The 55,416-nt window shown below is 70.4% G+C and carries 54 protein-coding genes (1 of these 54 only partly in view); 21 read left to right on the plus strand and 33 right to left on the minus strand.

The window, feature by feature from the left end; genetic code table 11:
• Positions 1-61: 61 nt before the first annotated feature.
• From LUTJ29_RS18515 to LUTJ29_RS17915, 5 genes are all read right to left on the minus strand, one after another.
• The gene (locus LUTJ29_RS18515; protein WP_198012640.1) at positions 62-757 is read right to left on the minus strand and encodes a hypothetical protein; all 696 of its coding nucleotides are present in this window, start codon (positions 755-757) and stop codon (positions 62-64) included.
• Positions 758-890: 133 nt separating this feature from the next.
• Positions 891-1,379 (minus strand): AAA family ATPase, encoded by a 489-nt coding sequence (locus tag LUTJ29_RS18770; RefSeq protein ID WP_051322538.1) that lies wholly within the window; start codon positions 1,377-1,379, stop codon positions 891-893.
• Positions 1,380-2,035: 656 nt separating this feature from the next.
• Entirely contained in the window at positions 2,036-2,650 is a 615-nt protein-coding gene (locus LUTJ29_RS18525; protein ID WP_156911519.1) for a hypothetical protein, read from the minus strand.
• 132 nt (positions 2,651-2,782) lie between these two features.
• Positions 2,783-3,058: a hypothetical protein gene (locus tag LUTJ29_RS17910; protein ID WP_051322539.1), complete on the minus strand. Its 276-nt coding sequence runs from the start codon at positions 3,056-3,058 to the stop codon at positions 2,783-2,785.
• 128 nt (positions 3,059-3,186) lie between these two features.
• Positions 3,187-3,462, minus strand: coding sequence for a hypothetical protein (locus LUTJ29_RS17915; protein WP_051322540.1), 276 nt, complete (start codon positions 3,460-3,462; stop codon positions 3,187-3,189).
• Between the two features lie 813 nt (positions 3,463-4,275).
• Between LUTJ29_RS17915 and LUTJ29_RS18530 the strand changes: the two genes are divergently transcribed.
• Positions 4,276-4,632 carry a hypothetical protein gene (locus LUTJ29_RS18530; RefSeq protein WP_144774677.1) on the plus strand — a complete coding sequence of 119 codons (357 nt, stop codon included), beginning with the start codon at positions 4,276-4,278 and terminating at the stop codon, positions 4,630-4,632.
• A 113-nt stretch (positions 4,633-4,745) separates the two neighbouring features.
• Here LUTJ29_RS18530 and LUTJ29_RS18535 read toward each other — a convergent pair whose 3' ends face one another.
• The 3 genes from LUTJ29_RS18535 to LUTJ29_RS0100010 all read right to left on the minus strand — a co-directional run bounded on the left by LUTJ29_RS18535 (position 4,746) and on the right by LUTJ29_RS0100010 (position 6,780).
• Positions 4,746-5,285 carry a hypothetical protein gene (locus LUTJ29_RS18535; RefSeq protein ID WP_144774554.1) on the minus strand — a complete coding sequence of 180 codons (540 nt, stop codon included), beginning with the start codon at positions 5,283-5,285 and terminating at the stop codon, positions 4,746-4,748.
• Positions 5,286-5,344: 59 nt separating this feature from the next.
• The gene (locus LUTJ29_RS18270; RefSeq protein ID WP_186441995.1) at positions 5,345-6,334 is read right to left on the minus strand and encodes a YaaC family protein; all 990 of its coding nucleotides are present in this window, start codon (positions 6,332-6,334) and stop codon (positions 5,345-5,347) included.
• A gap of 218 nt (positions 6,335-6,552) precedes the next feature.
• Complete coding sequence (locus LUTJ29_RS0100010) at positions 6,553-6,780, minus strand: hypothetical protein (protein WP_027070742.1); 228 nt, start codon at positions 6,778-6,780, stop codon at positions 6,553-6,555.
• A 238-nt stretch (positions 6,781-7,018) separates the two neighbouring features.
• Here LUTJ29_RS0100010 and LUTJ29_RS15515 point away from each other — a divergent pair, with 238 nt between their 5' ends.
• Positions 7,019-8,029 carry an integron integrase gene (locus tag LUTJ29_RS15515; RefSeq protein WP_051322541.1) on the plus strand — a complete coding sequence of 337 codons (1,011 nt, stop codon included), beginning with the start codon at positions 7,019-7,021 and terminating at the stop codon, positions 8,027-8,029.
• Here the strand turns inward: LUTJ29_RS15515 and LUTJ29_RS0100020 are convergent.
• Complete coding sequence (locus LUTJ29_RS0100020; protein ID WP_027070743.1) at positions 7,974-8,468, minus strand: Lrp/AsnC family transcriptional regulator; 495 nt, start codon at positions 8,466-8,468, stop codon at positions 7,974-7,976. The two genes, LUTJ29_RS15515 and LUTJ29_RS0100020, sit on opposite strands and share 56 nt — an antisense overlap.
• Before the next feature lie 139 nt (positions 8,469-8,607).
• On the opposite strand from LUTJ29_RS0100020, the gene phhA reads away from it, so the two are divergent.
• The 3 genes from phhA (at position 8,608) to LUTJ29_RS0100035 (ending at position 13,308) form a co-directional block, all read left to right on the plus strand.
• Positions 8,608-9,498, plus strand: coding sequence for a phenylalanine 4-monooxygenase (gene phhA / locus LUTJ29_RS0100025; RefSeq protein ID WP_027070744.1), 891 nt, complete (start codon positions 8,608-8,610; stop codon positions 9,496-9,498).
• Between the two features lie 331 nt (positions 9,499-9,829).
• Positions 9,830-11,026, plus strand: coding sequence for an amino acid aminotransferase (locus LUTJ29_RS0100030; RefSeq protein ID WP_027070745.1), 1,197 nt, complete (start codon positions 9,830-9,832; stop codon positions 11,024-11,026).
• A gap of 101 nt (positions 11,027-11,127) precedes the next feature.
• Positions 11,128-13,308, plus strand: coding sequence for a TonB-dependent receptor (locus LUTJ29_RS0100035; protein WP_232221117.1), 2,181 nt, complete (start codon positions 11,128-11,130; stop codon positions 13,306-13,308).
• Here LUTJ29_RS0100035 and LUTJ29_RS0100040 read toward each other — a convergent pair.
• From LUTJ29_RS0100040 to LUTJ29_RS0100055, 4 genes are all read right to left on the minus strand, one after another.
• On the minus strand, positions 13,239-14,666 hold the full coding sequence (locus LUTJ29_RS0100040; RefSeq protein ID WP_027070747.1) for an FAD/NAD(P)-binding protein: 1,428 nt from the start codon (positions 14,664-14,666) through the stop codon (positions 13,239-13,241). The genes LUTJ29_RS0100035 and LUTJ29_RS0100040 overlap by 70 nt on opposite strands.
• 257 nt (positions 14,667-14,923) lie before the next feature.
• Positions 14,924-15,364, minus strand: coding sequence for a response regulator (locus LUTJ29_RS0100045; protein ID WP_027070748.1), 441 nt, complete (start codon positions 15,362-15,364; stop codon positions 14,924-14,926).
• The gene (locus LUTJ29_RS15520) at positions 15,361-16,455 is read right to left on the minus strand and encodes a PAS domain-containing sensor histidine kinase (RefSeq protein ID WP_084524487.1); all 1,095 of its coding nucleotides are present in this window, start codon (positions 16,453-16,455) and stop codon (positions 15,361-15,363) included. Before LUTJ29_RS15520 ends, LUTJ29_RS0100045 begins: the two co-directional genes overlap by 4 nt.
• A gap of 84 nt (positions 16,456-16,539) precedes the next feature.
• Positions 16,540-17,640: a PA0069 family radical SAM protein gene (locus LUTJ29_RS0100055; protein WP_027070749.1), complete on the minus strand. Its 1,101-nt coding sequence runs from the start codon at positions 17,638-17,640 to the stop codon at positions 16,540-16,542.
• A gap of 63 nt (positions 17,641-17,703) precedes the next feature.
• Between LUTJ29_RS0100055 and cls the strand changes: the two genes are divergently transcribed.
• From cls to LUTJ29_RS0100070, 3 genes are all read left to right on the plus strand, one after another.
• Entirely contained in the window at positions 17,704-19,143 is a 1,440-nt protein-coding gene (cls, locus tag LUTJ29_RS0100060) for a cardiolipin synthase (RefSeq protein WP_027070750.1), read from the plus strand.
• A 112-nt stretch (positions 19,144-19,255) separates the two neighbouring features.
• Positions 19,256-19,549 carry a hypothetical protein gene (locus tag LUTJ29_RS0100065; RefSeq protein WP_027070751.1) on the plus strand — a complete coding sequence of 98 codons (294 nt, stop codon included), beginning with the start codon at positions 19,256-19,258 and terminating at the stop codon, positions 19,547-19,549.
• Positions 19,550-19,570: 21 nt separating this feature from the next.
• The gene (locus tag LUTJ29_RS0100070) at positions 19,571-20,323 is read left to right on the plus strand and encodes a pyridoxine 5'-phosphate synthase (RefSeq protein ID WP_027070752.1); all 753 of its coding nucleotides are present in this window, start codon (positions 19,571-19,573) and stop codon (positions 20,321-20,323) included.
• Between the two features lie 131 nt (positions 20,324-20,454).
• Here LUTJ29_RS0100070 and LUTJ29_RS0100075 read toward each other — a convergent pair whose 3' ends face one another.
• The 10 genes from LUTJ29_RS0100075 to dnaA form a co-directional block, all read right to left on the minus strand.
• The gene (locus tag LUTJ29_RS0100075) at positions 20,455-20,871 is read right to left on the minus strand and encodes a biopolymer transporter ExbD (RefSeq protein ID WP_027070753.1); all 417 of its coding nucleotides are present in this window, start codon (positions 20,869-20,871) and stop codon (positions 20,455-20,457) included.
• 15 nt (positions 20,872-20,886) lie between these two features.
• Entirely contained in the window at positions 20,887-21,315 is a 429-nt protein-coding gene (locus LUTJ29_RS0100080) for a biopolymer transporter ExbD (protein WP_027070754.1), read from the minus strand.
• A 27-nt stretch (positions 21,316-21,342) separates the two neighbouring features.
• Positions 21,343-22,083, minus strand: a complete 741-nt coding sequence (locus LUTJ29_RS0100085) for a MotA/TolQ/ExbB proton channel family protein (protein WP_027070755.1) — start codon at positions 22,081-22,083, stop codon at positions 21,343-21,345.
• Between the two features lie 82 nt (positions 22,084-22,165).
• Positions 22,166-22,834, minus strand: coding sequence for an energy transducer TonB (locus tag LUTJ29_RS0100090; RefSeq protein ID WP_027070756.1), 669 nt, complete (start codon positions 22,832-22,834; stop codon positions 22,166-22,168).
• 139 nt (positions 22,835-22,973) lie between these two features.
• Positions 22,974-24,185: a tetratricopeptide repeat protein gene (locus tag LUTJ29_RS0100095; RefSeq protein WP_027070757.1), complete on the minus strand. Its 1,212-nt coding sequence runs from the start codon at positions 24,183-24,185 to the stop codon at positions 22,974-22,976.
• An 88-nt stretch (positions 24,186-24,273) separates the two neighbouring features.
• On the minus strand, positions 24,274-25,065 hold the full coding sequence (locus LUTJ29_RS0100100) for a M48 family metallopeptidase (RefSeq protein WP_027070758.1): 792 nt from the start codon (positions 25,063-25,065) through the stop codon (positions 24,274-24,276).
• Positions 25,066-25,233: 168 nt separating this feature from the next.
• Positions 25,234-27,681, minus strand: coding sequence for a DNA topoisomerase (ATP-hydrolyzing) subunit B (gyrB, locus tag LUTJ29_RS0100105; RefSeq protein ID WP_027070759.1), 2,448 nt, complete (start codon positions 27,679-27,681; stop codon positions 25,234-25,236).
• A gap of 303 nt (positions 27,682-27,984) precedes the next feature.
• On the minus strand, positions 27,985-29,115 hold the full coding sequence (gene recF, locus LUTJ29_RS15525; RefSeq protein WP_051322543.1) for a DNA replication/repair protein RecF: 1,131 nt from the start codon (positions 29,113-29,115) through the stop codon (positions 27,985-27,987).
• Between the two features lie 115 nt (positions 29,116-29,230).
• Complete coding sequence (dnaN, locus tag LUTJ29_RS0100115) at positions 29,231-30,331, minus strand: DNA polymerase III subunit beta (protein WP_027070760.1); 1,101 nt, start codon at positions 30,329-30,331, stop codon at positions 29,231-29,233.
• A 384-nt stretch (positions 30,332-30,715) separates the two neighbouring features.
• A complete protein-coding gene (gene dnaA, locus LUTJ29_RS0100120; RefSeq protein WP_027070761.1) occupies positions 30,716-32,041 on the minus strand; it encodes a chromosomal replication initiator protein DnaA in 1,326 nt (441 codons plus the stop codon).
• Between the two features lie 196 nt (positions 32,042-32,237).
• Between dnaA and rpmH the strand changes: the two genes are divergently transcribed.
• The 5 genes from rpmH (at position 32,238) to LUTJ29_RS0100145 (ending at position 37,214) form a co-directional block, all read left to right on the plus strand.
• Positions 32,238-32,378 carry a 50S ribosomal protein L34 gene (rpmH, locus tag LUTJ29_RS0100125; protein ID WP_003469983.1) on the plus strand — a complete coding sequence of 47 codons (141 nt, stop codon included), beginning with the start codon at positions 32,238-32,240 and terminating at the stop codon, positions 32,376-32,378.
• Between the two features lie 41 nt (positions 32,379-32,419).
• Positions 32,420-32,854, plus strand: coding sequence for a ribonuclease P protein component (gene rnpA, locus LUTJ29_RS0100130; RefSeq protein WP_084524493.1), 435 nt, complete (start codon positions 32,420-32,422; stop codon positions 32,852-32,854).
• A gap of 13 nt (positions 32,855-32,867) precedes the next feature.
• Positions 32,868-34,571: a membrane protein insertase YidC gene (gene yidC / locus LUTJ29_RS0100135; protein ID WP_027070763.1), complete on the plus strand. Its 1,704-nt coding sequence runs from the start codon at positions 32,868-32,870 to the stop codon at positions 34,569-34,571.
• Positions 34,572-34,670: 99 nt separating this feature from the next.
• Positions 34,671-35,999: a tRNA uridine-5-carboxymethylaminomethyl(34) synthesis GTPase MnmE gene (gene mnmE, locus LUTJ29_RS0100140; protein ID WP_027070764.1), complete on the plus strand. Its 1,329-nt coding sequence runs from the start codon at positions 34,671-34,673 to the stop codon at positions 35,997-35,999.
• A gap of 159 nt (positions 36,000-36,158) precedes the next feature.
• Positions 36,159-37,214, plus strand: a complete 1,056-nt coding sequence (locus LUTJ29_RS0100145) for an energy transducer TonB (RefSeq protein WP_027070765.1) — start codon at positions 36,159-36,161, stop codon at positions 37,212-37,214.
• Between the two features lie 76 nt (positions 37,215-37,290).
• Here the strand turns inward: LUTJ29_RS0100145 and LUTJ29_RS0100150 are convergent, their stop codons facing one another.
• From LUTJ29_RS0100150 to LUTJ29_RS0100160, 3 genes are read right to left on the minus strand one after another with little or no spacing between them, the layout of a single operon-like run.
• Complete coding sequence (locus LUTJ29_RS0100150; protein WP_027070766.1) at positions 37,291-38,466, minus strand: ABC transporter permease; 1,176 nt, start codon at positions 38,464-38,466, stop codon at positions 37,291-37,293.
• On the minus strand, positions 38,463-39,206 hold the full coding sequence (locus LUTJ29_RS0100155; protein WP_027070767.1) for an ATP-binding cassette domain-containing protein: 744 nt from the start codon (positions 39,204-39,206) through the stop codon (positions 38,463-38,465). Before LUTJ29_RS0100155 ends, LUTJ29_RS0100150 begins: the two co-directional genes overlap by 4 nt.
• A 1-nt stretch (position 39,207) precedes the next feature.
• Entirely contained in the window at positions 39,208-40,728 is a 1,521-nt protein-coding gene (locus tag LUTJ29_RS0100160) for an alpha/beta hydrolase (protein WP_027070768.1), read from the minus strand.
• 395 nt (positions 40,729-41,123) lie between these two features.
• On the opposite strand from LUTJ29_RS0100160, the gene LUTJ29_RS0100165 reads away from it, so the two are divergent.
• Positions 41,124-41,702, plus strand: coding sequence for a hypothetical protein (locus tag LUTJ29_RS0100165; protein ID WP_156911520.1), 579 nt, complete (start codon positions 41,124-41,126; stop codon positions 41,700-41,702).
• An 11-nt stretch (positions 41,703-41,713) separates the two neighbouring features.
• Here LUTJ29_RS0100165 and LUTJ29_RS0100170 read toward each other — a convergent pair whose 3' ends face one another.
• The gene (locus tag LUTJ29_RS0100170) at positions 41,714-42,478 is read right to left on the minus strand and encodes a ferredoxin--NADP reductase (protein ID WP_255327193.1); all 765 of its coding nucleotides are present in this window, start codon (positions 42,476-42,478) and stop codon (positions 41,714-41,716) included.
• A 93-nt stretch (positions 42,479-42,571) separates the two neighbouring features.
• On the opposite strand from LUTJ29_RS0100170, the gene LUTJ29_RS0100175 reads away from it, so the two are divergent.
• The 5 genes from LUTJ29_RS0100175 (at position 42,572) to LUTJ29_RS0100195 (ending at position 46,818) form a co-directional block, all read left to right on the plus strand.
• Positions 42,572-43,537 carry an ABC transporter ATP-binding protein gene (locus tag LUTJ29_RS0100175; RefSeq protein ID WP_027070771.1) on the plus strand — a complete coding sequence of 322 codons (966 nt, stop codon included), beginning with the start codon at positions 42,572-42,574 and terminating at the stop codon, positions 43,535-43,537.
• Positions 43,534-44,349 carry an ABC transporter permease gene (locus LUTJ29_RS0100180; RefSeq protein WP_027070772.1) on the plus strand — a complete coding sequence of 272 codons (816 nt, stop codon included), beginning with the start codon at positions 43,534-43,536 and terminating at the stop codon, positions 44,347-44,349. Before LUTJ29_RS0100175 ends, LUTJ29_RS0100180 begins: the two co-directional genes overlap by 4 nt.
• Positions 44,349-45,284, plus strand: coding sequence for a 2-dehydropantoate 2-reductase (gene panE, locus LUTJ29_RS0100185; protein ID WP_027070773.1), 936 nt, complete (start codon positions 44,349-44,351; stop codon positions 45,282-45,284). Before LUTJ29_RS0100180 ends, panE begins: the two co-directional genes overlap by 1 nt.
• 236 nt (positions 45,285-45,520) lie before the next feature.
• Positions 45,521-46,039, plus strand: a complete 519-nt coding sequence (locus LUTJ29_RS0100190) for a hypothetical protein (RefSeq protein ID WP_144774422.1) — start codon at positions 45,521-45,523, stop codon at positions 46,037-46,039.
• 5 nt (positions 46,040-46,044) lie between these two features.
• Positions 46,045-46,818, plus strand: coding sequence for a hypothetical protein (locus LUTJ29_RS0100195; RefSeq protein WP_156911521.1), 774 nt, complete (start codon positions 46,045-46,047; stop codon positions 46,816-46,818).
• An 8-nt stretch (positions 46,819-46,826) separates the two neighbouring features.
• Here the strand turns inward: LUTJ29_RS0100195 and LUTJ29_RS0100200 are convergent, their stop codons facing one another.
• The gene (locus LUTJ29_RS0100200; protein ID WP_027070776.1) at positions 46,827-47,639 is read right to left on the minus strand and encodes a TatD family hydrolase; all 813 of its coding nucleotides are present in this window, start codon (positions 47,637-47,639) and stop codon (positions 46,827-46,829) included.
• 152 nt (positions 47,640-47,791) lie between these two features.
• Here LUTJ29_RS0100200 and hrpB point away from each other — a divergent pair, with 152 nt between their 5' ends.
• Both hrpB and LUTJ29_RS15530 read left to right on the plus strand, forming a co-directional pair.
• Positions 47,792-50,281 (plus strand): ATP-dependent helicase HrpB, encoded by a 2,490-nt coding sequence (hrpB, locus tag LUTJ29_RS0100205; RefSeq protein ID WP_027070777.1) that lies wholly within the window; start codon positions 47,792-47,794, stop codon positions 50,279-50,281.
• Between the two features lie 345 nt (positions 50,282-50,626).
• Entirely contained in the window at positions 50,627-51,037 is a 411-nt protein-coding gene (locus LUTJ29_RS15530; RefSeq protein WP_144774420.1) for a hypothetical protein, read from the plus strand.
• Between the two features lie 34 nt (positions 51,038-51,071).
• On the opposite strand, the gene LUTJ29_RS0100215 is transcribed toward LUTJ29_RS15530, so the two are convergent.
• From LUTJ29_RS0100215 to LUTJ29_RS0100235, 5 genes are all read right to left on the minus strand, one after another.
• Positions 51,072-52,187 (minus strand): hybrid sensor histidine kinase/response regulator, encoded by a 1,116-nt coding sequence (locus LUTJ29_RS0100215; RefSeq protein ID WP_027070778.1) that lies wholly within the window; start codon positions 52,185-52,187, stop codon positions 51,072-51,074.
• 50 nt (positions 52,188-52,237) lie between these two features.
• Positions 52,238-52,834, minus strand: a complete 597-nt coding sequence (locus LUTJ29_RS0100220; protein WP_027070779.1) for a pseudouridine synthase — start codon at positions 52,832-52,834, stop codon at positions 52,238-52,240.
• A 13-nt stretch (positions 52,835-52,847) separates the two neighbouring features.
• Positions 52,848-53,252, minus strand: a complete 405-nt coding sequence (locus tag LUTJ29_RS15535; protein ID WP_051322545.1) for a PPC domain-containing protein — start codon at positions 53,250-53,252, stop codon at positions 52,848-52,850.
• A gap of 342 nt (positions 53,253-53,594) precedes the next feature.
• Positions 53,595-54,461 carry a class I SAM-dependent methyltransferase gene (locus LUTJ29_RS0100230; protein WP_043739971.1) on the minus strand — a complete coding sequence of 289 codons (867 nt, stop codon included), beginning with the start codon at positions 54,459-54,461 and terminating at the stop codon, positions 53,595-53,597.
• Positions 54,462-54,542: 81 nt separating this feature from the next.
• On the minus strand, positions 54,543-55,416 hold the final stretch of the coding sequence (locus LUTJ29_RS0100235) for an NADP-dependent isocitrate dehydrogenase (RefSeq protein WP_027070781.1). The gene runs 1,349 nt beyond the window's last position; the window shows 874 of its 2,223 coding nt (coding positions 1,350-2,223); its start codon lies off the right edge, out of view; the stop codon is at positions 54,543-54,545.

Genomic DNA, 55,416 nt, shown 5'->3' on the forward strand with positions numbered 1-55,416 from the left:
GCCTAACGCCTGAATTAAGCCGCGCCGCGAAGCGGCGTCGGCTTGAATGAATTGTTAGGTGCTAATCGAGATTCACAAATGAAAGATTTCTCTCCACAATGTTGCCGTTTGCATACATGGATATCAATCTCACGGATCCTGCCTTGACAGGGGTAACAGTGTGTTGCGTTGGTCCAAAGCTGAAGGTAATGCCGTTGTCAGACTCCACATATGAGTTGTCACCGGCCATGTCTGAACCTTCAAGCAATTGCCGAGAAATCTCTTCGCCTGTAGCAGGTGAAATTACCAATGCAATCTTCTTTCCAGGGAAAACTCTCATGTATAGCCTGTAAGGCTCAGTAGATGCATTGGGAGAATTGAGCGCGAATGGCTCTGATTGATACAGGCCGACTCGTACTTCAATTTCCGAACTGCAGCTCTGGCAGAAGTTTCGCTCGGTTTTGCTCACCGACCAAATCTTCTCGCGGTTGTCATAACGAAAGCAGACATCGCTACCAGGAAAGTCGTTGAAGCTGAAGTTGATGGTCTGAGTGATCAAACCGTCAACCATGAATGTTGCACTGTGTTGTTTCGCTGACTTGAGAACAGCAGCGGAGGCGAACGTACCTGGACGCAGAGCATCCAATTCGTATCCATTGTTGAACGACACGCCATGCATCTCCCCCACCTTGCTAGGCATGCCGCCGCTTATGCAGGCCAAAGCCTCATCTCCCATGATCGGTCTCGACCCGTATGCCGAAAACGCGAGGAAACTCATAATTAACAGTGCGAATGTTCTCATGGCACCTAACACCTAAGTTAAGCCGAGACGCGTAGTGGAGCAAAGCACATGGCAAGCTTTTCCTGCCATGTGCTTTGCGTAACGAAGCGGCTTCGGCTTGAACGCATTGTTAGGCCGCGACTGCCCCGCTGCTGAGGCGCTCGCTCTTACGGCCTGGAAAGGAATCAAAGATCCGACGGTGGGCATGGTATGACCATTGATCTTGCCGAACATAATAATCCGCAACCCAAGCCTGGAGGTTTTCAAGCATCTGGTCTTGAGCTGCTTTCGAGGCGTACTTGTGGGGCTCCCATGGACGCTTGCGATTGTGCTCCAAGCACGTTTCAAGCCCGGGATTGAGGAAGACAAGCTCGGTGCAGTGGGCAGACGCGGCCAGCACTAGCTCTCCGTAGCAGCCCTCTACGACCCAGCTGGGGTGCTCGGATACAAACGCAGCCAACGAAGCCTCGATTGCGTGAGCAGGCCGCTGAACAGCAATCTTGCCCGGCTCCCAGACGATGGAGTCGAGGTCAAGATGAGCCAAGCCGTGTTCTGAAGCCAGTTGCTTCGCAAATGTGCTCTTCCCAGAACCGGAGTTGCCGAAGACGAGAACTTTCATAGCTGCCTAACACCAGAGTTAAGCCGAGCAGCGTAGTGAAGCGAAACACATGGCAAGCTCTACCTGCCATGTGTTTTGCGTAACGAAGCGGATTCGGCTTGAACGACTTGTTAGGCCGCCGCTGCCTGGCACTTGTGCCCGACCTGCGACAGCCCAACCCCTGGACCGAACAGTACAACAAGTCTTGCCGCGAACGCGGGCTGGCCCGCGTGGCCGGAGCCAGAAAGGTCGGCTCGCGCGGCCAAGAACTCACACTGCGCCCCGCCCGATGGCCCTGAAGGTGCAGCTGTACGGAAGGAAAGCCCCAGAAAGCATTCCTTCGAACTCTTGAGGAGTCAGGTCTGGCCTGGCGGAGTTCACGTAGTACTCCGTTACCAAAAAGTTGGGATCAACAGGCGTGATGCCGGGGCAGGCCATCTTGAACCCTGGCCGTGTCGTCAAGCTCCGGATCGCAGATGAAGTCCGGGCGCTCCGGAGGTGCGCTTGCACACCCGGCCAAGCAGATCAGCATGGTGAGAAGAACGAGCTTCATGAGGTGCCTGAGAGTAAGGCCTAACACCTGAGTTAAGCCGACTTGCGTAGTGGAGCCAAAGTCATGGCAAGCTTTTTCTGCCATGGCTTTGGTGTAACGAAGCAAGTTCGGCTTGAACGAATTGTTAGACGCCAACTGCGCCATCTTTCTGCTCGTTTTGTTTGGCGAGCAGATGAAGGTGCTTGTTCATGGCGCGAAGCTCGTCCCGTATCTCTTGCACCGTGGTTTTGTTTGGGCCTTTAAGTGCATCGACGATTGCTTGGCTTGCACTCGTTCGGGTCGGCATACGTCCCAGATGGGATATGCCGAGCATGACCGCCTCTTCCGCTCTTCGAAGAACACCTAGAGGATCTCGATACTTGTACGAGACTTTGATGTTGAGTCCCTTCCCGATACTGCTTTCTAGCCCAGAGTATTGCCCCCCATTAAAGGTGTATCGCTGCCCGGCCGACAACGCGGGGAACCCATCCTTTGAAATGAAGGATCCACTTCCGTCGGGCTTCTCGATACCCCACCAGTCAATTGGAAGTGGTTCCGAGAACTTCACGTTGAGAGCGCTACCACCGCCAATGTTCTCAATCACAAGGTCGATGAGGGAAGGAACGTCAGGATTTGGCTGGTAGTAGACCAAAAGCTGAGGTTGTGAGCCCCGATGAACAGCGAGATAGGCAACCCAGACCGCGAGAAGAGTCGCAAGAGGGCTGACCACATAAGCGATGATCTGAGCTAGCAGAGACATGGAAGCCCTCCGTAGTGTCTATTGGCGTCTAACGCCTAAGTTAAGCCGCGCCGCAGCGGGGCGTGAAGCACATGGCAAGCTCTACCTGCCATGTGGTTTGCGCCCCGATGCGGTGTCGGCTTGAACGCATTGTTAGGCCGCGCGCCGCCGATCCCGCCAAGCGCCCACGACCCACCCGACAGCAGCGCCACCGATCCCGCCCCAGAGGCCGCCCACAGTGAAGCGCTCACCAGTGAAGAACGCTGCAGCCGCGCCAATGGCAAAGCCCACCAAGACAAATCCCGCAATGAAACGCCTAACCGCAAGACTTCGATTCTCGGCCTCTCGCTTGCGGCGCAACTCAGCCTGAGCATTCAGATCAGGCTCCAGAATAGTCTTCGCGATTGCTTCGGCTTGTTGCTTTTCCATGTGCCGAGACTCCTGATTAGCGGCCTAACACCTAAGTTAAGCCGAGGCGCGTAGTGGAGCGAAACACATGGCAAGCTCTACCTGCCATGTGTTTTGCGTAACGAAGCGGATTCGGCTTGAACGCATTGTTAGGCCGCGCGCCGCCGATCCCGCCAAGCGCCCACGACCCACCCCACAGCAGCGCCACCGATCCCGCCCCAGAGGCCGCCAACAGTGAAGCGCTCGCCAGCGAAGAACGCTGTAGCCGCACCAATGGCAAAGCCCACCAGGACAAATCCCGCAATGAAGCGCCTGACCGCAAGACTTCGATCCTCGGCCTCTCGCTTGCGGCGCAACTCAGCCTGAGCATTCAGATCAGGCTCAAGAATGACCTTCGCGATTGCTTCGGCTTGTTGCTTTTCCATGTGCCGAGACTCCTGATTAGCGGGCTAACACCAGAGTTAAGCCGCGCAGCGTAGGGGCGTGAAGCACATGGCAAGCTTTACCTGCCATGTGGTTTGCGCCCCGAAGCGGAGTCGGCTTGAACGAATTGTTAGAGCGCACTACAGCGGATACTTTTCGCGCAGCTTGCCAAGCTCTGTGGCTAAGTCAATGCAAGTTCGACGCGCAGCGTCCAGCTCCTCAGTTGAAATTACGTGCTCCTTCCTTGGCTCTACGAACGGTGGTGTCGATATGGCTATTGCGTGGCGCCCGAAAGATTCGATTCCCCACCGAGAGTGCATGATCAAGTTACGAAGCTCCCTAGTGGCGTGAGCTTTGCTGGTCCATGTGCGGTACTTGCGATAGGCATCCGACGTGCTGCCGTAGCGCGACTTGGCTTGTGCATCAGTCCTGTTTATCAGCTCGGCGACGCTGAAGTCCTCCGCGCGGTTTCCGTAGCTATCAAGGCTGGCGCCGTCATTGTGCCAAGCGACACAGTAGTGGAGTGCTGAGCTGAGCCTGGCGTAAGCAAGGACAAGTCGCCCAATCGCGGATGCCACGTTCTCTTCGGTAGCATCGCGTCTAGCGAACGTCTCTGCGAGTGTCATGGAGCCGAGATCTTCCATGTGCGGTCTAACGCCTGAATTAAGCCGACCCGCGAAGCGGGTTCGGCTTGAATGAATTGTTAGGGGCTATGCGACTGGCAGATCAAGCTTGACGCCAAAGTGCCCCTGATCTGTCCGAGATCGACGCCACCCACCTACTACCATTGCATCACACCTACAAAGGATCCGCTCGTGCCCGAGCCGCTTGAGTTGCTGGCGATACGAGCGAGCATCCTTGCGAGACAAGTAGCCAACCGTTCGGCCATCAATGTCTACGCGGACCGCCAGATTGTCGTGCGGATTCGAATCCTCAAGGTGCAGAACGGCCTCAGTCATGTGCTCAGCACTGTCCTCGGTGCGGCCACCACAGATCGCCTCAAGTGCATCTTGGTACTTGGACTCACCAACAATGTCGAACTCGTATGTGCCGGGACCTGGCAAGTGGCCTTGCACGGATGGTCCGCCACGTTGAACAGATCGCTTGCGCCAGAAGAAGTAGGCGAGCGCTGCTATAGCCAAGAATACGAGAATGCTGGACATAGCCCATAACACCTAAGTTAAGCCGCGCCGCAGCGGGGCGTGAAGCACATGGCAAGCTCTTCCTGCCATGTGGTTTGCGCCCCGATGCGGTGTCGGCTTGAACGCATTGTTAGGCACCACCTTCACTTCAGTGGAGCCGGCGGCGCTGGAACGGGATGGACATCGAGTGGGCTAAGCAGAGCCTCACGTGGGAAGTCAGCGGGCACCGGCTCGCCGTTGATGATGCTTTTAACAATATCTACTGCAGGAGACCGCCTGGTTCTTTCATGGTAGAAATCGCGTGAAAGATCCAGGATCGCCTGATCCATGCCCCAGAGTTGAAGAAGCGGCCCGGTTTGAGAAGTAGCTGCGAGATAGGTCTGACCAACGCTCATCCGGGTCGCGCCGCAACTGCGGAATCTGTACTGGATCATCTTGAATGAGTCCGCGTCGCCTTTTAGGGGATCAATCACTTTTATGTGGCCGACCACATACTCAGTATAAGCAGTGTCCCCTAGCGCTTTGTGGATGTAGAACGCGCTAGTCAACTGAAAAGTGAAGATCGTCGGCGCAGAGGCGACGATCTCCCTAAAAGAAGCTTTGGGTGGATCTGCACAAGCTATCGCATCGGCGCCAGATGCGGCTGCTAGAACTATGACCAACAGAACTCGTCGAATCATCATGTGGTGCCTAACACCTGAGTTAAGCCGCGCCGCGAAGCGGCGTCGGCTTGAACGAACTGTTAGACCAAGGGCGCATGAACTACCTCGCGTTCGGCAAACTCGCTGGCGATCAGATAGAGGAACTGCTGAGGGAGGTTCAAAATTACTTCCTCCAAGTGGCTCCCGTACTTTGAGTCGAGGATGGATTGAAACAGGTTCGGCCTGTAGCGCGTCACCGAGCCGAGATAAAAGAACACAAGGTAGATAGACATGACTTGCGCAAGCATGTCGCTACGTTCGGACGGCGGACACAGATAGAGGTAGTTCTTGCGGAAGGGCGGGATTGTCATGACGCTGAACCAAAGGAATGGCTTTAGCACCTTGACGATGTCCGCGATCTTGTCACTCGGGCGGCCCGTGTACTTAACAGCCTTCTTTTGCTCTAAGCGGATCAGCGTGCGGTCGCCAATCGTTTCGCTTGGCGAAACCTCTCGAAAGAGCGTGCTGAGCCCAGACTCCTGAAGCAAACGTTTGCGGGTGATCCCAAAGCGTGTCAAATCGTCTGAAAAGATGCCGAGCTCTGCCCAAACCTCCTTTGTTGAGTCATTGAACCGGAACTCTACTCGATGCACTTCAACAAACCGCTCACTAGCGCCCGTTGCAGCGCACCAGACGCGATGCCCGGGAACCAATTGTGGCATGACGTTTCTGAGCGTGTAATTGCGATTTTTCGGATCGGTCTTACCGGTAATTATCTGCTTGAGATCGTTGAATAGGCGCGGATTGGATCCGCGCCAGTTAACCGTAACGATAGAGTCGTGAAACTCCCTGCCCCCTGTAGGCGTGGATTCGGTCAAGCCGTGGTACGCCGGGCCGTAAGTGCTCTGCGTTCCTCGAACTAGGGCGAGTGCCTTAACAAGGTTTAGAAAGGAATAGTAGAAAAGGAGTGGCTTCGTGGGTGAGAGGTGCGAGCTAGACGAGATTTCGTAGAAGTTCTGCGCTTGCTCAAGAAATGCTCTCGCCTCATCCCGTGCGCTGGCAGTAAGGCCATCTTCAATCACTTGCTTCATGACGCCCCATGGGCTCGTGGCAAAGATCCTCGATTGCAGCCCGAACCGGCGCGTTGTCCGTTTGACGGGGTACACGGAGAACGGGATCGGTCGACCCTTTACCTTGAGCGGCTTGCCGCTTCTTGCTGCAGGCACCGGCATACTTTCCCCCTTGGTCTAACACCTGAATTAAGCCGACCCGCGAAGCGGGTTCGGCTTGAATGAATTGTTAGACCGCACTACGCCAACTTCTGGGCGTAGTTTTTGCGGACATACTTATTGATGTATGCATTTAGCCCGTCTCCAATCTGCGCGAGGCGCTGCATCTCTGCGATGTGGTCTGCGCCAGCGCTTGCGTTGGTGTAGAGGTAGGACCCGCCACGCTCGAATTGAACGATGATGGAGCCATCTCCAATCTCATACGACTGAACGCCAGAGTCTCCGTTGATGTCCTTGTACAGCGGCATAAATCCTCCTGTCGGTGAACTTGCGATGTACTACAACTGCGGTCTAACACCAAGTAGACCCCGCACCCGGGGAATATGGCCGAGTATTCAGCCGCCCCCTGCCCCAGTCAAATCGGAATTCCTACCCTGGATCAGGCATTTGCCCGATCCTCCGGCCCGGTGTCCCGGGCCACGCTGGACCCGGATATCGCCATGGACGGGGCGGTATCGATTCTCCGGCCGGAAACGGGTGATAAGCATGGATGCGAGTGAGCGGCAGGCTCCGCGCCTGTTCGACGAGGTTCGCCGCAGGATGCGGTTGCATCACTACAGCCTGCGGACCGAGCGGGCCTACCTGGGGTGGATCCGCCGGTTCATCCTGGCCAACGGCAGGCGCCATCCGCGCACGATGGGCGCGGTGGAGGTCGAGCGGTTCCTGACCACGCTCGCGGTCGAGGGCGGGGTCGCCGCGAGCACCCAGAACCAGGCCCTGTCGGCGCTGCTGTTCCTGTACCGGGAAGTGCTGGGGATCCGCCTGCCGTGGATGGACGAGGTCGTCCGCGCCAAGCGGCCGGCGCGGGTGCCGACGGTGCTCTCGCGCCGGGAAGTGGCGTCGCTGCTGGCGGGGATGGACGGGCGCGCCGGCGTGGTGGCGCGCCTGCTGTACGGCACCGGGATGCGGCTGATGGAGGGGCTGCGGCTGCGGGTCAAGGACGTGGACTTCATTCGCAACGAGATCGTGGTGCGCGACGGCAAGGGCGGCCGCGACCGGCGCACCGTGCTGCCGGCGACGCTGGCCGGGCCGCTGCAGGCCGAGCTCGAACGCGCCAGGGTGTTGCACCGCGGCGACCTGGAGGACGGCTTCGGCGCGGTCTGGCTGCCGCATGCGCTGGCGCGCAAGTATCCGTCCGCCGCGCGCGAGTTCGGCTGGCAGTACGTGTTCCCCGCCCTGCGCCGCTCGAGGGATCCGCGCGACGGCGTCGTGCGCCGCCACCACCTGGACGACGCGGTGGTCTCGCGCGCGATCCGCAGGGCGCGGCGCGCGGCCGGCATCGACAAGCCGGTCTCGGCGCACACGCTGCGCCACTCCTTCGCCACCCACCTGCTCGAGGACGGCTACGACATCCGCACCATCCAGGAGCTGCTCGGGCACAAGGACGTCGCCACCACGCAGGTCTACACCCATGTGCTCAACCGCGGCGGCCGCGGCGTGGTCAGTCCGCTCGACCCCGGGCGGGCGCCGGCAGCGGCAGGCCGCGGTAGCCCTTGATGGTGCGCAGCACGAAGCTGGAATTGACGTCGGCCACGCCGGCCTGGGCGAGCAGGCGGTCGAGCAGGAAGCGCGAGAAGTGCTCGAGGTCCCCGACCACGATATGCAGCAGGTAGTCCATCTCGCCGGTCAGGGCGTGGCAGGCCACCACCTCGGGGCAGTCGTTGACGTGGGCGGCGAAGGTGGCCAGCGCCTCGGCGTCGTGGCGGGCCAGGTGGACGCGCACGAAGGCCTGCAGGCCGAGGCCCAGGCGCTCGCCGTCGAGTTCGGCGCGGTAGCCGGCGATCACGCCCTCGCGTTCGAGCCGCTGCACGCGACGCAGGCAGGCCGAGGGCGACAGGTGCACCCGCTCGGCCAGCTCGGCGTTGGTCTGGCGGCCGGCGCGCTGGAGTTCGGCCAGCAGCTGGATGTCGATGCGGTCGAGTTCGATCGCGGTCATTTCGCGCGTCCTCCCGGCGTTGTCCGCACGAATGGTGCGCGCTCGCGCCCATGCGATGCAACGTTCGCAATCCTGTTGCGGCCGCGGCGCGATATCCTGCCGGTTGTATCCCATGCCCGCCGGCCAAGAGGAGACCGCCATGTCCACCGCACCGCGCCGCGTCGAGAACCTGCACACCGACAAGGGCAAGGTCCCGGTGTACGCCACCGGCATCGTGGAACAGCCCTGGGACGATTACAGCGCCGCCGACCATGCCACCTGGGCCACGCTGTACGCGCGCCAGCGCGGGGTGCTGGCCGGGCGCGCCAGCGCGCAGTTCCTGCAGGCCCAGGACGCGATGGGCATGAATCCGCGCGCGATCCCGCGCTTCCGCGACCTCAACGCCGTGCTGGGCCGGACCACCGGCTGGGAGCTGGTGGGCGTGGAAGGCCTGCTGCCCGAGCTCGACTTCTTCGACCACCTGGCCAACCGGCGCTTCCCGGTCACCTGGTGGATCCGGCGCCCCGACCAGATCGACTACATCGAGGAGCCGGACCTGTTCCACGACCTGTTCGGCCACGTGCCGCTGCTGATGAACCCGGTGTTCGCCGACTACATGCAGGCCTACGGGCGCGGCGGGGTGAAGGCGCACGGCATCGGCCCGGAGGCGCTGCAGAACCTGACCCGGCTGTACTGGTACACGGTGGAGTTCGGCCTGATCCGCGAGGCCGGCGCGCTGCGGATCTACGGCGCCGGCATCGTCTCGTCGTCGGGCGAGTCGGTGTACGCGCTGGAAAGCGCCGCGCCCAACCGGATCGGCTTCGACCTGGAGCGGATCATGCGCACCCGCTACCGGATCGACAGCTACCAGAAGACCTACTTCGTGATCGACAGCTTCGAGCAGCTGATGGACGCGACCCGCCCGGACTTCACGCCGGTGTACGCGCGCCTGGCCGGGCAGCCTGCGATCCCCGCCGGCGAGGTGCTGGACACCGACCGCGTCCTGCACCGCGGCACCGGCGAAGGCTGGCCCGACGACGCCGACACCTGACGCCGCCCCTCCCGACAGCACCTGTAGGAGCGGCTTCAGCCGCGACCCAAGGAAATCCCGGACCGACGGCAATCCCCATGTCCGCAGCCCCGTCCCCGGGCCGCCGCAGTTCGCGGCGGCGCGGGCGCGTTGCCGCGAACGCGCGGTAAGCGGAGACATCGGTCGCGGCTGAAGCCGCTCCTACAGGGATGGGATGGAGACGAAGGCGGGGGCTGGTGGGGAACGTTCCGGCCGCAACGAACGCGGCCGGCGTGGAGATCGCTGCTAGAATCAGGCGGTTTTTCGCCGCGGCCCGCGGCGCCCCTCCCCTCCTCCTGCGACGACTGCCGCCGTGTCCTTCTTTGCGAACGTTGAACTGGTCCCGGGCGATCCGATCCTGGGCCTGACCGAGGCCTACAACGCCGACGCCCGCGCCACCAAGGTGAACCTGGGCGTGGGCATCTACTACGACGAGGACGGGCGCATCCCGGTGCTGCGCGCGGTGCAGCAGGTCGAGCGCCAGCTGGCCGAGCAGAGCAAGCCGCGCGGCTACCTGCCGATCGACGGCCTGCCCGACTACACCCGCGCCACCCGCGACCTGCTGTTCGGCGCGCAGTCGCCGCTGGTGGTCGAAGGCCGCGCCGCCACCACCCAGACCATCGGCGGCAGCGGCGCCCTGCGCGTCGGCGCCGAGCTGCTGAAGAAGACGCTGCCGTTCGCGCGCATCGCGATCAGCTCGCCGAGCTGGGAGAACCACCGCGCGGTGTTCACCGCGGTCGGCTTCGAGGTGGTGGAGTACGCCTACTTCGACGCCGCCACCCGCGGCGTGGACTTCGACGGCATGCTTGCCGACCTGCGCAGGCTCGAGCCGGGCACCGTGGTGCTGCTGCACGCCTGCTGCCACAACCCCACCGGCGCCGACCTGACCCCGGCGCAGTGGGACCAGGTGGTGGCGCTGCTGCACGAGCGCGGCCTGTTCCCGTTCATCGACATGGCCTACCAGGGCTTCGACCGCGGGATCGAGGAGGACGCGCACGCGGTGCGCCTGCTGGCCGCCTCGCCGATCCGCAACTTCGTGGTCGCCAGTTCGTACTCCAAGTCGTTCTCGCTCTATGGCGAGCGCGTGGGCGCGCTGACCGTGGTCGCCGACAGCGCCGACGAGGCGCGCCGGGTGCAGTCGCAGATCAAGCGCCTGGTGCGCGCCAACTACTCCAGCCCCTCCACCCACGGCGCGGCGCTGGTGGCCGGCGTGCTCAACGATCCGGCGCTGCGCGCGCAGTGGGAAGAGGAGCTCGGGCAGATGCGCACGCGCATCCACGCCCTGCGCGCGGGCCTGGTCGAGCGCCTGGCCGCGCACGGGGCGCCGCAGTACGACTTCATCCAGCGCCAGGCGGGGATGTTCTCGTACTCGGGCCTGTCGCGCGCGCAGGTCGACCGGCTGCGCGACGAGTACGGCATCTACGCCGTCGGCACCGGCCGGATCTGCGTGGCGGCGCTGAGCGCCCGCAACCTCGACTACGTGGCCAGCGCGGTGGCGGCGGTCAGCTGACCGCCCCGGGGAAGAGACGGTTGCGGTGGAAATCTTTCCCCATCCGCGACCATGACGGTCGTCCCGCGCCGGCGCTCCGGGCACCGCGTAGATTGCGGTGCATGCCCCCGATCCCCGCCCCCGCGCCGATGAGGGCGCGCCGCCCGGCCCTGCCCCTTCGCCTGCGCGCCTGCGCGCTCGCCGTGGCATTGGCCCTGCCCGCGCTCGCAGCGGCCGAGGACGCGGCCGATGCGGTGACGCTCGACCGCCTCCAGGTCACCACCGCGCGGCTGCGCGACGTGCCCGCGTTCGAGGTGCCGGCCTCGGTCACCACGATCGCGCTCGACGGCGACGCCGCGGGCCAGGGCGTGGCGCTGGCCGAGGCCCTGGCCGGCGTGCCGGGCCTGGCCGCGCGCGAGCGGCAGAACTTCGCCCAGGACACCCAGCTGTCGATCCGCGGCTTCGGCGCGCGCTCGACCTTCGGCGTGCGCGGCCTGCGCCTGTATGCCGACGGCATCCCGGCGACCATGCCCGACGGCCAGGGCCAGGTCTCGCACGTCGTGATGGCCGGCGCCGAACGCATCGAGGTCATGCGCGGGCCGTTCTCGGCGCTGCACGGCAATTCCTCCGGCGGCGTGGTCCAGGTCACCAGCGCCGAAGGCCAGGCGCCCGCGCGCGGCCACCTGCAGGCCAGCATCGGGCGCGACGATGCCCGCGCGCTGACCGCCAGCCTGCGCGGCGCCGGGGACGTGCTGGGCTACGCACTGGCCGCGAGCCGTTTCCAGACCGACGGCTGGCGCGACCACAGCGCGGCCGGGCGCAGCTGGCTCAACCTCAAGCTGCACGCCGGCCTGCCCGGCGACGGCCGCCTGGTGCTGGTGGGCAACCATTTCGATGCGCCCGATGCGCTCGATCCGCTCGGCCTGGACTGGGACCAGCTGCAGGCCGATCCGCGCCAGGCCACCGGCGTCGCCCACCAGTTCGACACCCGCAAGTCGGCGCGCCAGGACCAGCTCGGCCTGCGCTGGGAGCAGCCGCTGGGCGGCGGCCACGCGCTCAAGGCGATGGCCTATGCCGGGCAGCGCGACATCGAGCAGTTCCTCGCCATCCCCGCCGGCGCGCAGGCCAATCCGCTGCACTCGGGCGGCGTGATCGACCTGGACAACGACTACGGCGGACTCGACCTGCGCTGGCGCTGGGGCGGATCGCTGGCCGGGCGCACGGTCGAGTTCACCGCCGGCGCCAATGCCGACCGCCAGCGCCAGCGCCGGCGCGGCTACGAGAACTTCGTCGGCGAGGTGCTGGGCGTGCGCGGCGCACTGCGGCGCGACGAGCGCAACCGCGTCGACAACCGCGATGTGTACGCCCAGGCGTGGTGGCAGCTGTCCGGGCGCTGGTCGCTGCTGGCCGGCGCGCGCCGCAGCCAGGTGCGTTTCGATTCGCGCGACGGCTACGTCACCGCCACCAATCCCGACGACAGCGGGCGCGTGGACTACGCGCGCACCACGCCGGTGCTCGGCCTGTCGTTCGCGCCCACCGGGCACCTGCGCCTGTATGCCTCGGCCGGTCGCGGATTCGAGACGCCCACCTTCAACGAACTGGGCTACCGCGCCGACGGCGGCGCGGGCCTGGCCTTCGACCTGGCGCCGGCCACCAGCCGCAACCTCGAGCTCGGCGCGAAGTGGCGCAACGGTGCAGGCGCGCAGGTCGAGGCGGCGCTGTTCCGCGTCGACACCCGCGACGAACTGGCGGTGGCGCGCAACGTGGGCGGCCGCAGCAGCTACCGCAACGTGGGGCGCAGCCGGCGCGAGGGCGCCGAACTCTCGGCCGCGCTGCCGCTGGCCACGGACTGGTCGCTGGAACTGGCGTGGACCTGGCTCGACGCGCGCTTCCGCGATGCGTTCCCGGTCTGCACCGGCGCCGGCTGCACCGACCCCTCGGTGCGGGTGCCGGCCGGCAGCCCGATCCCCGGCACGACGCGCCAGCAGGGGCATGCCCGCCTGCGGTGGCAGCCGCGTGCGTGGAGCTTCGCGCTGGAGGCCTCGGGCAACGCCTCGACCGCGGTCAGCGACACCGGCGCGCGCGAGGCGCCCGGCCACGTGCTGGCCCACCTCGAAGCGGCGCGCACATGGACCACCGCGCACGGGCGGCTGCGCGGCTTCGCGCGCGTGGACAACCTGTTCGACCGCGACTGGGTCGGCTCGGTGATCGTCAACGAGGGCAACGGGCGCTATTACGAACCCGGTCCCGGACGCGGGCTGCTGCTCGGGTTGCGCTGGGACTGGAGCGCCGGCGGCGACTGAACCGCGGGTGGCGCGCTGGCGCGTGCGACCAGGGCCTGCGCGAGCCAGTGCGCGGCCGAGCGCAGTTCCGGCACGGCGGTGATTTCCCAGTAGCGGCCGCGCAGCAGCGGGCCGAGGCAGTACAGGCCCGGCACCACCCTGCCCCGCGCGTCCACCACTTCCAGCGCGTCGGTGGTGTCGAGTCCGAGCTCGTGCGCGTCCGGACGCACCATGCCCGACTCGCGCAGCTGCGAGAGCAGCGGGTGCGTGGTGCGGGCGACGTCGGTGTTGAGGCCGGTCGCGCGCAGCAGCACGTCGTAGCGCTCGTGGCGCACGTCGCTGGCGCCGCGCGGCCGCAGCAGCACCGACACGCAGTCGTCGGCGCGGCCGGCGCGCACCAGCCGCCCGCGCAGGATGCGCAGCTGGCCGTTCTCGCGCATCGCGCGCAGGTGCCCGGCCACCTGCGGCGGCAGGCGGTGGCGCGCGACCTCCCACCACGAGCGCAGGTGGCGCAGGAACTGGCCGCGCTGCCGTTCCGGCAGGCCCTGCCAGAACGCCTGGGTGTGCGGCCGCAGCGCATCGACCAGCGCCCGCCAGTCGACGAGGTTGGACAGCGCGCGGATCCGGCGCACCAGTTCGCGCAGGTCGTGCTCGGCCAGCACCTGCAGGATCGCCGGCGGCAGCGACACCGGGGCCAGCGGCGGCTCCGGATGCTCGGCCGGCAGTAGTCCGTGCCTCGACAGCGCGTCGATGCGCGCGCGGTGGCCGCGCTGGTGCAGGGTCAGCACCACGTCGGCCATGGTCAGGCCGGTGCCGACCACCAGCACCCGCGCATCGGGATCGATGCGCTCGATCGCGTGTTGCTGCCAGGGCCAGCCGATGTAGGACGGGTGCACCGCCAGGCGCGGCCCCACGCCGGCCAGCGGCGGTGGCGGCAGCGCGCCGACCGCCAGCACCACGGTGTCGCCGAGGATCGCCGCGCCGTCGTCCATGCGCACCGCGAAGCCGCGGTCCACGCGCTCGATCGCCACGGCCTCGCGCCGCACCGCGTGCACGCGCGCGCCGGGCGCCTGCAGCAGTTCGTGCAGGCGGTCGCGCAGGTAGTCGCCGTAGAGCTGGCGCGGCAGGAAGGCGTTGCGGCCGCGGTCGCCGAGGTTGAACCAGTCGGCGAAGTCCTCCGGGTCGTCGGCCGGGAGCCCGAGCTCGCGCGCGCGCACGTTGAGCACGTGCTCGGGGCGCGCCTCGCCGTAGGCGACGCCGCCGCCGAAGCCGCGGTCCACGCCGACCAGGTGGATGCGCGCGTCGTCCGGCGCGATGCGCTGCAGCGACGCGGCCAGCGCGACGCCCGAGAAACCGCCTCCCACGATGGTGATCCGCATGACCTGCTCCTGTCGCCAACGGGCACTGTTTACGCAGCCGGGCGAGGCGATGCGTGAAGCGCGCGTTATCCGCGCAGGCGGGTTGGTTGGGTGCACATTCCGGATCGGCATGACGCGGCGCCGGACCGGGTTCGCGGGCGCTCGACAGCGGGCGCGGCGGCAGGGAGCGGCGGCGTGGATGGCCGGTGGGTCGGGTCGCGGCTGAAGCCGCTCCTACAGAAGCCGCTCTTACAGTAGTGGCGCAGGGTTGCTGGCGGTCAGCTCGCGACGCGCGGCTGGTTGAGCACCAGCCAGTACAGGCCGATCTGCTTGACCACGTCGACGAACTGCTCGAACGCGACCGGCTTGCGGATGTAGCTGTTCACGCCCAGCGCGTAGGTGGCCTCGACGTCGAACGGCTCGTCGCTGGTGGTCAGCACCACCACCGGCAGCGAGCGGGTACGCGCGTCGCCGCGGATCGCCTGCAGCACCTCGCGACCATCGAGCTTGGGCAGGTTGAGGTCCAGCAGCACGATCGCCGGCAGTTCGCCCGTGTCGCGGCTGGCGTACTGGCCGCGCGCGAACAGGTAGTCCAGCGCCTCGGCGCCGTCGCGCACCACCACCAGCTGGCGATCGATGCCCGCCTGCGCGAACGCGATCCGGGTCAGTTCCGCATCGTCCGGATTGTCCTCGATCAGCAGGATGTCGTTCTGGTTCATTGCCCTGGTTCCGCGCCAGCGCCGGGGGACGCCGCCGGCAGTTCGATGAAGAAGGTACTGCCCTGCCCGGGCCGCGACTCGGCCCGGATGCTCCCGCCATGGCACTCGGCCACCCGCCTCGCGATCGCGAGACCGAGTCCGTGGCCGCCGCCCTGGTTGCTGCCATGCAGGCGCTGGAACGGCAGGAACAGCTTGTCAGCATAGCGCATGTCGAAGCCGCAACCCCGGTCGGAGACCGCGAGCCGCAGGCGGCCGTCCTCGACCGCGCCCTCGACCGTGATCCTGGTCTCCTCGCACCCCGACGAGAACTTCCACGCGTTGTCGAACACCTCGCGCAACAGCACCTTGAGCCAGCGTTCATCGCCGCGTGCCCACAGGCCGGGCGCGATCGTGATCCGGGCGGCGCGGTCGCGCGCGGCGTCCTGCAGGTCGGTGGCGACCCATTCGCACAGCAGGCTCACGTCCACCGGCTCCTCGCGCATCGGCTGGCGGGAGACGCGGAGGAACTCGAGCAACGCCCGGACGAGGTCGTCGGCGCGCGCGGCCGCGGCGCGGATGCGCTCCAGGTCGGGCTTGCCCGCCTCCGCCACCAGCCCGGCCTCGTCCAGGCGTGCGGCGAAGCCGGCGATGCCGCGCAGCGGCGCGCGCAATTCGTGCGACAGGCCGTGGGCCACGTGTTCCTGCAACTCGGCGGTGGCCCGCTCGCGCTCGCGCTGCCGCCGTTCCGCGCCGATGTCTGTGCACTGCAACAGGACGCCGCCTGCATCGGGCAGCGCGGCCAGCACCACCCGCCATGCGGGGAAGGCTCCATCGTCGGACTCGAGCACCACGCGCGCGGGCCGCGCATGGTCCGGCGTGGCGAGCCACCGTGCGATGCCCGTGGCGATGCCGCCATCGAACACCGCTTCATGCGCGCGCGTGCCCTGCAGCGAGGCAGGCGGCTGGCCGGCCAGCGCCGCCAGCGCCGCGTTCACCTGCAGCCACTCGCCCTGCGGCGAGAGCAGCGCCAGCCCGGCATCGGCGTGGTCGAATGCCTGGCGATGCAGTAGCGTCGATCCGGTCTCCACGGTACCCCGCGCGGGGCGCGGCACGCGCCCAGTGGGGCAAGTCTACGCAACCGCCGGGCCGATGCGCCGTGCAGGGGCGCGAGGCAGCACCCGCGCCGCGTCGAGCATTCAGAACAGCTCGCCCTGCGCGCCGGGCGCGGTCGGCGCCCGGAACGCGGACGTGTCCAGCGGCGGCAGGCCGGGGAAGCCGAGCCGCCGGCGCGCGCGCGCGAAGCGCTGCGCCAACAGCTGCGCGAACGGGCCCTCGCCGTGCATGCGGCGGCCGAAGCCGCCGTCGTAGTCGCGCCCGCCGCGCATCTGCCGCACCAGGCTCATCACGTGCGCGGCGCGGTCGGGGTAGTGCAGCTGCAGCCACTCGCGCCAGATGTCGCCCAGTTCGTGCGGCAGCCGCAGCAGCACGTAACCGGCGGCCCGGGCGCCGGCCTCGTGCGCGGCCTCGAGGATGGCCTCGAGCTCGTGGTCGGTGATCGCCGGCACCACCGGCGCCACCAGCACGCCGACCGGGACCCCGGCGTCGGCGAGCGCCCGGATCGTGCGCAGGCGCGCGTGCGGCGCGCAGGCCCGCGGCTCCATCCGCGACGACAGGCGGTTGTCGAGCGTGGTCACCGAGACGTGCGCGGCCACCAGGCCCTGCGCGGCCAGCGGCGCGAGCAGGTCGAGGTCGCGCTGCACCAGCGCGCTCTTGGTCACCAGCCGGAACGGGTGGCGGAACTCGGCCAGCACCTCGATCAGCCCGCGGGTGATCCGGTAGCGGCGCTCGATCGGCTGGTAGGCGTCGGTGTTCACGCCCAGCGCGATCGGCGTGCAGCGGTAGCCCGCGCGCGACAGCTCGGCGCGCAGGCGTTCGGCGGCGTTGGTCTTGGCGAACAGCCGGGTTTCGAAGTCGAGGCCAGGCGACAGGTTCACCCAGGCATGCGACGGGCGCGCGTAGCAGTACACGCAGCCGTGCTCGCAGCCGCGGTAGGGATTGATCGACTGCTCGAAGCCCAGGTCCGGCGACTGGTTGCGGCTGACGATGCCGCGCGCCGCCTCCTCGTGGACGCGGGTGTCCGGGTGCGGATCCGGGCTGGTGTCGTCGCCCGCGTCGCGCGCGTCCCAGCCGTCGTCGCAGGCCTCGACGGTGGTGGTCTCGTAGCGGCCGGGCACGTACGAGGCCGCGCCGCGTCCCTTGACCGGGGCGGTGGCCGGGGCCCTGGCTTTCGTCGCCATCGACATCCCGCTAGCCTAGCGCCGGTGCGTCGCAGCCGACGCGACGACGGGCCCGCCGTGCCGATCCTCGATCTCCTGCAACAGGCCTGGAACGCGCTCGCCTCGGCCCCCCACCTGCGCCTGTACCTGGCCATGGGCTGGGGCCTGTACCTGCTGGTGCTCGGCGGCTGGATCATCCTGCAGAAGCGCGAGCCGGTGGCGACGCTGAGCTGGCTGCTCGGCCTGGCCCTGCTGCCCTACGTCGGCTTCCTCGTCTACCACGTGTTCGGGCCGCAGCGGATCCGCCGCCAGCGCCTGCGCCGCGCGCGGGTGCGCGGCGAGCTGCCGACCCAGGGCCTGGTGGACAACGAGGAGGTGGCCGAGCTGGCGCGCATGGCGCACGCGGTCACCGGGCTGCCGATGACCACGGCGACCGGCGTACGCCTGCTGGTGGACGGCGCGGCCAAGTACGACGCGCTGCTGGCCGACATCGCCGGAGCGCGCGAGCACATCCACCTCGAGTACTACATCTGGCATCCCGACCGGACCGGCACCGCACTGCGCGATGCGCTGGTGGAGCGCGCGCAGGCCGGGGTCAAGGTGCGCCTGCTGGTCGATGCCTTCGGCGGCGGCAAGTGCGCGAAGCTGTTCCGTCCGCTGGTGGACGCCGGCGGCGAGCTGGCCTGGTTCCATCCCACCCGCTTCGGCCGCATCTGGCAGCGGCCGTGGGCCAACCTGCGCAGCCATCGCAAGCTGGTCGTGATCGACGGGCGCATCGGCTACACCGGCGGGATGAACGTCAGCGACGACCAGAACGAGCGGGTCAATCCACGCGCCTACCGCGACCTGCACCTGCGCCTGGAAGGCAACGTGGTACGGGCGCTGCAGCTGGTGTTCGTCGAGGACTGGGCCTATGCCACGGGCGAACGCGACTTCATCGGCGAGGTCGCGCGGCAGACCCCGCGCCAGCCGACCGGCCGGGTCTGCGCCCAGGTGGTCCCGTCGGGGCCGGATTCGCCCTGGGAGGCGATCCACCGCATGCACGTGGGCGCGATCCACGCCGCGCGCGAGCGGGTATGGCTGGTCACGCCCTACTTCGTGCCGGGCGAGGCGGCGATGATGGCGCTGACCTCGGCCGCCCTCGCCGGCCTGGACGTGCGGTTGCTGGTGCCGCGGTTGAGCGACTCGCGCCTGGTCACGCTCGCCGCCCGCTCGTACTTCGGCCCGCTGCTGGTGGCGGGCGTGAAGATCTACGAGTACGGCCCGCGCATGCTGCACACCAAGGCCCTGCTGGTGGACGACAGCACGGTGCTGGTGGGCAGCGCCAACTTCGACCACCGCAGCTTCCGGCTCAACTTCGAGGTCTCGGTGCTGTTCGAGGACGCGGACCTGGGCGCGGCGCTGGCCGAGCTGATCGAAGGCGAACTGGCCAACGCGCCGCGGGTGCGGCAGGGCCGCCACCGGAGCCTGCTCGGCGCGCGTCTGCCCGAGGCGCTGGCGCGACTGATGTCGCCCCTGCTGTAGCCCCCTGCCCCGGCCGCGCGGCTGGACGATCGGCGGCCGCGGCGGCGTGGGCGGCATGCCGCGGCCGGCCTGGCGGTTAGACTTGCCGCATCCCCGCAACGGAGCCTGCCCCATGCCCTGGTTGTTCCTGTTGCTGGCGATCGCGGCACTGGCGATCGCCTTCATGGCCTCGTCGGTCGTGGTGGTCGCCCTGTGCCTGCTGGCCGCCCTGGTCCTGCTGGGCATGTGGGTGCTGGGCCTGCTGGCGCAGCGCATCGACAACCGCAGCCGTCACGACGCGCAGATGCTCGACCCGCGCGAACTGCAGCGGATGCGCGAACTGGCCGAAGCGCGCCGCGCGGCCGCGGCCGCGGGCACCCAGGCAGCGGCGGGCGGCGTGCAGGGCGACCGCTCGCAGGCGTCCTGAGCACGGCGGATGCAGGCTCCGGTGTCCACGCGGCTCAGCGTCAACCTCAACAAGATCGCGGTGCTGCGCAATTCGCGCGGCGGCGCCGAGCCCGACGTGGTGCGCGCGGCGCGCACGGTGCTCGATGCCGGCGCCCACGGCATCACCGTGCACCCGCGCCCCGACTCGCGCCACATCCGCCACGACGACGTGCTGGCGCTGGCCGGGGTGTGCGCCGAGTACGGGGTCGAGTTCAACATCGAGGGCAATCCGTTCGCACCGCCGCGCGAGGGCTACCCCGGCCTGGTGGCGCTGTGCGAGCGGGTGCGCCCGGCGCAGGTGACCCTGGTGCCGGACGGCGATGCGCAGATCACGTCCGACCACGGCTTCGACTTCGCCCGCGAGGCCGGGGCGCTGGCGCCGCTGGTGTCACGGCTGAAGGAGGCCGGCTGCCGGGTCAGCCTGTTCGCCGATGCCGGCAGCGAGGTCGCGCTGGCGGCCGGGATCGGCGCCGACCGGGTCGAGCTCTACACCGGTCCCTACGCGGAGGCCTTCGCGGCCGGCCAGGCCGGCCAGGCCCTGCCCGCCTTCGCCGCGACCGCCGCCGCCGCGCGCGCCGCAGGGCTGGGGGTCAACGCCGGCCACGACCTGAGCCAGGCCAACCTCGGCCCGTTCCTGGCCGCGGTGCCCGGCGTCGAGGAGGTCTCGATCGGCCATGCCCTGATCGGCGAGGCGCTGTACGAGGGCCTGGCCGCCACGGTCGCGCGCTACCTGGCCATCCTCGCCGGACGCTGACGCCCGCGCGGCCGCCACGGATCCTGCGTCCCGTCGGCGCGGCCCAAAAAAAACGCCGCCCGAAGGCGGCGTGGGAAAGGTTGTCGCGGTAAGCGGCCGGCGCGCTGCAGGCGACGCCGGACGGTCGTGCTTTACTTCTTGACGAATCCGATCTTCTGCATGTGCGCGTTCTTGGCCGCGGCCAGCACCTTGGCCAGCACGCCATACTCGGCGTCCTCGCTCATGTCGATCTCGAGCGTGGGCTGGTTGGTGATGTCGCGCTGGACCTCGGCCTCCATCATCTGGCGCAGCGCCGACAGCGGGGTCGGGCTGTCGTTCCAGAAGATGGAACCGGCCGAGTCGATCCGCAGGCGGATCGGCTCGGGGGGATCGACCGGGTTCTCCGGCGGGTTCAGCGAACGCTGCGGCAGGTCGATGTCGATCGGATAGGACACCTGCGGTGCCGTGACCATGAAGATGATCAGGAGCACCAGCATGATGTCGCACAGGGGAATGATGTTGATGTCGGCCATCGGCGCGCCATCGCCACCACCTGATGAAAAAGCCATCGTGCGTTCTCCCGATCAGTTCTTTTCGCGGGCCGAGACGAACCCGACCTTGCGCATGCCCTTGGACTGCGCGAGGTTCACGACCTCGTTGACGGTCCGGTAGGGCGTGGTCGAGTCGGCGCGCACGTTGACGGCGGGCTGCGGCGTCTTCTGCGCTTCCACCGCCAGCGTGCTGTCGAGCAGGTCCATCGTCACCGGGTTGTCGTTGAGGAACAGGTTGCCGTTGGCCTGGATCGCGACCGTCAGGGGCGGCACCGGCGGTGCCGTGTCCGGACGCTCATCGAGGTTGGCCTGCGGCAGCTCGACCTTCACCTTGTGCGCCATCAGTGGCGCGGTGACCATGAAGATGATCAGCAGCACCAGCATCACGTCGACCAGCGGCACGATGTTGATCGTGGCGTTGACCTTGTCGTGGCCGCCGTCACCGCCTGAACTGAAGGCCATGTCGGTTCTCCGTCAGTCTTGGTTCGATCAGCGCGACTCGCCGACGCGCGAACCCGTGGCGAAGAAGTCGTGCAGGTCGTGGGCGAAGGTGTCGAGCTTGTTGTTCGTGCTGCGGTTCAGGCGCACGAAGAAGTTGTAGCCGAGCACCGCCGGGATCGCGACCGCCAGACCGATCGCGGTCATGATCAGCGCCTCGCCCACCGGGCCGGCGACCGCGCCGATGTCGGCCTGGCCGCTGGCGCCGATGCGGATCAGCGCGTTGTAGATGCCCCACACCGTGCCGAGCAGGCCGACGAACGGAGCGGTCGCGCCGACGGTGGCGAGCACGGTCAGGCCGGCTTCCAGGCCCAGCGACTCGCGGGTCACGGCCTGGCGCAGCGCGCGGTCGACGAACTCGGAGCGGCTGAGCGACTCGGCCAGGCGCGAACCGTCGTGGCGCTGGTGGTGGGCGGCGGCCTGGGCGGCGTCGAGGGCGACCTTGGAGAACGGCTCGCTGCGCGGCTGCTCTTCCATGAAGCGGATCGCGTCCTGCGCGTTCGGGGTCTCCCAGAACGTCTGGATCACGCGGTCGGAGTTGCGCTTGAGCCGGATGTTCTTGATGAAGTTGTAGATGATCCAGTAGATCGAGAGCACCGACATGATGACGAGCACGATGAACACGATCCAGTTCACGACTGTCATGTGCTCGATCAGGTTCAAGAAGCCCATCTGGGTCAGTGCCTGGGCGTTGCCGGCTCCGGCAGCTGGGGCGGTGGTTTCCTGCAGCATGACGCTTACCTTCTAGATGTTGTTGAGTGTAGGAGGTGGAACGGTGTAGCGGGTTGGAAAACCTGCGCGTGTTCGGCGGCGGTCAGCCGCCAAGCTTGAACTCGACCGGCACGCGGACGCGACCGGGGGCCGGCTGGCCGTTGACGATCGAGGGATTGAACCGCCAGCGGCGGGCGGCCTGCATCGCGGCCCGGTCCAGGTCGCGGTTGCGGCTCGACTTCTCGACCGACACGTTGGTCACGTTACCGCTCGCATCGACGTCGATGACCAGGATCACGGTGCCCTCGATACCGGCGCGCGCGGCGGCGGGCGGGTACTGGGGCGGGTTCATGTTCTTGGACGAGATGTCCACGCTGGCGCCGATGTCGGGGGTCGGGGCCGGCGGCGCGGGCGGGGCCGGCGGCGGGGCCGGGGTATCCATCGGCGACGGCTCGTCGAACACCACCGGCGGCTCCTCCGGGGGCGGCGGCAGCGGGGTCGGCTGCGGCGGCACCAGCTCCTTGATCGGCTGGGGCTTGGGCGGCTCCGGCGGCGGCGGCGGCGGGGGCGGCGGCGGGGGCGGCGGCTCGATGATCACCACCCGGGTGACGTCTTCGTCGCCCTGCTCGGCTTGGGGAGGCGTGGGGGGTGCCAGCAGCAGCAGGAGGGCCGCCGCGTGGATGGCCACCACGAGGGTGAAACCGGCGATTCGCGCCCAGTCCAGACCTTCGTCTTCGTCTTTCTTGTCGGTCTTCGGCAAGCGGTCGGTCATGCGTTGAACTCAAGTCTGGCCGGGCGTGGGGGACGCCCTCGTGGTCGTGTCATGTGCCGCCGCCGTTTTCGGCGACGGGAATTTCCAAGCTTATACCAATCCGTCGGCGCGGTACCAACCGGTTGCTTGTGCAATCGGATCAGTTCGAGCGGGCCAGGATCCGTCGCGCGTCCTCCGGAGACCGGACGCCCTTGTCCAGTGCGCGCTGGGCCGCTTCCTTGGCTTCGGCCAGCCGGCCCTCGTTCGACAGCAGCTTGGCGAGGTTGAGGTAGGTCTCGCCGGTGGGGGCCAGCGGCGCGGCCTTCTGGTAGGCGGCGATCGCCTCTTCGATGTTCTGCTCGTCGCCGAAGTAGTGGGCCTGGGCCAGGGCCACGTAGGTCTGGTAGTCCGGCGGCAGGATCTGCTTCTGCAGCCCGTCGTTGATGACTTCGATCGCCCTGGCGTGGCCGTCGTCCAGGGCCAGGTAGGAGGCGACGAGGTTGCGGTACTCGCGCTCCTCGGTCAGCTCGCCCTTGGCGCGCAGGCGCTCGTACACGGCGGCGGCCTTGTCGTACTGGTCGGTCTGCAGGTAAGTGACGGCCAGGTTGAGCTGCGAGCGCTTGTCGTCGGGCGTGGTGGCGGCGATCTGCTCGGCGAGCCTGGTCGCCTCCTCGCCGCGGTCGCTCTGGGCGTAGGCGGCCATGAGCAGCTGCTGCCAGGGGAGCTTGGCGTCCGGCGACTCGGCCAGGGGCTTGAGCGTGGCGATCGCTTCGTCGTAGCGCTCCATGCGCAGCAGCACGTTCCCGCGGAAGGCGAGGATGTCGGGATCGGTGGTGGAGGTCTCGGCGATCAGTTCGTCGAGCGTGGCCAGCGCCTGGTCGTTGCGATCGTCCTGGGCGTGGAGCTGGGCGACGATGAACTTGACCTCGTAGTGGTCGCGGTTCTTGAGCCCGTCGAACTCGAGCGCGCGCTCGAGGTAGGACAGCGCCTTGGCGTCGTCGTCGCCGAGCAGCAGGGCGCCGGCGATGCGCGCGGCGGAGGAGCGCTCGAAGGCGTTGGACTTCTCGTCGGCGATGATCTCGTCGGCCAGGGCCTGGGTCTTCTCGACGTCCTGCGCCTCGTAGGCATCGGACAGCTTGCCCAGGCGGGTGGCGGCGGCGCGCGAGGAGGTCTTGCCGTCCGGTTCCTTGCGGGTGGCGCCGGCGAAGCGGTCGGCCTGCTGCGCCTGCTGCCCGTCCTGGGCCTTGGCGGCGCGCTCGGCCCGCCGCTGCTCGGCCCGGGTCTCCTGGGCGAGGGCGGTGGTGGTCGCCAGCATCAGGCCGGTGGCCATCATCGCGGTGAGCAGGCGGGTCGGGAACGTCTTGTGGGACATCGGTCTGGCCTCGTCGCAGGCGCCAGGCAGGGGCGCGGGGGGTAGGAAGGGTATTGCGAAACGGCGGTGGCGCGAAACCCCGCGCCGTTCATCCGCAAGCCGGACGGCGTCCTGCCGAGCGCGCCTGCTGCCAGGTCGGCACGAGCTGGTCGGCGCGCGCGCGCAGCTCGGCGATGCGGCTCTGGGGGTCCGGGTGGGTCGAGAGCCACTGCGGCGGGCGGTTGCCGCCCGCGGCGATCATGTTCTCCCACAGGGCCACGGCGGCGCGCGGGTCGAATCCGGCCTGGGCCATCAGCCGCTGGCCAACCACGTCGGCCTCGCTTTCCTGGGCGCGCGATCCGGGCAGCAGGAATCCGGTCTGGGCGATCAGGCCGCCGCCCTGGGCCGCCAGCTGGCCGTAGTCGCCGGCCAGCGCGCCGAGCAGCTGGACCACGCCGGCCGCGCCCATCTGGCGGGTGATGCGCTCGTCGTGGTGGCGCTCGACCACGTGGCCGATCTCGTGCGCGACCACCGCGGCCAGCTGGTCCTGGTTCTTGGCCACCGAGAACAGGCCGGTGTTGATCCCGACCTTGCCGCCGGGCAGGGCGTAGGCGTTGGGCTCGTTCTCGGCGAAGACCGCAGTCTCCCAGGCCAGGCGCTGCTGGTCGGCCGGCAGCTGGCGCACCAGCGCGTCGACCACGCAGCGCACGTAGGCGTTCTGGCGCGCATCGTTGCTCAGCGGGCCCTTCTGGCGGGCCTCGGTGAAGGCCTGCGCGCCGAGCTGGTTGAGCTGCTCCTGCGAGACCGCGCCGACGTACTGGCGTCGTCCGGTGGACGACGTCGTGGTGGCGCACGCAGCCAGGACGGCGACGGCGACCAGCACGGTCAGGATGTGCTTCATGGGGGCGAGGTTCCGGACTGGAGGGCGCGAGTTTGGCGACGAAGATCTTAAATTTTCGTCAATCGCGCGTGACTTCCGGCGTGCGAACCGGTGCCGCGCATTGCACCCACCAGCGCGGTTCAGCGAGGTGGAGCGGCCGCGAAGGCGCGGCCGTCCGTGCCCCTGGCCTCAGATGTCGAGGTTGGACACCTTGAGCGCGTTCTCCTCGATGAACTCGCGGCGCGGTTCGACCACGTCGCCCATGAGGGTGCTGAAGATCTGGTCGGCGGCGACCGCGTCCTCGATCCGCACCTGCAGCAGGCGGCGCGTTTCCGGGTTCACCGTGGTTTCCCAGAGCTGCTCGGGGTTCATCTCGCCCAGGCCCTTGAAGCGCTGGATCTGGCGACCCTTCTTCGCCTCTTCCAGCAGCCAGGCCTGGGCCTGGGCAAAGCTGGCGACCGGCTGGGCGCGGTTGCCGCGCAGGATCTGCGCGCCTTCGCGGACCAGGCCGTGGAGCAGGTCGGCGGCGTCCTTGAGCGCGCGCAGCTCGCCGCCCTCGAAGGCCGACAGCGGCAGCACCTGGATCGCCTCCACGCCCATGTGGCGGCGATGCGCGACCAGCGCGGCCGGGCGGTCGCCCTGCGCCGGCTGCCATTCGAGGCGGTAGCGCGGGCGGCCGAGGCCTTCCTGGTTGAGGCGCTTTTCCAGCGCGTCGAGCTCGTGGCGCTCGTCGGTGTTGGCGCTGAGGATCTCCGGCTCCAGCGGGGTGAAGTCGATCAGCGCCTCGAGCAGCTGCGGGTCGTAGCGGTGCGCGTTGCGGGCGATCGCCTCGCGCGCGCCGGCGTAGGCCAGCAGCAGCTTCTCCAGCGCCGCGCCCTCGATCGGCGGCTCGCCCTCGGCCGGCACCAGCGCCGCGCCCTCGACCGCGTTCGCGGCCAGGTAGGCGTCGAGCGCCGCGTCGTCCTTGAGGTAGAGCTCGGTCTTGCCCTGCTTGACCTTGTACAGCGGCGGCAGGCCGATGTAGACGTGGCCGCGCTCGATCAGCTCCGGCATCTGCCGGTAGAAGAAGGTCAGCAGCAGGGTGCGGATGTGGGAGCCGTCCACGTCCGCGTCGGTCATGATGATGATGCGGTGGTAGCGCAGCTTGTCCGGGTTGTACTCGTCCTTGCCGATGCCGGTGCCGAGCGCGGTGATCAGCGTGCCCACTTCCGCCGACGAGAGCATGCGGTCGAAGCGCGCGCGCTCGACGTTGAGGATCTTGCCGCGCAGCGGCAGCACCGCCTGGTTCTTGCGGTTGCGGCCCTGCTTGGCCGAGCCGCCGGCCGAGTCGCCCTCGACGATGAACAGTTCCGACAGGGCCGGATCCTTCTCCTGGCAGTCGGCGAGCTTGCCGGGCAGGCCGGCGATGTCGAGCGCGCCCTTGCGGCGGGTGAGGTCGCGCGCCTTGCGCGCGGCTTCGCGGGCGCGGGCGGCCTCGACGATCTTGCTGGCGATGGCGCGCGCTTCGAGCGGGTGCTCCTGCAGGAACTCCTCCAGGCGCGCGGCGAAGATGCCGTCCACCACCGGTCTCACGTCCGATGAGACCAGCTTTTCCTTGGTCTGCGAGGAGAAGCTTGGGTCCGGCACCTTCACCGACAGCACCGCGATCAGGCCCTCGCGCATGTCGTCGCCGCTGAAGGCGACCTTGGCCTGCCTGGCGATCCCGTTCTGCTCGATGTAGTGGGTGAGCGTGCGCGTGAGCGCGGACCGGAAGCCCTGCAGGTGGGTGCCGCCGTCCTTCTGCGGGATGTTGTTGGTGAAGCAGAACATCGTCTCCTGGTAGGAGTCGGTCCACTGCAGGGCGACCTCGACCGTGATGCCGTTCTGCTCGCCCGACACGGAGATGACGTTCGGATGCAGCGGTGTCTTGAGCTGCGCCAGGTGCTCGACGAAGCTGCGGATGCCGCCCTCGTACTGGAACACGTCGCGGCGGCCTTCGCCGCGCTCGTCGGCCAGCACGATGCGCACGCCGGAGTTGAGGAACGACAGTTCGCGCAGGCGCCGGGCCAGGATGTCGTAGTGGAACTCGACGTCGGTGAAGATCTCCGGCGACGGCCAGAAGCGGGTGAGGGTGCCGCGGCGGTCGGATGCTTCGAGCCGCTTGAGCGGGTATACGGGTTCGCCCAGCGCGTATTCCTGCTGGTGGTGGTAGCCGTCGCGCCAGATGTCGAGGGTCAGCTTCGAGGACAGCGCGTTGACCACCGACACGCCCACGCCGTGCAGGCCGCCGGAGACCTTGTAGCTGTTGTCGTCGAACTTTCCGCCCGCGTGCAGCACGGTCATGATGACCTCGGCCGCCGAACGCCCCTCTTCCTTGTGGATGTCGACCGGGATGCCGCGGCCATTGTCGGAGACCGACACCGAGCCGTCCTCGTGGATCGTCACCAGCACCTCGTCGGCGTAGCCGGCCAGGGCCTCGTCGATCGAGTTGTCGACGACCTCGAACACCATGTGGTGCAGGCCGGTGCCGTCGTGCACGTCGCCGATGTACATGCCCGGGCGCTTGCGCACGGCCTCCAGGCCGCGCAGCACGGTGATCCGGCTCGAATCGTAGGTCTGGGCGGTCTCGCCGCCGGTCGCTTGGGGATCTTCGGTCATCGCACCATCGGTGCCAGGGCGCGGCACGCCACGGCGCCACGCCAGCGACACATTAGTTATAGGGACTGAGGCGACATTATACCGCGCCGGGGACGGCGCCGCGCGGCCGCCGGGGACCGCGGCGTGGAGCGGTTGCCGTGCGTTCGGCGAGCGGGGGCGCCTGCCTCGACGGCGCGGGGACCGCCTGGTGCACGCCATCGTCCGGCTGCCGTGACCGAAGCGCCGCCTGCGCGGAGTTCGGCCGAAGGCCGGGAGAGTCGGGTGGTGGCCGGGGCAATGGTGCAACCGGCTGCCGCCCGGAGTTCAGTCCGCACCGGGCTCCGCGACGCCCCGGAGAAGGCCGGCCGCCGGCACCACCCGACCATGTTCCACGTGGAACACAGTCGGGATCCAACCCGTGGCTTCCAGTCCGCGTGGAGCCTCGGTGCCGGTCACGAACACCTGGGCGCCGCTGGCATGCAGCCGGGCCAGCAGGCGTTCCTGATGGCCCCGGTCGAGTTCGGCGGTGAGGTCGTCGAGCAGGAACACGGGCCAGTGCCCGCGCCGTGCCGCGTAGTCCTCGGCCTGGGCCAGCAGGCAGGCGAGGGCGGTGAGCTTGGCCTGGCCGCGCGAGAGGGCCTCGCCGCCCGGACGCTGCGCATGCTCGATGCGCCAGTCGGCACGGTGCGGACCCACCGAGGTGAAGCCGGCAGCCAGGTCGCGCTCCCGTGCCACGAGCAGCGCGTCGGCCAGCGGCATCTGGTCGGCCCGCCAGCCCGGCCGGTAGTCGAAGCAGCCTTCGCCAAGCTGGGGAACCAGGTCCCCGGTCAGGGCCTGGAGCCGCGGCTGCAGGCGGTCGATGTAGGCGCGCCGCTGGCGGTCCAGGGGTTCGGCGGCCTGGACCAGCTCCGCGTCCCAGGCATCCAGCTGGCCAGCGGGCGCGCGCTGCTTGAGCAGGGCGTTACGCTGCTTCAGCGCACGGGTGTAGCGGCGCCAGACCGGGCGGAACGCCTCGTCGCCGTCGTGTTCCACGTGGAACAGACCCCAGTCGAGGAAGCGGCGGCGGGCCTCGCTTCCCGCGGTCACGAGGGCGTGGCTGCCCGGCTCGAAGGTGATCGCCGCCAGGGCGGCGCACAGGTCGCCCAACTGCTCCACCGTCTCGCCGTCGAGCCGGCCGGTCCAGGCCTGGCCGGTATGACGCAGGCCCGCCCGGCGCCGGGCCCGCGGTTCCTCCCACTCGGCGAACACCTCCAGCGCCGGGGCGCCGGTCCGCACCAGCCCGTCGCGGACACGGCCGCGGAAGCTGCGGCCATAGGCGAGCAGGTGGATGGCCTCGAGCAGGCTGGTCTTGCCCGCGCCGTTGTCGCCCAGCACCAGGTTCAGGCCCGGATCCGGCCGCAGCTCCACAGCCGCCAGGTTGCGCAGGTTGCTGACCGTCAGCCGGGTCAGGAACATCCCCGCCTCCGGCCTGCGGCCAAGCCCCGCCGGAGTGCGGCGGCGTGGACGCAAAACGAATTCGCCCGGCACGGGCCGGGCGAATCGGGACGTTCCACGTGGAACACAGGCCCGGTCACAGGCGCAGCGGCATCACCACGTGTCGGCAGCGCTCGCTCCCCGCCTCGCGCACCAGGGCCGAGGAGTTCGCGTCGCGCAGCTGCAGGACCACGAACTCGTCGCGCAGCGCACCGAGCGCGTCCAGCAGGTAGTTCACGTTGAAGCCCACGGCCAGGCCGTCCACCTTGGTCTCGGCCTCGACCTCCTCCTGGGCCTCCTCCTGCTCCGGGTTGTGGGCGTTGATCCGCACCAGGCCGGGCGAGACTTCCAGGCGCACGCCGCGGTACTTCTCGTTCGACAGGATCGCCGCGCGCTGCAGGGCGGCACGCAGGGCCTCGCGGTCGATCTTCACCTCGCGATCGGCACCGATCGGGATCACCGCCTCGTAGTCGGGGAAGCGGCCGTCGATGAGCTTGCTGGTGAAGGTCACGTCGTCGCGCTTGACCCGTACGTGGCTGCGGCCCATTTCCAGTTCCAGGGTGCGGTCGCCGCCCTCGAGCAGGCGCTGCAGTTCCTGCACGCCCTTGCGCGGGACGATGATCTGGCGCTTGTTCTGCACCGCCGATTCCAGCGCGGTCTCGCACAGCGCCAGGCGGTGGCCGTCGGTGGCCACGCAGCGCAGGCGGGTGTCGGCGAGGTCGAACAGCAGGCCGTTGAGGTAGTAGCGCACGTCCTGCTGCGCCATGGCGAAGGCGGTGCGCTCGATCAGTTCCTTGAGCGCAGCCTCGGGCACGGCCACGCGCTCGGTCGCCTCGACCTCGTCCACGGACGGGAAGTCGTTGGCCGGCAGGCTCGACAGGGTGAAGCGGCTGCGCCCGGCCTGGACCGTGATCTTGTCGCCCGATTGCGAGACCGTGACCTTGCTGCCGTCGGGCAGGGCCCGGACGATGTCGAACAGCTTGCGCGCCGGGATCGTGGTCTCCCCGTCCTGGGAATCGTCCACGCTGCTGCGCGCGACCATCTCCACCTCCAGGTCGGTGCCGGTCAGCGACAGCTGCCCGTCCGAGACCTGGGTCAGCAGGTTGGCCAGAACCGGCAGCGTCTGCCGGCGTTCGACGACGTTGACCACTTGCGCGAGCGGCTTCAGGAGGGCTTCGCGTTGCAGGCTGAAACGCATGCGTGGGATTCCTGTGGCAAGGCTTCTGGAATACGGAAAAACTTGAAAAGCGGTGGGGCTGGGGGGCCTGCACAACGGGCATAACGCAACTAACCCGTTGATTCATATCGTTATTTTTGTGGTCCCGGGGTGTGGACAAGTGCCCGCAAGCCGGTCCGGCAGGCTGTGGACCATTTCCGCGCCTGCGGGTTGTCCACAGCTTGTGCCGCTCCTGTCCACGGGCACCCCAATATCTAGTGTAGCGAAGCTTACAGGCGGCAGGCGCCGATGGCGCGATGTCCGGGCCCGGCCGCGGCAGCTCGCCGCGTCCGGCGCGTCCGCGGGCGTGGGGACCGCTTGGACGGAAGGCGCGGCCACGGCGGCGGCGGGCGGCCCCGGAACGGGCTACTCCGACAGCTTGCGGATCAGCTTGTCCCAGTCCTCGCGCAGCTTGCCGTCGGTGGCCATCAGGTTGCGCACCTGGCGGCAGGCGTGCAGCACGGTGGTGTGGTCGCGGCCGGCGAAGGCGTCGCCGATCTCGGGCAACGAGTGCTCGGTGAGTTCCTTGGCCAGCGCCATCGCCACCTGGCGTGGGCGCGCCAGCGAACGGGTGCGGCGCTTGGACAGCAGGTCCTTGATCTGCAGCCCGTAGTAGTCGGCCACCACCTTCTGGATGTTGGGGATGCCGATCGACTGCTGCTGCGCCCGCAGCAGGTCGCGCAGGGTCTCCTGGGCGAACTCCACGGTGATCGTGCGGCCGGTGAAGTTGGCGCGCGCGGCCAGGGAATTGAGCGCGCCCTCGAGGTCGCGCACGTTGCCGTGCATCTTCTTGGCCAGCAGGAAGGCGACCTCGTCCGGCACCAGGATGCCGCGCTCCTGGGCCTTGGCCAGCACGATCGCGGCGCGGGTCTCGAAGTCGGGCGGGTCGATCGCCACCGACAGGCCCCAGGACAGGCGCGACTTCAGCCGCGGCTCGAGCCCTTCCACCTCGCGCGGGTAGCGGTCGCAGGTCATGATGATCTGCTGCCGGCTCTCGAACAGCGCGTTGAAGGTGTGGAAGAACTCCTCCTGGGTGCGGTCCTTGCCGGCGAAGAACTGGATGTCGTCGATCAGCAGCGCGTCGACCTGCTGGAACTGGCGCTTGAAGCGGTCGGTGGTCTTCTCCTGGAGCGAGCGGAAGAACGCGCTGTAGAACTGCTCCGAGCGCAGGTACAGCACGCGCGCGGACGGGTTCTGCCGCCGCATCTCGTTGCCGGCGGCGAACATCAGGTGGGTCTTGCCCAGGCCGGTGCCGCCGTACAGCAGCAGCGGGTTGTGGGTGCGGTCGCCGGGCTTGAGCGCGGCCTGCCAGGCGGCGGCGCGTCCGAGCTGGTTGCTGCGGCCCTCGACGAAGTTGTCGAAGGTGTAGTGCGGGTCGAGGTGGCCGGCGAAGGCCTCCATCGGCGGCGCGGGCTGCGCCGGGGCGGCGGCCACCGTGGCCGGCGCGGCTGCCGCGCGCGGCAGCGACCCGATTTCCAGCGCGACCTCGTCGCTGCCGGCGAAGTGGGCCAGCAGTTCGCGGATCCGCTGCAGGTAGCGGCTCTCGACCTCGTCGCGGACGAAGGCGTTGGGCGCGTACAACACCGTCCGGCTGTCCTGCTGGCTGGCCTGGAGGGGCTTGAGCCAGGTGTGAACGTCCTCGGCGGGGAGTTCGGCTTCGAGGCGTTCTAGGCAGCGGGGCCAGGCATCCATAGGTGGTCGCGACAGGGGAAATCGAAGGCGGCCGGCCCGCGCGGTGCGGCCCGGTCGACGGTGTGGCGGGAGCAGGCCAGACTACCACCCGCACCCGGGGCGTGCATCCCGCGCCGTGGCCGCCGGCTTGACCCACGGCGCCTGGCACCGCTAGAATCGCCGGTTCTTTCCGCCCGCCGTACCACAGCATCCCGCCATGGCCACCAAGCGCACCTTCCAGCCCAGCAACCTCAAGCGCAAGCGCGACCACGGCTTCCGTGCCCGCATGGCGACCGCCGACGGCCGCAAGATCCTCGCCCGCCGCCGCGCCAAGGGCCGCAAGCGCCTGTCGGCCTGAGCCGCGCCGGGCCCGCGGCTCGCCCGGGCCCACTCCGCCGCATGAGTCAAGCGCGCTTCCCGCCGACGGCGCGGGTCAGGGCGCGCGCCGATTTCGACCGCACCTTCCGCGACGGACGCCGCGTCGCGTTGCCCATGCTCGCCCTGCACTGGCGCCACGGCGCCGGGCAAGCGCGCCTGGGGCTGGCGGTCTCGCGCAAGGTGGATCGCCGCGCCGTGGTCCGCAACCGGATCCGCCGCATCCTGCGCGAGCATTTCCGCCTGCTGCGCGCGCAGCTGCCCGGGGGCGACTACGTGTTCGTCGCCCGGTCGCCGGCCGCCACCGCCGCCCCGGCCGACCTGCGCGAGGCCTGTCGCCAGCTGCTGCGCCGCGCCGGTGCGTTGCCGCACCCAGCCGCGGACGGCACAATGCCGGCCCCGCAGTCCTCCCCGGCATCCCCGCCTTCCTCCGACACGCCGCACCCCGCCGGCGAATGAGCCCGTCCGCCCGATGAACCAGACCCGCACCTTCCTGATCCTCGCCTGGCTGATGGTGGCGGTGCTGCTGTGGATGGAGTGGAACAAGGAGCGGTCCGCGCCGCCGCCGGCCGCCACTGCCCAGGTGCAGGTCCAGGACGCCCAGGACGCCTCGATCCCGGCCGCGCCCGCCGCCGCCCCGGCCGGGGTGCCGCAATCGCCCCCGGTCCCGCCGGGCGCCGGGGCCGAGAGCCGGGCCACCCCGGCCCCGGGCGTGGTCCAGGTCGAGACCGACGTGCTGCGCCTGCTCGTCGACGGCGGTAGCGTGCTGCGCGCCGAACTGCTGCAGTACCCGCAGACCCGCGACCCGGGCAGCCCGCCGGTGGTCCTGTTCGACAACAGCGCGGCGGGCTTCTATGCCGCGCAGAGCGGCTGGGTCAGCGCCAGCGGCGGCGCGCCCAACCACCAGCTGGGCTTCGTGCCGGCCGGCACCGAGCGCAGCTTCGTCCTCGGCCCGGGCGAGTCGCAGGTCGTCGTCCCGTTCGTGTGGGAAGGTCCGGACGGCGTGACCATCCGCCGCAGCTACGTGCTCGAGCGCGGCCAGTACGCGGTCACGGTGCGCGACGAGATCGTCAACGCCGGCAGCGAGCCCTGGCAGGGCTACGCCTACCGCCAGCTGATGCGCGGGGCGCCGAACCTCAAGCGCGGCATGACCAACCCGGAGTCGTTCAGCCTCACCGGCGCGACCTGGTTCGGCGACTCGCAGGGTTACCTGCGGCGCTGGTTCAGCGATTACGACGACGGTCCGGTCCGCGCCACCGACACCAACACCTGGATCGCGTTCGTCCAGCACCACTTCTTCGGCGCCTGGCTGCCGGGCGACAACGCCGGCGCGCGCAACGAGATCGCGCTCGACACCGACCTCTCCGGCGGCGCGCCGCGCTACTTCATCCGCGAGATGGCCACCGCCCCGGTGGTGGTCGCGCCCGGCCAGCAGGCCGGCACCAGCGCCCGGCTCTGGGTCGGGCCGAAGCTCGTCAACCAGATCAAGGCGCAGCAGGTGCCCGGGCTGGAGCGGGTGGTGGACTACAGCCGCTTCTCGGTCATGGCCTGGCTGGGCGAGGGCCTGTTCTGGGTGCTGGAGAAGCTGCACCGGCTGTTCGGCAACTGGGGCTGGGCGATCGTCGGCCTGGTGGTGCTGGTCAAGATCCTGCTGTTCCCGCTCGCCAACGCGCAGTACAAGTCGATGGCGAAGATGCGCAAGTTCCAGCCGCGCCTGCAGCAGCTCAAGGAACGCTACGGCGACGACCGGCAGAAGTTCCAGGTCGCGATGATGGAGCTGTACAAGAAGGAGAAGATCAATCCGGTCGGCGGCTGCCTGCCGGTGCTGCTGCAGATGCCGATCTTCTTCGCCCTGTACTGGGTGCTGCTCGAGTCGGTGGAGCTGCGCCACGCGCCGTGGATCGGCTGGATCCAGGACCTGACCGCGCGCGACCCGTGGTTCATCCTGCCGGTGATCAACGTGGCGGTGATGTGGGCCACGCAGAAGCTCTCGCCGATGACCGGCATGGACCCGATGCAGCAGCGGATGATGCAGATGATGCCGATCGTGTTCGGCGTCATGATGGTGTTCTTCCCGGCCGGCCTGGTGCTGTACTGGGTGGTCAACGGCGGCCTCGGCCTGCTGCAGCAGTGGTACATGCTGCGCAAGTACGCCGACGCGCCGGCCAAGGCCTGACCGCGGCGGCACGGCGCGCGCGGGCCGCGCGCCCTCCCGCCCGCGGGCATCCGCGCTAGGCTGGGCACCGAGGCCCGCCCCGTTGCCGCGTAACCGCCCGTGACCAGCACCACCATCGCCGCCATCGCGACCGCCGCCGGCGCCGCCGGCATCGGCATCGTGCGCCTGTCCGGCCCGCGCGCGCGGGAGATCGCGACCGCGCTGTGCGGGCGCGCGTTGCGTCCGCGCCATGCCCACTACGTGCGCTTCCGCGACGGCGACGGCAGCGTGATCGACGACGGCATCGCGCTGCTGTTCGCGGCGCCGGCGAGCTACACCGGCGAGGACGTGGTCGAACTGCAGGCGCACGGCAGCCCGCCGGTGCTCCGCCAGCTGCTGGCGCGCTGCCGCGCGCTGGGCGCGGTGGACGCGCGCCCGGGCGAGTTCAGCGAACGCGCCTGCCTCAACGGCCGCCTCGACCTGGCCCAGGCCGAGGCCGTCGCCGACCTGATCGCCGCCGCCGACCTGCGCGCCGCGCGCGCCGCGCGGCGCTCGCTGGAAGGCGAGTTCTCCGCGCGGGTGGAGGCGATCGCCGCCGACCTGCTCGCGATCCGGGTCCAGGTCGAAGCCGCGATCGACTTCGCCGACGAACCGCTCGACACCCTCGGCGGCGAGGCCCTGCGCCGGCGCCTGGACGAGGCGCGCGCACGGCTGCGCGACCTGCTCGCCGCGGCCGAGCGCGGGCGCCGGCTGCGCGACGGCCTGCACGCGGTGCTCGTCGGTCCGCCCAACGCCGGCAAGAGCTCGCTGCTCAACGCGCTCGCCGGCAGCGAACGCGCGATCGTCACCGCGATCCCCGGCACCACCCGCGACCTGCTGCAGGAGACGCTGCGCATCGACGGGGTCGAACTCACCCTGGTCGACACCGCCGGCCTGCGCGAGGACGGCGATGCCATCGAGCGCGAAGGCATGCGCCGCGCCCGCGCCGAACTCGCGCGCGCCGACCTCGCCCTGGTGGTGCTGGACGCGCGCGACCCGGACGCCGGGCTGCGCGCGCTGGGCGACGGACTCGACGGCGTGCCGGACCGCCTCGTGCTCCACAACAAGTGCGACCTGCTGCCCGCGGATGCGCCGCCGCCGGAGGGCGGGCTGCGCGTTTCGGCGCGCACCGGCGCCGGCCTGGAGGCGCTGCATGCACGGCTGCGCGAGGCCGCCGCCGCGGTCGCGCCGGGGGAAGGCAGCTTCAGCGCCCGCGCGCGCCACGTGCAGGCGCTCGCACGCACCGCCGGCGCCTGCGACGAGGCCGCGCAGGCGCTGCACGCCGAACTGCTCGACCTCGCCGCCGAGCACCTGCGCCTGGCCCATGACGCGCTGGGCGAGATCACCGGACGCACCCTGCCCGACGACCTGCTCGGCCACATCTTCTCGACCTTCTGCATCGGCAAGTAGGCGCGGCCGCGGCCGTTGCGCCCGGTTTCCGCGAAAGCGGTCACAGTTTCCCCCCGCGCGCCCCAGCAGACTTGCCGGTCACGGCCGTGCGGTTGACAAACGCCGCGGCGTGTCGCGTCCTAGACGCAAAGCACCACCGTCATCACAGGGGAAAACCGAATGTCCACCACCACCACCGCGGCCGGCCGCAGGGTGCCGTCGCGTCTGCCCACCGGCGCGCTGGCGCTCGGCCTGGGCCTGGCCGTGCTGCTGGGCGGCTGCAAGCAGGACGCGCCGTCCACGGCCACGCCCGCCGCGCCGGCCGCGTCCGCCGACCAGCCGGCCCAGCCGCAGCCGGCGCAGCCGCCGGGCGAGGCGGTTTCGGCCGAAGTCGCCGCGATGAGCCCCGAGCAGCTGCGCGAGGCCGCGTCCCGGGCCTACCAGGAAAGCCGGCTGTACGCGCCGGGCGGCGACAACGCGATGGAGTACTACCTGGCGCTGCGCGACAAGCAGCCGGCCGACGCCGGCGTGTCCAGCGCGCTGGTGGACCTGCTGCCGATGACCGTGATCGCCACCGAGCAGAGCCGCGACCGCGGCGACTTCGTGGAGGCCAAGCGCCTGCTGGCGCTGATCGAGAAGACCGATTCGTCGTATCCGGCGATCGAGCGGCTCAGGAACACCATCGCCAGCGCCGAGGCCGAGGCCGCGCGCCGCGCCGCGCAGGAGCAGCTGACCGCCGAGCAGGAGGCGCAGCGCCAGCGCGAGCTCGAGCGCCAGCGCCTGGAACAGCAGCGCCTGGCCCAGGAGCAGGCCGCGCGCGAACTCGCCGCGCAGCAGGCCGCGCAGGAGGAAGCGGCGCGCCAGGAAGCCGCCCGCCTGGAGGCCGAACGCCAGGAAGCGGCGCGCCGCGAGGCCGAGCGCCAGGAGGCCGCCCGCCGCCAGGCCGAGGCCGAGGCCGCGCGCCGCGCCGCGCCGGCGGTGACCGAGCTGCGCGCGATCAGCACCCCGGCGCCGCGCTATCCGCCCGACGCGCTGCGCTCGGGCACGTCCGGCGAGGTGCAGGTGGAGTTCACCGTCGGCGTCGACGGATCGGTGACGTCGGCGCGCGTGGTCCAGTCCAACCCGCCGCGCACCTTCGATCGCGAAGCGCTGGCCGCGGTGCGGCGCTGGCGCTTCGAGCCGGTGCCGGCCCCGGTCACCACCCGGCGCACGATCAACTTCACCCCGGCGCAGTAAGCCCCGCCGCCGCCGCCGCGGTCGAGAACGGAGAAGCCCGGCCGCGGCCGGGCTTCTTCGTTGCCGGGTCCCGGCCTCAGGCCGAGATCGCCAGCTTCTCCCGGTGGTACAGGCGCGCGGCCAGCAGCCACAGCACCAGGCCGGTGCCGAAGCCCACGCCGAGGTACACCATCCATTCCTGGGCCGTGATCACCTCGCTGCGCACCAGCTTGAGGATCATCTGGTTCTGGGCCAGGAACGGCACCGCGAACTGCCACAGCTGGTTCTTCATCGGGCTCACCATCAGCGCGATGGTCGGGACCATCGGCAGCAGCATCAGCACGCTCACGTAGGTCTGCGCTTCCTTGACCGACTTCACGGCGGCCGCGATCAGGGTCAGCAGGGTGGTGCCGACCAGCACCATCGGCAGCAGGACCAGCAGCAGCTTGGCCATCACCGGTACCGACACGTCCACCATCCGCATCGGGCCCGGGGCCAGCTGGAAGGAGAACTTGAGCGAGAGCACGATCAGCAGCAGCGAGAGCATGCCGAACAGGCAGGCGGCCAGGATCTTGCCACTCATGATCGCCGCGCGCGGCGCGGGCGTGGCCAGCAGCGGCTCGAGCGACTGCCGTTCGCGCTCGCCGGCGGTGACGTCGATCACCAGCGCGGCGCCACCCAGGAAGCTGAAGAGCACCAGCAGGTAGGGCAGGAACGCCAGCAGCATCCCGCGCCGCGCCTCCGGGGTGGCGACGTCGCGCTGCCCGATCTGGACCGCGAACGCGGCATCCGGGCTGACCCCCCGGTGGATCCCGCGCAGCACGCCCACGGTGCGGCTGTATTCGGCCAGCACCCCGCGCACGCGGTTGACCGGGATCTGCGAGTCCTGGCGCGAGCTGTCGTACACCAGTTCGACCTTCGCCGCGCGGCTGCTGCGCCACTGCTCGCCGTAGCCCGGATCGATGCGCAGCACCACGTCGTGCTCCTGGTCGCGCACCGCCTGGTCGGGATCGGCCGGCGGCGGCAGGATGTCGATGTTGCGCGACACCAGGAACGCCACCAGGTTGGGCGCGTGCTCGGCGCCGGCCACCGGCAGCTCGAGGGTCGATTCGAGCTGGGTGCGCACCCGCTTCTCGGCCAGCGAGCCCACGCCCAGGATCATCAGCGGGATCAGCACCGGGCCCATCAACAGGCCCAGCCCCATGGTCTTGCGGTCGCGGAACAGGTCGACCAGTTCCTTCTTCGCGACGGTCCAGATCACAGCCAGGTTCATGCGGCTTCTCCTTCGAGTCCGGCCAGGCGCACGAACACGTCCTCCAGGTCGGCCAGGCCGGTCATCTCGCGCAGTTCGTCGGGGGTGCCGATCGCGCGCACCTCGCCGTGCGCGATCACCACGATCCGGTCGCACAGCGCGGCGACCTCCTGCATGATGTGGCTGGAGAACACCACGCAGCGGCCTTCGTCGCGCAGCCCGCGCAGGAAGCTGCGCAGCCCGCGCGTGGTCATCACGTCCAGGCCGTTGGTGGGTTCGTCCAGGACCACGTTGCGCGGGTCGTGGACCAGCGCGCGCGCGATCGCGGTCTTGGTGCGCTGGCCCTGGCTGAAGCCCTCGGTGCGGCGGTCGAGGAAGTCTTCCATCACCAGGGTCTTCGCCATCGCCTCGGTGCGCGCGCGGATGGTCGCCTCGTCGATGCCGTGCAGGCGCCCGAAGTAGGCGATGTTCTCGCGCGCGGTCAGGCGCTTGTAGATGCCGCGCGCGTCGGGCAGCACGCCCAGGCGGCGGCGCACCGCGGTCGGGTCCTTCGCCACGTCGATGCCGTCGACCTCGATCCGGCCCTGGTCGGGCGACATCAGGGTGTAGAGCATGCGCAGCGTGGTGGTCTTGCCCGCGCCGTTGGGGCCGAGCAGGCCGGTGATCTCGCCGTCGCGCGCCTCGAAGCCGACGCCCTTCACCGCGTGCACGGTGCCGGTCTTGCTGCGGAAGGACTTGTGCAGGTTCTCGAGCAGGATCATGTCAGGGCTCCCAGCCGTAGTTGCCCGCGAACGGCGGCTGCGCGGACAGACGGTCCAGGCAGCTGGCGTCGAGCGCGGAGGCGTCGGTGGTTTCGATGAACTGGGCGAACAGCTTCGGCATGCAGCCGGCGCCGATCACGTTGTGGCCCTGGCCGGGCAGGACGAGGTGGCGCGCGCGCGGCAACGCCTCGACCACCTCGTCGCCGTAGTGCGGCGGCGTCACCGGGTCGTACTCGCCGCTGATCGCCAGCAGCGGGAGGTCGCCCGACAGCGGCGTGCGGAAGCCCTCGGCGCGCGTCCCCTTCGGCCACACCGCGCACTGCGCGCGCAGCATGTCGACGAGCAGGGTGCCGAGCACGGTGGCTTCCTCGCCCGCGGGCGGGTCGGTGAACTCGCCGGCGTCCTCGGTGCAGGTCACCGACAGGCCCATGCCCATCGCCATCTGCTCGCCGACCTGCGAGGTCACCATCCGCGACTGCGCGAGCAGGCTTTCGTAACGGCCCTGCGCGGCCTCGTGCAGCAGCAGCGGCAGGGTGGACGCCATCGCCGGCTGGTAGGCGTACAGGCGCAGCAGGCTGACCAGGTGGACCTCGCGCGGCACCTCCTCGCGCCAGTCGCCGCTCACCGGATCGCGGTAGCGCACCGGGTCGATGCCGCCGGCGCGCAGCCGTTCGCGCACCACGGCGAGCTGCCGGCGCGGGTCGCCGAGGTTGGTCAGGCAGGCCTGGTCGTTGCGGCAGCGCGCGAACTGCGCATCGAGCGCCTGCTCCAGGTTGCGCGCGTGCTCCTGGCCCAGCACCAGGGTGTTGGGCACGACCGAGTCGAGCACCACCGCGCGGGTGTGGTCGGGGAACGCGGCCGCGTACTGCTGCGCCACCCGGGTGCCGTAGGACACGCCCACCAGGTTGATGCGCTCCACGCCGAGCTTGCGCCGCACCAGGTCGAGGTCGCGCACGTGGTCGCCGGTGCCGTAGAAGCGCAGGTCGGCGCGCTGCGACAGTTCGTCGCGGCAGGCCTCGGTCAGGCGCACCAGCGTGGCCGTGTCGTCCTGGGCGCCGGCGCCGAACGCCGCCTCGTCGCTGAAGCCGGAACAGTGCAGCGGGTTGGAGCCACCGGTGCCGCGCGCGTCCACCAGCACCACGTGGCGGTTGCGGCGGACGTCGGCGAACGCCTCCGACAGCATCGGGAAGGTCTCGATCGCCGATTGCCCCGGGCCGCCGGAGATCATGTAGATCGGATCGGGCTCGGCCATCCCCTTGGCCGGCACCAGCGCGATCGCGAGGCTGATCCGGCGTCCGTCCGGCGCCGAGTGGTCCTCGGGCACCTCGAGGGTCGTGCATTGCGCCTCGACCGAGCCGCCACGCGGCGCGTCGAGCGCGCAGGGTTCGAACACGAGCTCGCCGTAGCGCAGCTTGCCCTGCGCATCGGTGTGCGGGCCGGTCGGCGGGCGCTCGCCGCCTTCGCAGCCGGCGAGCAGCAGCGCGGCGGCGAGCAGCGCGGGCAGGGAAGACAAGGGCTTCATTGCGATGTCTCCGGGAACAGGATCGATTCGATGGGTCGTGCGGACAACATGACGCCGCGCGATGCCGCGCCGGGCCGGGATCGCGCCGGCCGGTCGCGACGGCATCACCGACTGCCTCGACACCACCAGACGTCGGCCGGGCCGCGACTGTGACCGGTCACGGGCCGCGAACGGCGCGCCCATCATCGCCGGCCGGCGGCGTGGCGGGGTCGTCGGGGTGCACGTCGGTCGCGAGGCACGGGCGGTTCCGGCCGGACCGCGGCGGGAGCGCGCGAAAACAGCAGCGCAGGATGCCGGCACGCCGCGAGCGGCGTCAAGCAAGGGCGGCGCCGCGCGTGCGCCGGTGGAGCGTGGGCGCGCTAGACTTCGCCCGGACCTTCCAGGGAGTGGACACGATGCGGATCGAACATCGACAGGCGCGCTGGAGCGTGCGCGGATTCCTCGCCGGAATCCTGGTGCTGGCCGCCGCGGTGCAGGCCGGCGAGCCGGTGAGGCTCGAGCTGGCCGGCGTCGCCTACGAACACCGCTGGTCGCAGGCGGGGCAGAACGAGTTCACGCCCGCCGGGCAGGAAGACCTGGAACGCTGGCGGGACATGTTGACCCTGGTCGAGCGCCCCGACGCCACGGACGGGGTAGCACTGGCCGCGGTCGCCAATGGCGTGCTCGCCAACTACCGGCACGGCGGCGTGGTCGTGCGCACCGACTCGCGCCCGGCCACGCCCGACCGGCCGGCCGAGCACCTGGTGGTGGCGATGCTCGGCGGCGGGGCGATGGTGGAGGCGGCGTTCGCGCGCCTGCTGCTCCACGACGGCACCGGCCTGGTCGTGGTGCGCTCGCGCCGCGCCTACGGGGAGGACGCGGCCGGGGAGATCGGGCGCTGGGTCCAGGCCAACGGCATGCAGGTCGAGCAGGCGCTGATGGAGTGGCAACCGCCGCCCATGGCCCGCATCACCGCGCTGCCGCAGTCGCCCTGACCGCCCCGCGGCTACTTGCTGCTGACGTACTTCTCGCGGCGAATGCGCGGCACCGGCAGGCCCGCCTCCTTCAGTGCCTCGAAGCAGGCATCGACCATGTTCGGGTTGCCGCACAGGTAGGCGATGTCGCCCTGCGCGTCGGGCGCGAACTCGGCCAGGAACTGCTGCACGTAGCCGTGGCGCACGTCCGCGTGCGCGTGCGCCGAACCCGGCGCCGGCAGCTCGCGCGAGAAGCAGGGGACGAAGCGGAACCCGGGGTGCCGTTCGGCGAAGGCGCGGAATTCGTCGCCATACAGCAGCTCGGTCGGGGTACGCGCGCCGAACAGCAGCACGACCTCGATGCCGCGCTCGGCGATCGCCTTCTCCAGCAGCGGCAGCATCGACCGGTACGGGGTCACCCCGGTGCCGGTGGCGATCAGCAGGTAGCGGCGGTTGTCGTCGCCGGGCATCAGGCAGAAGCGCCCGAACGGGCCGCTGGCCTGGACCGTGCCGCCCGGCTCGAGCCCTTCGAACAGCGCGGTGGCCGCGCCGCCGGGCACGTAGCTCACCGCGATCTCGACCGCGTCGCCGGGGCCCAGGGCGTGGTCGTGGATGGTCGCCAGCGAGTACGACCGCCGGGTCGGCGTGCCGTCGGCGTAGTTGAAATGCACCTGGATGAACTGGCCGGGCACGAAGTCCAGCGGCTGGCCGTCGTCGCGGGTGAAGGTCAGGTGCGCCACCGACGGCGCGAGCATGCGCTTGCCGACGAGCTTGAGCGGAAACTGGACGATGGCCAAGACAGGAATGGGATGCTTTGGCCCGGGAGCGGACCGATGGGGCGCCTATACTAGCCCCTCGCCGTGAAACCCGGCCAAACCCCCCACGACGGTATGACCTCTGCTCCCGCCCCGGTCCCCGGCGCCCCCGCGCTGCGGATCCGCGACCTGCGAAAGACCTACGACAACGGCGTGCAAGCCCTGCGCGGCGTGTCCCTGGACGTCCAGCCGGGCGACTTCTACGCCCTGCTCGGCCCCAACGGCGCCGGCAAGAGCACCCTGATCGGCATCATCTCCTCGCTGGTCAACAAGACCTCCGGCCAGGTGTCGGTGTTCGGCATTGACCTGGAGGCCGATCGCGGCGCGGCCATGCGCCAGATCGGCCTGGTGCCCCAGGAGATCAACTTCAACATGTTCGAGAAACCGCTCGACATCCTGGTCAACTACGCCGGCTTCTACGGGGTGCCGCGCGCCGAGGCGCTGGCGCGCGCCGAGCAGGAGCTGCGCCGCGCCTTCCTCTGGGACAAGGCGCGGCTGATGAGCCGCACGCTCTCGGGCGGCATGAAGCGCCGGCTGATGATCGCGCGGGCGATGATGACCCGGCCGCGGCTGCTGATCCTGGACGAACCCACCGCCGGCGTCGACATCGAGATCCGCCGCGACATGTGGCGGGTGCTGCGCGAGATCAACGCCGCCGGCACCACCATCATCCTCACCACCCACTACCTCGAGGAAGCCGAGTCGCTGTGCCGCAACCTGGCGATCATCGACCGCGGCACCATCGTCGAGCAGGGTCCGATGCGCGCGCTGCTGGCCAAGCTTGACGTCGAGGGGTTCCTGTTCGATGTCGAGGGCGCGCTGCCGGCCACGCTGCCGGCGATCGAGGGCGCCGCCCTGGCCGCGCGCGACGACCACACCCTCGACCTCGACATGCCGCGGGCGATGGACCTCAACCGGGTGTTCGCGGCGTTCGACGCGGCCGGGATCCGGGTGCGCTCGATGCGGACCAAGTCGAACCGACTCGAGGAGCTGTTCGTGCGCCTGACCGGCAGCGCCCGCGACCGGGAGCAGGCCGCATGAGCCGGGTCGATCCGCATTCCGGCATCGTGGCCGCGCCGCCGGGCGCGCGCCTGCACTGGGTCGCGCTGTACACGATCACCCGGCGCGAGATCGCGCGCATCCTGCGCATCTGGGGCCAGACCCTGGTGCCGCCGGCGATCACGATGACCCTGTACTTCCTGATCTTCGGCGGCCTGATCGGCTCGCGCATCGGGCAGATGGGCGGCTACAGCTACATGGAGTTCATCGTCCCCGGCCTGGTGATGATGAGCGTGATCCAGAACAGCTACGGCAACATCTCCTCCAGCTTCTTCGGCGCCAAGTTCGGGCGCCACATCGAGGAGCTGCTGGTCAGCCCGATGCCCAACTGGGTGATTCTGGGCGGCTACGTGGCCGGCGCGGTGCTGCGCGGGCTGATGGTGGGCGTGATCGTGCTCGGGATCGCGATGTGCTTCACCACGGTGCGCATCCCGCACCCGCTGGTGACCCTGACCACCGTCCTGCTGGGTTCGACAATCTTCTCGCTGGCCGGCTTCGTCAACGCGGTCTACGCGAAGAAGTTCGACGACGTGGCGATCGTGCCCACCTTCATCCTGACCCCGCTGACCTACCTGGGCGGCGTGTTCTATTCGGTCAAGCTGCTGCCGGGCTGGGCCGAGACGGCCACGCATTTCAACCCGATCTTCTACATGGTCAACGCGTTCCGCTACGGCCTGCTGGGCACCTCGGACGTGCCGCTGTGGATCGCCTACGCGCTGATGCTGGCCTTCGTCGCCGTGCTCGGCGCGCTGTCGCTGTGGCTGCTGCGCCGCGGCGTGGGGCTGCGCAGCTGATGCGGGTGCTGGTGCTCGGCGCCGGGGGGACCGGCGGATACTTCGGCGGGCGCCTGGCGCAGTCCGGCGCCGAGGTCGCGTTCCTGGTCCGGCCGGCGCGCGCGGCGCAGCTGGCGCGCGACGGCCTGCGCATCCGCAGCGAACTGGGCGACGCCGACCTGGCGGTGCGCGCACTCACCGCCGACGCCCTGCCCGGTGCGCTGCGCGACGGCCCCTTCGACCTCGCCGTCCTGAGCTGCAAGTCCTGGGACCTGGAGGCCGCGATCGCCGACGTGGCGCCCGCGGTGGAGGCCGGTGCCACGGTCCTGCCGATCCTCAACGGGCTGCTGCACTACGCCGCGCTCGACGCGCGCTTCGGCCGCGAACGCGTGCTCGGCGGCCTGTGCTTCATCAGCGTGGCCAAGGCCGCGGACGGCTGCATCGTGCACATGGGCCGACCGGCCTCGATCACGTTCGGCGAGCGCGACGGCTCGCGCAGCGCGCGCGTGGACGCGTTCGCCGCCTTGTGCGCGGGCGCCGGCATCGACCACCGCGCCAGCGACGACATCGCCACCGAACAGTGGATCAAGTTCAGCTTCCTCGCCGCCCTGGCCGCCGGCACCTGCCTGATGCGCGCCAGCGTCGGCGGGATCGTCCGCAGCGAGGGCGGGGCGGCGTTCATGGCCGCGCTGCACGAGGAGTGCCTGGCGGTCGCCGCCGCGACCGGCCGGCCGGTGCCGGACCGGGCCGCGCGCGCCGCGCGCGACCACCTGGTGGATCCGGACTCGGCGGTGAAGGCCTCGATGCTGCGCGACCTGGAGGCCGGCGGCCGGGTCGAGGCCGCGCACATCGTCGGCGACATGTGGCATCGCGCCCGCGCCGCTGGCCTGGAAGCGCCGCTGCTGCAGGCCGCCTGGACGCACCTGCAGTGCTACGAGGCCGCGCGCGCCGGCTGACCCCCGCGCCGCATCATCGCCTGGCATTGCCGCGCGGGACGGGCCGCGCCGGCGCGTGACCGCGCGGGCCTGGCCGCCGCGCTGGACCGGAAACCCACCGCCGTCGCCGCGCCGGGCCATCCCGCGGACCGCACCTGAACGCCGACGTTGGCACCTGTTGGCGCCGGATCGCGTATGTACCCGGTGCAAGGCCATGCCATCATCCCGCGGGTCCCGCGGGCCAGGGAGGAATGCTCATGCGAAAGTCCGCTTCCGCCGCGCTCCTGCCGCTCCTGCTGGCGTCCGCCGCCGCCCCGGCGAACGACGCCTGCCTGGTCGGCGGCTGGGAGCCGCAGGGCAACGCGTTCGCCGAATGGATGCAGCGCCGCAACCCGGGCCTGCAGATGCAGGTCCAGCAGGACAGCGCGCGCTTCGAGTTCCGTGCCGACGGCACCTACAGCGCCGACATGCGCGGCAGCGCCACCGCCCGTGGCAGCGACGGCATGGCGGCGAAGGCGGGCGGCCGGTTCGGCGGCAGCGGGCGCTGGACCACCTCCGGCGACACCCTGACCCTGCACCAGGGCGTGGACCGCACCGAGGCGGACCTGGAGCTGAGCCGGAGCGGTGCGACGGTGGCGCGTTCGCGGCTGCCCGCCGGCGCGGGCGGGCCGTTGACCTACGGCTACCGCTGCGAAGGCAACCGGCTGGAGCTGCGGATGACCATGCCCGGCAGCGGAGACGTGGTGGTCCAGCCCTTCCTCCGCGAACGCCGGTGAACGGCGTGGCGATGTTGCGGAGGCTGGTGGCCTGGGCGCTGCCGTGTTGCCTGCTGGCCGGCTGCGACCGGCCGGCGGCGGGCGCCGGTGCCCCGGCACCGGCGGCGGACGGGTCCCCCGCGGCCGCGGCCCCCGGTCCGGGCACGGGCATCGAGGCGGTGCTCGCGCGCTACCTCGAGGCCGCGCTCGACCACGTGCAGTCGCCCGCCTGCCTGCGCCGCGACCAGGACGACTGGATGGCGCGCGCGCGCAGCGCCTGCGGCGACGATGCCGCATGCCTCGACCGCGCGCGTGCCGGACGCGCCCGCGCCCTCGAAGGCCTGCTGCCGGGCGCGGTGCTGGAGGCGGGCGCCGCGCTCGACGGCGCCGACGACGCCGACGACGGCGTGCGCCTGCTGGCGGTCGCGGGCGACCCCTCCGACGACGACCCCGCCGACGCGACCACGACGGTCGAAGGGCGCCCGTACGAGGCCGAAGGTGGCTTCCTGCTGGTCGACGACGGGTTCGACGAGGTCGCCTACGCGGAATTCGAGTCGCTGCTCGGCGACGAGGACGCATTGCGCGAACGCTACGGCGAGGCGCCCGTCGTGTTCCGTGGCCTGCGTGGCGCGCTGTCGGCGCAACCGTTCGACGTCGGCGGCCTGGCCGCGATCGACGCGGTGGGCGCGCGCGGCGGCTGGCTGCGCGTGCAAGGCCGGCCGGTGGAGGACGTCGACGGCCTGCCGCACTTCGACGGCACCGGCTGCGTGCTCGTCTACGGCTTCGATCCCGGCGCCTGAGCGGCGCGTCAGCCGGCTTCGGGCAGGCGGAAGAAGGCGCGCGCGGTGGCGGTGCTGGCGGCCGCGGTCGTGGCCGGGTCCTCGCCGCGGTCGCGCGCCAGTTCCTCGACGATGTGCGGCAGGAAGGCCGGTTCGTTGCGGCGGTCCTTCGGCATCGGCCTGAGCGTGCGCGGCAGCAGGTAGGGCGCGTCGGTCTCCACCATCAGCCGCTGCGCCGGGATGTGCTTCACCAGCTCGCGCAGGTGCGCGCCGCGGCGCTCGTCGCACAGCCAGCCGGTGATGCCGATGTGCCAGTCGTGGTCGAGGCAGTCGAACAGTTCCTCGCGGGTGCCGGTGAAGCAGTGCACCACGGCCGGGCCGATCCGGCCCTCGAACGCCCGCAGGATCGCGACGAAGTCGGCGTGCGCATCGCGCTGGTGCAGGAACAGCGGCTTGGGATTGCCGGCGGCGGCCAGGTCGGCGGCGATCTCGAGCTGGCGCTCGAACGCCTTGCGCTGCGCCGGGCGCGGCGAGAAGTCGCGGAAGTAGTCCAGGCCGCATTCGCCCACCGCCACCACTTCCGGGTGGCGGTGCAGCTCGCGCATCTGCGCGTCGCACTCGGCGGTGTACTCCACCGCGTGGTGCGGATGCACGCCGGCGGTCGCGAACAGCACGCCCGGATGCGCGCGCGCCAGCTCCAGCGCCTTCGGCGAATGCTCGCGGCTGGCGCCGGTCACCACCATCTGCACCACGCCGGCCGCGCGCGCGCGTTCGAGCACGGCGTCGCGGTCGCGGTCGAAGCTGTCGTGGGTGAGGTTGGCGCCGATGTCGACCAGTTGCATGGAGCGCGCGTCGAAGGACGAGCCGCGCATTCTAGCCGGCCGCCACGCGCATGCCGCGCCGCGGGCTGGACGGTTCGCGCCGGCGGCGTCCGAATGGCCGGATAATGGGGCTCCCGCGCCGACGATCCGGCCGGCACGCGACCATCGCCTCCATGGATCTTCCGATCACGCCACTGCTGCCCGCGATCCGGGACAGCCTGGCCGCGCATCCGCGGCTGGTGCTCGAAGCGCCGCCCGGCGCCGGCAAGACCACCGCGGTGCCGCCGGCGCTGCTCGAGGCGCCGTGGCTGGCCGGACGCCGGATCGTGATGCTCGAGCCGCGGCGCGTGGCCGCGCGCAGCGCAGCCGGTTTCATGGCCGCGCGGATGGGCGAGGAGGTCGGCGGCACCGTCGGCTACCGCATCCGCTTCGAGCACCGGGTGTCGGCGCGGACCCGGATCGAGGTGGTGACCGAAGGCATCCTCACCCGCATGATCCAGGACGACCCGGAGCTGCCGGGCGTGGGCGCGCTGCTGTTCGACGAGTTCCACGAGCGCCACCTGTCGGCCGACCTCGGCCTGGCGCTGGCGCTGGACGTGCAGGCCTCGCTGCGCGAGGACCTGCGGATCGTGGTGATGTCGGCCACGCTCGACGGCGAGCGGCTGGCCGCGTTCCTCGACGCGCCGCGGCTGTCGAGCGAAGGCCGCAGCCATCCGGTGCAGGTCGAACACTTCCCGGCGCGCCGCGACGAGGCGCTGGAGGCGCAGGTGCGGCGCGCGGTGGAGCACGCGCTCGCGCGGCATCCGGGCGACGTGCTGGTGTTCCTGCCGGGCCGGCGTGAGATCGCGCGCGCGGCGCAGGCGCTGGAAGGCGCGGCGGTGGACGCCGAGGTGCTGGAGCTGCACGGCGAGCTGCCGGTCGAGCGCCAGGCGCAGGTCCTGCGCCCTGCCGCGGACGGCCGTCGCCGCGTGGTGCTGGCGACCAACGTCGCCGAATCCAGCGTGACCCTGCCGGGCGTGCGCGTGGTGGTCGACAGCGGGCTGGCGCGCGAGCCGCGCTACGACCCGGGCAGCGGCTTCCCGCGCCTGGACGTGGTGCCGATCGCGCAGGCCTCGGCCGACCAGCGCGCCGGCCGCGCCGGCCGCGTCGCCGAAGGCTGGGCCTATCGCCTGTGGCCGGCCTCGCAGCGGCTGGAGCCGCAGCGCCGGCCCGAGATCGCGCAGGTCGAACTGGCCGGCCTCGCGCTGGAACTGGCGGCCTGGGGCGACGCCGCGCTGCGCTTCGTCGATCCACCGCCGCCGGGCGCGCTCGCGGCCGCGCGCGACCTGCTGCGGCGCCTGGGCGCGCTCGACGACCAGCACCGGATCACCGCGGACGGGCGGCGCATGCTCGCGCTCGGCACCCATCCGCGGCTGGCGGCGATGCTGCTGGCCGCGCGCGACGGCGACGAACCTGCGCTGGCCTGCGACCTCGCCGCGCTGGTCGAGGCGCGCGACCCGCTGCGCGGCCGCGACGACGGCTGGCGCGCGCGCTGGGCGGCGCTGGCCGCGTTCCGGGCCGGACGCACCGGCGCCGACGTCCACCGCGCCACGCTCGCCGCGATCGACGCCGCCGCGCGGCAGTGGCGGCGCCGCCTCGGCGCCCGCGGCGAGCCGCCGCGCGAGGCGCCCGCGCATGTGCTGGGCGACCTGCTCGCGCACGCCTTCCCCGACCGCATCGGCCGCGTGCATCCGCGCGATCCGCAGCGCTACCTGCTCGCCAACGGCCGCACCGCGCGGCTGCCCGACGACAGCGCGCTGCGTGGCGAACCCTGGATCGTCGCCAGCGAACTGCGCCACGAGGCGCGCGATGCGCTGGTGCTGCGCGCGGCGCCGGTGGACGAGGCGCGGCTGCGGCGCGACTTCGGCGAACGCTTCGTCGAGCGTGACGAGGTGCGCTGGGACGAGGCGCGGCGCGCGCTGGTGGCCGAGCGCGTACGCCGCTTCGACGGCATCGTGCTCGACGTGCGTCCTTCCGGATCGGTGGATCCCGCGCTGGCGCCGCAGGCGCTGACCGATGCGGTCGCCGCGCTCGGACTCGACGTGCTGCCCTGGACCGGGGCCCTGCGCCAGTGGCAGGCCCGGGTGCAGTCGCTGCGCGCGTGGATGCCGGACCTGGGCCTGCCGGATGTGTCCGACCAGGCGCTCCTGGCCACGCGCGAGGCGTGGCTGCGGCCGCTGTTCGAGGGCGCGACCCGGCTCGATGCGCTGTCGGCCGAGGCCTTCGGCGAGGCGCTGCGCGCGCAGGTGGACTGGCCGCTGCGCCAGCGGCTCGACGCGCTCGCGCCGGTACGGATCGTGGTGCCTTCAGGCATGGAACGCCGCATCGACTACGCGCTCGCCGCCGACGGCACGCCCGAGCCGCCGGTGCTCGCGGTCAAGCTGCAGGAACTGTTCGGCCTGGCCGACACGCCGCGCATCGCCGACGGCCGCGTTCCGCTCACCCTGCACCTGCTCTCGCCGGCCGGCCGGCCGCTGCAGGTGACCCGCGACCTGCGCGGGTTCTGGGACCGCACCTACCCGGAGGTGCGCAAGGAAATGAAGGGTCGCTATCCGAAGCACCCGTGGCCGGAAGATCCGTGGAGCGCCACCGCGACCCATCGGGCGAAGCCGCGTGGAACCTAGCCGCGCGTTCCTTCCCCGCAAGCGGGGAGGGGGGTCGGTGCGACGGAAGCGCGGTCCCTGCTCCTTCCCCCGCTTGCGGGGGAAGGCTGGGATGGGGGCAGGTTCCGCAGCGAGGACACCTGGCGTAGCGATGGATGCGGCCCCCACCCCGGCCCTCCCCCGCGAGCGGGGGAGGGGGTGTCAGGTGCGACGGACGCGGCGCGGAGTCCCTGCTCCTTCCCCCGCTTGCGGGGGAAGGCCGGGATGGGGGCAGGGGGTAAATCGTCGCGCCGCAGCGCATCACGCCGCGGCGACGGCGGCGGCCGCAGACTGTGCCACTATCGGCTTCCCGCCCAGGATTCCCCCATGAGCAGACTCGATTCGATCTCCGGAAAAATGATGGACCTGGTCGGCCAGGTCGGCGACAGCGTCCGCCACACCCTGCCCGACGGCGCCGGCAAATGGCTGCAGGCGGGCATGGCGCTGGGCGCGGCGAAAACCGGTTCGCGTGCGGTGGGCGGTGTCCTGCGCCGCAATCCGGCGGTGCTGGTCGCGGCCGCGGTCGGGATCGGGGCGGCGTGGTACGCGGTCCATCGCTACCGCCGCAAGCAACAGGCCAATGGCGACGGCCAGGTGATCGAGGGCAAGGCGCGCCGGGTCGAGGCGCGGCGTGCGTCGCGCAAGGGCGATGCGCCTTCGGGTGACGGCACCAGCGTGCGGCGGCGGTCCTCGCGTGCCAGGCAGGCCACGGCCGACACGCCCGCCGGCAACGAATGACACCGGGCATGGGCCGGCCCGCGCCGGCCCGGCCTCAGCCCGAAGCCGCGGCGGCGGCCGCCTCGGGCAGTTCCAGCACGAAGCGCGCGCCGCCGCCCTCGCGGTCCTCGTAGCGCAGTTCGCCGCCCACCGCGCCCACGATCTGGCGCGCCAGCGACAGCCCCAGTCCGGTGGACACCGCGTCGTTCACCCCGTCGTTGGGGTTGACCCGGAAGAACGGCGTGAACAGCGACGACTGCTTGGACGCCGGGATCCCCGGCCCGCGATCCTCCACCCGCAGCTGCTGGTAGCCCGGTGCGCCGGGCTGCACCGAGAGGTCGATGTCGCTGCCCGGCGCGTACTTGATCGCGTTGCTGATCAGGTTCTCGCACACCTGGCGCAGCACCAGCGGATCGATCGCCACCGTCGCATCCGACACCGACAGCACGCGCAGTCGCGCGCCGCGGTCCTCGAGCTGCAGTGCGTAGCGCCGCTCCAGCCATTCCACCAGCTCGGGCAGCGCCGCCCGGGCCGGTTCGCGCGCGGCCTGCGAGCGCGCCGATGCCTGGGTCTCGAGGTAGCGGCGGATGTAGCCCAGCGCGTCCTCGGCGCTGTCGCGGATCATCTGCAGGTAGCGCGGGACCCGCTCCGCGCGGGTCTGCCCGGTAAGCAGCAGGTCGCTGGCGAAGAAGATGCTGCTGAGCGGGTTCTTGAGGTCGTGCGCGACCAGGTTTACCAGTTCCTGGCGCTCGCGCGCCACCCGCTCGAGCCGGTCGCGGGTGAGCTTGAGGCCGATGTGCGCCTGCACCCGCGCCAGCAGTTCCTCCGGCATGAACGGCTTGGTGACGTAGTCCACCGCGCCCGAGTCGAACGCGCGCAGCAGCAGGTCGCGGTCGTGGGCGGCGGTGAGGAATACCACCGGCAGCCCCGACCACGCCGGATTGGCGCGGATCTCGTCGAGCAGTTCGAAGCCGTCCATGCCCGGCATCATCATGTCCAGCAGCACCAGGTCCGACGGCTGCTGCTCCAGGCGCTGCAGCGCTTCCTCGCCGCTCTCGGCGGTGTACACCGAATAGCCCTGCCGGGAGAGCAGCGCGCTGATGATGCGCAGGTTGGACGGCTGGTCGTCGACGACCAGGACCCGGCCGGCGCTGGCTTTGGTATTGGGCATGGGTTCCGGCGTTCCTGCGGTGCTCCGTACCGCGGCGGGTTGCCCGAACGTTAACAGACGCCCCTGCCGCCGGGAATCCGCCCGCGCCGGCTGCGCGCCGACCGCCCGGGCCGGGCGTCGAGCAACCGCCATTGCCCCGGCGCCAGCCCGTCGAGCGCGTGCTCGCCGATCGCCATCCGCACCAGGCGCAGGGTGGGCAGCCCGACCGCCGCGGTCATGCGCCGCACCTGCCGGTTGCGGCCCTCGTGGATCTGCAGCCGCAGCCACGCGTCGGGCACGGTCAGGCGATGGCGCACCGGCGGATCGCGCGGCCACAGCGCGGGCGGGTCGATGGCCTCGACCCGCGCCGGCCGGGTGGGTCCGTCGTTGAGCAGCACGCCCTCGCGCAGCGCCTGCAGCTGCGCGGGGGTCGGCATGCCTTCCACCTGCACCAGGTAGGTCTTGGGCAGTTTGTGGCGCGGATCGGTGATGCGGTGGGCGAGCGCGCCGTCGTCGGTCAGCAGCAGCAGGCCTTCGCTGTCGTGGTCCAGGCGGCCGGCGGGATACACGCCCGCCGGCAGCCCGAAACGGGCGAGCGTGGGCCGCGGCGGAGTGCTGCGGTCGGTGAACTGGCACAGCACTCCGTACGGCTTGTTGAGCGCGATCAGCGCCACGCCACGCTCAGTTGTCCTCGAGCACCACGGCGCGCAGGGTGTAGTCGCCGAGGTGGCCGTCGCCCATCGGCAGCGAATTCACGCGCACCGTGTAGGTGCCGGTCTCCGGCGCGGTCATCACCACCGCGGCGTTGGTGCTGCCGTTCTCGTGGTCGTCGTTCTCGGCCAGCAACTCGCCGTCGCCACCGAACACCAGCAGCACCGGGTCGAAGTCCTCCGAGCGCGCCGTGATCACCACCAGCTGGCCCTGCCGCAGGCGCAGGCTGTAGTCGTGGCTGCGTCCGCCGCGGTCGCTGGGGCGGTCGCTGGCCTGGAGCCGGCCCTGCACGGCCTTGCCCGGGACCAGGGGCTGGGCGGCGAACGCCGGCAGGGTGGCGAGGGCGAGGCCGAGGGCGAGGAGGGTCTTGCGCATGGGGAGATGCCGTCCGGGCGCGCGCATGGCCCGTGGCCGCGGCGCGCCGCGCGGCGACGGTCCCGGGGGATTGCCCGGGAGGCATAGCTTAGATGGACGGGGGGCGGGCGGGGCCCAGGTCCCTGCGCGGATCGGGCGGGACGCGCCCGCGGCGTGGGCGGAGGGTCGCCAGCGGGCGGGCTGCCTCATCGATTCGCCCGCGCGATGCAGATGGCGTGGGGCCGGAGCAGTCCTGGCGGGCGGGGCCGGCGCGACGCGGATGCAGCCGGTTGGAGGCGACCGGTGCGCGGGCTGCCGGATGGCATCACCCGCGCGCGGTGCCGGAGGCGCGGAGGCGGAGGGCTATTCGCCGGCGGGCTTGACGAACCGCAGCGTCATCCGGTCGCTCTCGCCGATGGCGCGGTACTTGTCCGCGTCGGTGGCGTCGTGGCGGCCGACCGGGAACAGGGTCCAGACGCCGTTCGGGTGGTCCTTGGTGTCGGCCGGGTTGGCGTTGATCTCGCTGGTCGCGTCGAGGCGGAAGCCGGCGGCCTCGGCCATCGCGATCACCTGGTCCTGGCCGACGTATCCGCTGCGGTCGTCGGCGGGCACGTCGGCCGCGGCGCGGTGCTCGACCACGCCCAGCACGCCACCCTCGCGCAGCACCTCGAAGAAGCCCTTGAACATGCCTTCGGCCTGGCCGGCGCTGCGCCAGTTGTGCACGTTGCGGAAGGTCACGACCAGGTCGGCCGAGCCGGGCTCGCCGAACACCGGCGCGGCCGGGTCGTAGGCGACGACGGTGGCGCGGTCGAACTGCGCCGGGGAGGCGGCGAAGCGCTGCTCCAGCCCGTCCCTGGCGCGCTGCTGGTAGTCGCGGCCGCCTTCGGGCAGCGCCTGCGGGTCGACCACCGCGGCGACGTAGCGGCCGTGTTCGCGCAGGTACGGCGCGAGGATCTCGGCGTACCAGCCGCCGCCGGGGGTGATCTCGACCACGGTCTGGTCGGGCTTGAGGCCGAAGAACGCGAGCGTCTCGGCCGGATGGCGGTACCGGTCGCGGGCGCGGTTGGCCTCGCTGCGCCAGTCGCCGGCTAGCACCGCCTGCAGCGCGGGATCGGCGGCAGGCGCGGCGGACTGCGCTTGTGCGGACGGATCGGCCGCCACGGCGGTGGACAGGGCGGGCGCCAGGGCCAGGGCGAGCAGGCCGGCGCGGAGCAGCGGATGTCGGATCATGGTCTCGGGCCGCACGATGGAGGTGCGGCCGAGCCTAGCATGCCGGTCCGCCGCGCCGGGTGTGCGCGGCGGCGGCGTGGACTACAGCGCCGCCAGCGCCTCGTTGAACAGCCGGCTCGGGCGCATCGCCGCCGACACCTTTTCCATGTCCGGGCGGTAGTAGCCGCCGATGTCCACCGGCCGGCCCTGCACGCCGTTGAGCTCGGCCACGATCCGCTCCTCGTTCTCCGACAGCACCTTGGCCAGCGGCGCGAACTTCGCCTTCAGGCCCGCATGCTCGTCCTGGGCGGCCAGCGCCTGGGCCCAGTACAGGGCGAGGTAGAAATGGCTGCCGCGGTTGTCGAGCCCCCCGACCTTGCGCGCCGGCGAGCGGTTCTCGTCCAGGATCCGGCCATTGGCCTGGTCGAGGGTGCGCGCCAGCACCGGGGCGGCCGAGTTCAGCCAGCGCTGGCTGATGTGCTCCAGCGACGCGCCCAGGGCCAGGAACTCGCCCAGCGAATCCCAGCGCAGGTAGTTCTCCTCGAGGAACTGCTGCACGTGCTTGGGCGCGCTGCCGCCGGCGCCGGTCTCGAACAGGCCGCCGCCGGCCATCAGCGGCACGATCGACAGCATCTTGGCGCTGGTGCCAAGCTCCATGATCGGGAACAGGTCGGTGAGGTAGTCGCGCAGCACGTTGCCGGTCACCGAGATGGTGTCCAGGCCCTTGCGGATGCGCTCGAGCGAGAACTTCATCGCCTCCACCGGCGGCAGGATGCGGATGTCGAGCGCGTCGAGGGTGTGCTCCTTGAGGTAGGTCTCGACCTTGGCGATGACCTGCGCGTCGTGCGCGCGCGCCGGATCGAGCCAGAACACCGCCGGCGTCTTGCTGATGTGGGCGCGGTCGACCGCGAGCTTGACCCAGTCGCGGATCGGCGCGTCCTTGGTCTGGCAGGCGCGCCAGATGTCGCCGGCCTCG

Source organism: Luteimonas sp. J29 (assembly GCF_000472505.1).
GTDB lineage: Bacteria > Pseudomonadota > Gammaproteobacteria > Xanthomonadales > Xanthomonadaceae > Luteimonas.

Coding starts and splice junctions, on each gene's coding strand:
- LUTJ29_RS18515 (WP_198012640.1), bottom strand. CDS start 757: ATGAGTTTCCTCGCGTTTTCGGCATACGGGTCGAGACCGATCATGGGA.
- LUTJ29_RS18770 (WP_051322538.1), bottom strand. CDS start 1,379: ATGAAAGTTCTCGTCTTCGGCAACTCCGGTTCTGGGAAGAGCACATTT.
- LUTJ29_RS18525 (WP_156911519.1), bottom strand. CDS start 2,650: ATGTCTCTGCTAGCTCAGATCATCGCTTATGTGGTCAGCCCTCTTGCG.
- LUTJ29_RS17910 (WP_051322539.1), bottom strand. CDS start 3,058: ATGGAAAAGCAACAAGCCGAAGCAATCGCGAAGACTATTCTGGAGCCT.
- LUTJ29_RS17915 (WP_051322540.1), bottom strand. CDS start 3,462: ATGGAAAAGCAACAAGCCGAAGCAATCGCGAAGGTCATTCTTGAGCCT.
- LUTJ29_RS18535 (WP_144774554.1), bottom strand. CDS start 5,285: ATGATGATTCGACGAGTTCTGTTGGTCATAGTTCTAGCAGCCGCATCT.
- LUTJ29_RS18270 (WP_186441995.1), bottom strand. CDS start 6,334: ATGAAGCAAGTGATTGAAGATGGCCTTACTGCCAGCGCACGGGATGAG.
- LUTJ29_RS0100010 (WP_027070742.1), bottom strand. CDS start 6,780: ATGCCGCTGTACAAGGACATCAACGGAGACTCTGGCGTTCAGTCGTAT.
- LUTJ29_RS15515 (WP_051322541.1), top strand. CDS start 7,019: ATGGATGCGAGTGAGCGGCAGGCTCCGCGCCTGTTCGACGAGGTTCGC.
- LUTJ29_RS0100020 (WP_027070743.1), bottom strand. CDS start 8,468: ATGACCGCGATCGAACTCGACCGCATCGACATCCAGCTGCTGGCCGAA.
- phhA (WP_027070744.1), top strand. CDS start 8,608: ATGTCCACCGCACCGCGCCGCGTCGAGAACCTGCACACCGACAAGGGC.
- LUTJ29_RS0100035 (WP_232221117.1), top strand. CDS start 11,128: ATGCCCCCGATCCCCGCCCCCGCGCCGATGAGGGCGCGCCGCCCGGCC.
- LUTJ29_RS0100040 (WP_027070747.1), bottom strand. CDS start 14,666: ATGCGGATCACCATCGTGGGAGGCGGTTTCTCGGGCGTCGCGCTGGCC.
- LUTJ29_RS0100045 (WP_027070748.1), bottom strand. CDS start 15,364: ATGAACCAGAACGACATCCTGCTGATCGAGGACAATCCGGACGATGCG.
- LUTJ29_RS0100055 (WP_027070749.1), bottom strand. CDS start 17,640: ATGGCGACGAAAGCCAGGGCCCCGGCCACCGCCCCGGTCAAGGGACGC.
- LUTJ29_RS0100065 (WP_027070751.1), top strand. CDS start 19,256: ATGCCCTGGTTGTTCCTGTTGCTGGCGATCGCGGCACTGGCGATCGCC.
- LUTJ29_RS0100075 (WP_027070753.1), bottom strand. CDS start 20,871: ATGGCTTTTTCATCAGGTGGTGGCGATGGCGCGCCGATGGCCGACATC.
- LUTJ29_RS0100080 (WP_027070754.1), bottom strand. CDS start 21,315: ATGGCCTTCAGTTCAGGCGGTGACGGCGGCCACGACAAGGTCAACGCC.
- LUTJ29_RS0100085 (WP_027070755.1), bottom strand. CDS start 22,083: ATGCTGCAGGAAACCACCGCCCCAGCTGCCGGAGCCGGCAACGCCCAG.
- LUTJ29_RS0100090 (WP_027070756.1), bottom strand. CDS start 22,834: ATGACCGACCGCTTGCCGAAGACCGACAAGAAAGACGAAGACGAAGGT.
- LUTJ29_RS0100095 (WP_027070757.1), bottom strand. CDS start 24,185: ATGTCCCACAAGACGTTCCCGACCCGCCTGCTCACCGCGATGATGGCC.
- LUTJ29_RS0100100 (WP_027070758.1), bottom strand. CDS start 25,065: ATGAAGCACATCCTGACCGTGCTGGTCGCCGTCGCCGTCCTGGCTGCG.
- gyrB (WP_027070759.1), bottom strand. CDS start 27,681: ATGACCGAAGATCCCCAAGCGACCGGCGGCGAGACCGCCCAGACCTAC.
- recF (WP_051322543.1), bottom strand. CDS start 29,115: ATGTTCCTGACCCGGCTGACGGTCAGCAACCTGCGCAACCTGGCGGCT.
- dnaN (WP_027070760.1), bottom strand. CDS start 30,331: ATGCGTTTCAGCCTGCAACGCGAAGCCCTCCTGAAGCCGCTCGCGCAA.
- dnaA (WP_027070761.1), bottom strand. CDS start 32,041: ATGGATGCCTGGCCCCGCTGCCTAGAACGCCTCGAAGCCGAACTCCCC.
- rpmH (WP_003469983.1), top strand. CDS start 32,238: ATGGCCACCAAGCGCACCTTCCAGCCCAGCAACCTCAAGCGCAAGCGC.
- rnpA (WP_084524493.1), top strand. CDS start 32,420: ATGAGTCAAGCGCGCTTCCCGCCGACGGCGCGGGTCAGGGCGCGCGCC.
- yidC (WP_027070763.1), top strand. CDS start 32,868: ATGAACCAGACCCGCACCTTCCTGATCCTCGCCTGGCTGATGGTGGCG.
- LUTJ29_RS0100145 (WP_027070765.1), top strand. CDS start 36,159: ATGTCCACCACCACCACCGCGGCCGGCCGCAGGGTGCCGTCGCGTCTG.
- LUTJ29_RS0100150 (WP_027070766.1), bottom strand. CDS start 38,466: ATGAACCTGGCTGTGATCTGGACCGTCGCGAAGAAGGAACTGGTCGAC.
- LUTJ29_RS0100155 (WP_027070767.1), bottom strand. CDS start 39,206: ATGATCCTGCTCGAGAACCTGCACAAGTCCTTCCGCAGCAAGACCGGC.
- LUTJ29_RS0100160 (WP_027070768.1), bottom strand. CDS start 40,728: ATGAAGCCCTTGTCTTCCCTGCCCGCGCTGCTCGCCGCCGCGCTGCTG.
- LUTJ29_RS0100165 (WP_156911520.1), top strand. CDS start 41,124: ATGCGGATCGAACATCGACAGGCGCGCTGGAGCGTGCGCGGATTCCTC.
- LUTJ29_RS0100175 (WP_027070771.1), top strand. CDS start 42,572: ATGACCTCTGCTCCCGCCCCGGTCCCCGGCGCCCCCGCGCTGCGGATC.
- LUTJ29_RS0100180 (WP_027070772.1), top strand. CDS start 43,534: ATGAGCCGGGTCGATCCGCATTCCGGCATCGTGGCCGCGCCGCCGGGC.
- panE (WP_027070773.1), top strand. CDS start 44,349: ATGCGGGTGCTGGTGCTCGGCGCCGGGGGGACCGGCGGATACTTCGGC.
- LUTJ29_RS0100190 (WP_144774422.1), top strand. CDS start 45,521: ATGCGAAAGTCCGCTTCCGCCGCGCTCCTGCCGCTCCTGCTGGCGTCC.
- LUTJ29_RS0100200 (WP_027070776.1), bottom strand. CDS start 47,639: ATGCAACTGGTCGACATCGGCGCCAACCTCACCCACGACAGCTTCGAC.
- hrpB (WP_027070777.1), top strand. CDS start 47,792: ATGGATCTTCCGATCACGCCACTGCTGCCCGCGATCCGGGACAGCCTG.
- LUTJ29_RS15530 (WP_144774420.1), top strand. CDS start 50,627: ATGAGCAGACTCGATTCGATCTCCGGAAAAATGATGGACCTGGTCGGC.
- LUTJ29_RS0100215 (WP_027070778.1), bottom strand. CDS start 52,187: ATGCCCAATACCAAAGCCAGCGCCGGCCGGGTCCTGGTCGTCGACGAC.
- LUTJ29_RS15535 (WP_051322545.1), bottom strand. CDS start 53,252: ATGCGCAAGACCCTCCTCGCCCTCGGCCTCGCCCTCGCCACCCTGCCG.
- LUTJ29_RS0100230 (WP_043739971.1), bottom strand. CDS start 54,461: ATGATCCGACATCCGCTGCTCCGCGCCGGCCTGCTCGCCCTGGCCCTG.